Raw genomic sequence first — 56752 nt, 5'->3', positions numbered from 1 at the left:
CGCGGCGCGGCGGGGCGTCGGCGCATGCAGAAGAGGCCCTGGAACGCATCGCTGCGATCCAGGGCCTCTTCGGGCTGTGGCGGCGCCAGGATTCGAACCTGGGAAGGCTGAGCCGGCAGATTTACAGTCTGCTCCCTTTGGCCGCTCGGGCACACCGCCGGGGGTGTCGTCGGGGAGACCCGCTGTGCGGCGGTGCTCCCTGGCAACGACGTAAACCATACCCGATGGCAGGGGGTGGTCCGCCACTCACTTCCGCAGCGCTGGATCTTGGCCGGGTGGCTAGGCTTGGCGGGCGGTCCGCGAGGGCCGCATCTCTGATGGATCTACGTACGAGGAGCCAACCCACGATGGCCGACTCCAGTTTCGACATCGTCTCGAAGGTCGAGCGGCAGGAGGTCGACAACGCCCTCAACCAGGCCGCCAAGGAGATCTCGCAGCGCTACGACTTCAAGGGCGTGGACGCGTCCATCCAGTGGTCGGGCGAGAAGATCGAGATGCGGGCCAACGCCGAGGAGCGGGTGAAGGCCGTCCTGGACATCTTCCAGTCCAAGCTGGTCAAGCGCGGCATCTCGCTGAAGGCCCTGGACGCCGGCGAACCGCAGGCGTCGGGCAAGGAGTACCGGATCTCCGCCTCGATGCAGGAGGGGATCTCGCAGGAGAACGCGAAGAAGGTCGCCAAGATCATCCGCGATGAGGGGCCGAAGGGCGTCAAGGCGCAGGTGCAGGGCGACGAGCTGCGGGTCAGCTCCAAGAGCCGGGACGACCTCCAGGCGGTGCAGCAGCTGCTGCGCGGCAAGGACCTGGACTTCGCGATCCAGTTCGTCAACTACCGCTGAGCGCCCCGGAAGGGGCCGTGCGGTGCGCGGTGCGCAAAGGGGGCGGCACGCCACGGGGGTGTGCCGCCCCCTTTGCGTTCGCGGGCGCCCGCCCGAGGGAGGCCGGCGCGGGCGTTAGTGAGGCGTTAGCCGGACGGCGGCGGAGCGTCAGCGGGGGGCGGCAGTCTCGTTCCCAGGAGCCCGCAACACCACGTCGAGAGACCCGGGGGAAGAACATGTCGCACCGCACCGCATTCCGCCATGCCCGCAACGCCGCCGCCGCGGCGGTAATCGCCGTCGCCGCGTTCGGGCTCACCGCCTGCCAGGGAGGCGGCGGCAGCGCCGCGTCCGCGCCCGCCTCGTCGGTGCGCACCCAGGACTCCCCCGCCCCGGGCAAGGCCGCCCAGGGCGCCGCCGACAGCGCGCCGGCGGGCGCCGCGGCGACGTCCGGGAAGCGGTGCACCGACCGGATCAACTACGCGGGCGACCCCCGGTCCAACGCCGAGATCAACTCCATCGGCGACAGGACCGGTCACTGCCCGGCCGTCCAGAAGGGGAGCGGCACGGCGGCGGGCACCCCGAAGAAGTCCGGGGAGCGCTGCACGGACCGGATCAACTACGCCGGCGACCCGCGCTCCAACGCCGAGATCAACTCCATCGGCGCGGACACCGGCCACTGCCCGGCGCCCCAGAAGGGCGGCAGCGCCGCGTCCGGCACTCCCAAGAAGCCCGGGGTGAGCTGCACGAACCAGATCAACTACGCGGGTGACCCGCGGTCCAACGCCGAGATCAACTCCATCGGCGCGGACACCGGTCGCTGCCCGGCGGTCCAGCACTAGCTAGGGGCGCCCGGCGCACAGGGGAGGCCGGAAAGGGGCCGGGGAGCACACGCTCCCCGGCCCCTTTCCGCGCGCCGGCCGCCGGTCCGCGGTGCGGTCAGCGGGTGGCGAAGGGCTGGTCGGTGGGGACGATCTCGCGGCCCAGCGGGAGCAGGGAGATCGGGATCATCTTGAAGTTGGCGATGCCGAACGGGATGCCGATGATCGTCACGCACAGGGCCAGACCGGTGACGATGTGGCCCAGCGCCAGCCACCAGCCCGCGAAGATGATCCAGATCACGTTGCCGATCACCGAGCCGGCGCCGGCGTCCCGCCGCTCGACGGTCGTCCGGCCGAACGGCACCAGGGCGTACCCGGCGATCCGGAAGGACGCGATGCCGAACGGGATCGTGATGATCAGGATGCAGCAGATCAGGCCCGCCAGGACGTAGCCGAGTGCCATCCAGAAGCCGCTGAGAACCAGCCAGATGATGTTGAGGACGAACTTCATGAGCGGCAGCCTTCCAGGGGCGGGGCGATGGGTGTTCCGCCGTCCTAGACGCCGCCGACCACGGAAAACGTTGCACCGCGGGGGCCGGCCGGGCGGGGTCAGGGCCGGTGGCGGCCGGCCATGCGCTCCAGCCGGGCGATGCGGTCGGGCATCGGCGGGTGGGTGGAGAAGAGGCGGGAGAGGCCCTCGCCGGGGCGGAACGGGTTGGCGATCATCATGTGGCCGGCGGTCTCCAGGCGCGGCTCGGGGGGCAGCGGGAGCTGCTGGGTGCCGATCTCCAGTTTGCGCAGGGCGGAGGCGAGGGCCAGCGGGTCGCCGGTGAGCTGGGCGCCGGAGGCGTCGGCCTGGTACTCGCGGGAGCGGCTGACGGCGAGCTGGATCAGGGAGGCCGCGACCGGGCCGAGGAGCATGATGAGCACCATGCCGACCAGGCCGGGGCCCTCGTCGTCCTCCGAGCGGCCTATGGGGATCAGCCAGGCGAAGTTCACCAGGAACATCACGATGGAGGCCAGGGCGCCGGCCACCGAGGAGATGAGGATGTCGCGGTTGTAGACGTGGCTGAGCTCATGGCCGATGACGCCGCGCAGCTCGCGCTCGTCGAGGATCCGGAGGATGCCGTCGGTGCAGCAGACCGCGGCGTTGCGGGGGTTGCGGCCGGTAGCGAAGGCGTTGGGCGCCTGGGTCGGGGAGATGTACAGGCGCGGCATGGGCTGGCGGGCGGCCGTGGAGAGCTCGCGGACCATGCGGTAGAGCTGGGGCGCCTCGAACTCGCTGACCGGGCGGGCCCGCATCGCGCGCAGGGCGAGCTTGTCGCTGTTCCAGTACGCGTAGGCGTTGGTGCCCACGGCGACGAGGACCGCGGCGATCAGGCCCGTACGGCCGAAGAAGCTGCCGATGACGATGATGAGTGCGGACAGTCCTCCGAGGAGTACGGCGGTCCTGAGCCCGTTGTGCCGGCGGTGCACGGTACGCCCTCCAAATGGTGCGGCAGGGGAACCCTTGGCTTCGTTTCTCCACTCTCCAGTGGACCCTTACTCCCTGGTCAACGCGAGAGGGAGAGGGGTGGTTCCCCGGCCCCCGCGCGCCCGGGGGCGGGCGGGGTGCCGCGGTGGGGTGGAGCGGCGGTACGGCCGTACGGGTGCCCGCGCGGGGCGTGCCGCGGCTTACAGGAGGGCGCCGGCGGCGAAGCGGAGGACCAGCTGGGGGGCGCCGGAGAGGGCCACGCCGAGGACGGTGGCCAGGGCCAGGGCGGTGCCCAGGGCGGCCGGGATCCGGGGGCGGGACCGGTCGGCGGGCTCGCCGGCGGTGCCCTCGGCGGGGGCCTCGGCGGGCCGGAAGAGGGCCGCGGTCCACTGGAGGTAGTAGTAGAGCGCGATCACCACGTTGACGGCCATGACGACGGCGAGCCAGCCCAGGCCGGCGTCGACCGCCGCGGAGAAGACCGTGACCTTGGCGAACAGGCCGATGACGCCCGGCGGCAGGCCCGCCAGGCACAGCAGGAAGAAGCCCAGGGCGAGCGCCACCAGGGGGCGGCGGTGGTAGAGGCCCCGGTAGTCGGCGAGGCGGTTGGCGGGGCTGGTGCGGGCCACCAGGGCGACGGCCGCGAAGGCGCCGAGGTTCACCGCCGCGTACATCAGGGCGTAGGCGACGGTGGCGCCGATGGCGTGCGCCGGGTCGTGGGCGTAGCCGGCCGCGGCGATCGGGACCAGGAGGTAGCCGGCCTGGCCGATGGAGGACCAGGCGAGCAGGCGGATCGCGCCACGGGGGCGGGCCGGGTCCTGGCGGAGCGCGGCGGCGTTGCCGGTGGTCATGGTGAGCGCGGCGAGCACGGCCAGCGCCGGGCCCCAGACGTGCGCGTAGGACGGGAAGCCCTGGACGGTGACGAGGATCAGGCCGGAGAAGCCGACGGCCTTGCCGACGACCGAGAGGTACGCGGCGATCGGCAGCGGCGCGCCCACGTAGGTGTCGGGGACCCAGAAGTGGAAGGGGGCGGCGGCGGTCTTGAAGGCGAAGCCGACCAGGGTGAGCGCGACGCCGGCGCCGGCCAGGGTGGCCAGGCGGGGGTCCGGGAGGGCGGTCAGGGCGTGCGCCACCCGGGTCAGGTGCAGGCTCCCGGTGGCGGCGTAGACGAAGCTCACGCCGAGGAGCATCACGGCGGTGGCGGCCACCGAGGAGAGGAAGAACTTCAGCGCCGCCTCGGAGGAGAGCCGGTCGCCGCGCCGCAGGCCGACCAGGGCGAAGGCGGGCAGCGAGGCGACCTCCAGGGCGATGACCAGGGTGGCCAGGTCCCGGGCGGCGGGCAGCAGGGCCGCGCCGGCGGCGGAGGACAGCAGCAGGAACCAGTACTCGCCGGCGGGCAGGCCGTGGTCCTTGACGGTGTCGATGGACAGCAGGGCCGTCAGCAGGGCGCCGGCCAGGACCAGGAACTGGACGGCCAGCGCGAAGTGATCGGCGGCGTAGCTGCACGCCTGGGGGGTGCCGGTCAGGCAGAAGGTGCGCCGGTGGCCGTCCAGGAGGGGCAGCAGCAGGAGCGCCGCGGCAGCCAGGCCGGCGGTCGAGAACCAGCCCAGCAGGGGCTTGCGGGCGGCGGGCAGGAAGAGGTCGGCGACCAGGACGACCAGGCCGGTGGCCGCGGCGAGGGTGGGCGGGGCGATGGCGAGCCAGTCGACGGACTGGACCAGCGAGGTGGCCTGGGACATCACTTACCGCCTCCGAGGAGCTGCTGGACGGCCGGGTTCGTGAGGCCGAGGAGGGCGGCCGGCCACAGTCCGGCCAGGACGGTGAGGACGGCGAGGGGGCCCCAGGCCGCGTATTCGTGGCGCGCGAGGTCGGGGAGGGCGGGGGCCGGGCCGGCGGTCCCCTGTGGCGCGGGGCCGGTCTTCAGGGTGCCGCCCATGCAGACCCGGCGGACGACCAGCAGCAGGTAGGCGGCGGTCAGCAGGGTGCCGAGGCCGGCCAGGGCCATGAAGGTCAGGAAGGCGGGGCGGCTGAGGCCGGCGGCCGGGTGGAAGGCGCCGAACATCGCCAGCATCTCGCCCCAGAAGCCGGCCAGGCCGGGCAGGCCGAGGGAGGCGACGGCGCCGAAGGCGAGCAGGCCGCCGAAGCGGGGCGCGCGGCCGTAGAGGGCGGCGCCGGTGGCGCCCGCGAGGGTGTCCAGGTCGGTGCTGCCCAGGCGGTCCTTGAGGCCGCCGACGAGGAAGAAGAGCAGGCCGGTGATCAGGCCGTGCGCGATGTTGGCGAACAGCGCGCCGTTGACGCCGGTGGGGGTCATGGTGGCGATGCCCAGCAGGACGAAGCCCATGTGGCCGACGGAGCTGTAGGCGATCAGGCGCTTGAGGTCGCCCCGGGCGCCGGTGCGGACCAGGGCGAGGCAGGCCAGCGAGCCGTAGAGGATGCCGGCGGCGGCCAGCGCGGCCAGGTAGGGGGCGACGGTGTGCAGGCCGTCGGGGGTGATGGGCAGGGCGATCCGGACGAAGCCGTAGGTGCCCATCTTCAGCAGGACGCCGGCCAGCAGCACCGAACCGGCGGTGGGGGCGGCGGTGTGGGCGTCGGGCAGCCAGCTGTGCAGCGGCCACATCGGGGACTTGACGGCCAGTCCGATGCCGACGGTGAGCACCGCCAGGAGCTGGACGGTGTGGCTGAGCTGGGCTTTCGGGCCGTTGTCAGTGGCGAGTGCGACCATGTCGAAGGTGCCGGATTTCAGCCCGATGAGGAGGAGGCCGAGCAGCATCACGACGGAGCCGAGCAGCGTGTAGAGGATGAATTTCCAGGCCGCCGCCCGGCGGCCGGCACCGCCCCAGCGGGCGATGAGGAAGTACATCGGGATCAGCACGGTCTCGAAGGCCAGGAAGAAGAGCATCAGGTCCTGGACGGCGAAGGTCGCCAGGGTGCCTGCTTCCAGGACGAGGATCAGCGCCACGAATGCCTTGGGGGACGGGCCCTTGGGCATCACGTAGTAGCTGTAGAGCGCGCACAGGAAGGTCAGCAGCGCGGTCAGGACGACGAGGGGGAGCGAGATGCCGTCGACGCCGAGGTGCAGGCGGATGCCGAGCGCCGGGATCCAGCTGAGGTCGGTGGTGGCCTGCATACGGCCCGGGTGAGCGCGGTCGAAGCCGGCGGCCAGCGCGAGGGTCGCGGCGAGCACCGCGCCGGTGACGGTCACGCCGTGCCGCAGCACGGCCTGGTCGGGGTTCTTCCCCTTCAGGCCGGGCGGGGCCGGCAGCAGCGCGGCGAGCGCGCCGAGGAGGGGGAGGACGACGGAGCCCGCGAGGAGGAGCTGCATGGCGGTGTGGTTCACGGTCAGGCTCCCGTGCCCGTAGCGACGAGGACGGCGGCGATGGCCAGCACGAGCGCGCCGGCCAGCAGTGCCCCGAGGTAGGTCTGCACGTTCCCGGTCTGGGCGCGGCGGACGGCGGCGCCCAGCCAGCGGGGGGCGGCGCCGGCGCCGCGGACGTAGGTGTCGACGACCGCGTGGTCCAGGAAGCGGACCAGCGTCGCGGCGGCGCGGGTGGGCCGGACGAACAGCGCGGTGTAGACGGCGTCGAGGTGGAAGCCGGCGGCGGCGTGGCGGTGCAGCGGGCCGAGCAGGAGCCGGCCGGGGTCGGCCGGGTCCGGGGCGCCGGCGATGTCGCCGTAGGCCGGGGTGTGCACGTCGATGGCCACCTCCTCGGCGACCGCGGGCGACACGTCGGGCACGGCGGCCACCGCGCCGAGCGGGGCGCGGGCGGCGCGGGTGCTGGTGTGGCGCCAGGCGGCGTAGGTGACCAGGCCGCCGACGAGGGCGACGCCGGTGCCGAGCACGGAGGTGGTGGCACCCGGCGCCAGGGAGCGCCCGTCGAACCACGCGGGCAGCAGGGGGGCGGTCAGCCCGAAGCCGACGGTGGGGACGAACAGCACCCACAGCACGGCGTTCATGGCGAGCGGCTGCGGCCCGTGGTCGGGGGCCTCGGGGCCGGTGCCGCGGAAGGCCAGCAGCCACAGCCGGGTGGCGTAGGCGGCGGTGAGGAGGGCGGTGAGCAGACCGGAGAGCAGGACGGTCCAGCCGGCGGCGCCGGGGATGCCGGCGGCGTGACCGGTGGCGGCGTGCTCGGCGGCGCCCAGCACGGCTTCCTTGGAGAAGAAGCCGGCGAACGGCGGGATGGCGGCGAGCGCGAGCAGCGCGACGGTCAGCGTCCAGAAGGCGTCCGGGACGCGCCGGGCCAGGCCGCCCGTACGGGACATGGCGGCGAGCGAGTTGGTGCCCGCGGCGTGGATGACCACGCCCGCGCCGAGGAAGAGGAGGGCCTTGAACGCACCGTGCGACAGCAGGTGGAAGACGGCGGCGCCGCGGTCGCCGACGGCCAGCGCGCCGGTCATGTAGCCGAGCTGGCCGACGGTCGAATAGGCCAGCACCCGCTTGATGTCGTCCTGGGCCAGGGCGGCCAGGGCGGAGCCGACCATGGTCACCGCGGCCATCACCGCGAGCACGACCAGCGCCGCGGCGGAGGCGGCGAAGACCGGCAGGAGGCGGGCGACGACGTAGACCCCGGCGGCGACCATCGTCGCGGCGTGGATGAGCGCGGAGACCGGCGTCGGACCGGCCATCGCGTCCGGGAGCCAGGTGTGCAGCGGGAACTGCGCGGACTTGCCCGCGACGCCGGCCAGCAGCAGCAGCGCGATCAGCGTCGGGTGGTGCAGCCCGTCGCGGGCGATGTGGCCGAGGATGCCGGTGATCCGGAAGGTCCCGGTGTCGGCGGCCAGCGCGAAGATGCCGAACAGGAAGGGGACGTCGCCGAGCTTGGTGACCAGGAACGCCTTGAGGGAGGCGGCCCGGGCCGCCTCGGTCTCCCAGTAGTGGCCGACGAGGAAGTACGAGCAGATGCCCATCACTTCCCAGCCGACCAGCAGCACCATCAGGTCGCCGGTGTAGACGACCAGCAGCATCGCGGAGGTGAAGAGCGAGACCAGCGCGGCGTAGGAGGGGTAGCGCGGGTCGTCCCGCAGGTACGCCGTGGAGTAGATCTGCACGCAGGTCGCCACGGTGCCGACGAGGACGGCGATCAGCGCGGCGAAGCCGTCGATGTGCAGCGCGAGGTCGATGGGGAGCGAACCGGTCGGGGTGAGCCGGGTGGCGACGTCGGTGGCCGGGCCGGCGCCCTGGCCCACCGCGACCGCGACGGTCAGCACGGCCGCGGCGAGCGTCGGCAGGACGGCCAGCGGCCGGACGAATCCGGGCGAGCGCCTGCCGGTCAGGAAGCCGGCGACGGCCCCGAGGAACGGCAGGAGGGGGACGAGTACGGCGGTGGTGGTGAGCGTCACGCGGTGGCCTCCGCCCCGGTGTCCGGCCGCGGCGCCCCGTCCGCGCTGCCCGACCCGTCCGGAGCGGACGGTCCGGCCGGGCGTTCGGCGAGGTCGCGGAGGCGGTCGATGTCGGAGCTGCCGCGGTTGCGGTAGACGAGCAGCACGATCGCCAGGCCGATGCCGATCTCGGCGGCGGCGACGGCGATGGTGAAGAGGGTGAGGGCCTGGCCGGCGTGCAGGGTGTCGCGCAGCCAGACGTCGAAGGCGACGAGGTTGAGGTTGACGGCGTTGAGCATCAGCTCGACGGACATCAGCACCAGGATGGCGTTGCGGCGCGCGAGGACGCCGTACAGGCCGGTGCAGAAGAGGAGGACGGCCAGGACCGCCGGGTAGACCAGGTGCATCAGCGCCGCTCCTCCCCGGCGGTGCCCGGGGCCACGGCCTCGGCGGCGCCCTTCGCCCCGGTGCGGCGGGACAGCACGATCGCGCCGACCAGCGCGGCGAGCAGCAGGACGGACAGCGCCTCGAAGGGCAGCACCCAGTAGCGGAACAGGCTGCGCCCGGAGACCTCGGTGGAGCCCTGGACGGCCCCGCCGAAGTCGATCCACGTGGTGCGGAAGGCGTCGGCGACGATCCATACCAGGGCCGCGGCGGAGGCGCCGGCCACGGTGACGGCGGCCCAGCGGTTGCCCGAGTCGGCGTCCGGGGACGGCCCGATGGGCGCCTTGGTGAGCATCAGCCCGAAGAGCAGCAGCACCACCACCGAGCCGACGTAGATCAGCACCTGCACCCAGGCGATGAACTCCGCGGTGAGCAGGAGGTACTCCACGGCGATCCCGCCGAGGGCGGCCACCAGCCACAGGGCGGCGTGCACCAGCTGCCGGGTGGTGACGGTCAGCAGGGCCGCGCCGAGGGTGGCGAGGCCGACGAGGACGAAGGCGATCTCGACCCCGGTGGGCGAGAGGAAGCCGGGGCCGGCGGCGGCGAGCGTCACGTGCCCTCCTCCCGGGGTGCGTCGGTGCCGGTGGTCCGCGGTGCGGCGGCGGCCTGCTGGGCGGCGAGCTTGTCCGCGGCCTTGCGGGCCGCGGCGATCTCCTTGGGCTCCTCGGCCGCCGGATCGAGCGCGGGCGGCTCGGGCACCGTCCACATCCACGCGCGCAGCTTGTCGCGCTCGTGGGTGAGGTCGCGGATGTCGGTCTCGGCGTACTCGAACTCCGGGGACCAGAACAGCGCGTCGAACGGGCAGACCTCGATGCAGATCCCGCAGTACATGCACAGCGCGAAGTCGATCGCGAAGCGGTCCAGGACGTTGCGGCTGCGCTCCCGGCCGCCGGGGGCGGCCGGCGGCACCGTCTCCTTGTGGGAGTCGATGTAGATGCACCAGTCGGGGCACTCGCGGGCGCACAGCATGCAGACCGTGCAGTTCTCCTCGAACAGCCCGATGACGCCGCGGGTGCGGGGCGCGAGGTCGGGCTGGACGTCCGGGTACTGCGCGGTGACGGTCTTGCGCGTCATCGTGCGGAGCGTGACGGCCAGGCCCTTGGCCAGGCCGGAACCGGGGACGCGGCTCCGCTTGGCGGGCGTCGCGGCGGGGTGGTGGTCGGTCGACGGGCGGGACATTTAGGAGATCACCACCTTGACGATGCCGGTGAGGGCGATCTGGACGAGCGCGAGCGGGATCAGGACGGTCCAGGCGAGCTTCTGCAGCTGGTCCTCGCGCAGCCGCGGGTAGGTGACCCGCAGCCAGATGACGACGAAGCAGAGCGCCGCGGTCTTCACCAGCGTCCACAGCCAGCCCAGGCCGGCGTCGCCGAACGGGCCGTGCCAGCCGCCGAGGAAGAGCACCGCGGTCAGCGCGCTGAGGACGACGATGCCGGCGTACTCGGCGAGCAGGAAGAGCGCGAAGCGGAGGCCGGTGTACTCGGTGTAGGCGCCGAAGATGATCTCGGAGTCGGCGACCGGCATGTCGAACGGCGGCCGCTGGAGCTCGGCGAGCCCGGCGGTGAAGAACACCACGCCGCCGATGATCTGCCACGGCAGCCACCACCAGTGGAAGGCGTCGAGGATGCCGGGCAGCGAGAGGGTGCCGGCGGCCATCGCCACGGACGCGGCGGCCAGCAGCATCGGCAGCTCGTAGGCGAGCAGCTGGGCGGCCGTGCGCAGACCGCCGAGCAGGGAGAACTTGTTCGCCGAGGCCCAGCCCGCCATCAGGGAGCCGAGCACGCCGACGCCCATCACGGCGAGCGCGAAGAAGACACCGGCGTCGAGCGCCTGCCCGACGGCGTTGTGCGGCCCCACCGGGATGGCGATCATGACCAGGAGGTAGGGCAGCAGCGCCACCGCGGGGGCGAGCTGGAAGATCCGCCGGTCGGCGCCGGCCGGGACGACGTCCTCCTTCTGCGCGAACTTGACGCCGTCGGCGACCAGTTGCGCCCAGCCGTGGAAGCCGCCCGCGTACATCGGGCCGAGGCGGCCCTGCATATGGGCCATGACCTTGTGCTCGGTCTGACCGACGACCAGCGGGAGGACCAGAAAGACGACGAAGACGGCGAGGACCCGCAGCACCAGGGCGAGGGTGTCGCTCATGGGGTGTCGCCTCCTTCGTCATCGGGTCGTCGGGCGGGCCGTGCGGGGGGTTCCGGGGCGCGGTCCGGCTGCGCTTCGGGGGCGCGGTCGCGGTCCGGCTGCGCTTCGGGGGCGCGGTCCGGCTCCCGTTCCGCTTCGGCGCCGAAGGCCGGGCGGGCGTGGTGCCAGGGCGCGTCGGAGGAGCGCGGCGCGGCGGCGTCCCGGGGCGCCGGAGCCTCGGTGGCCGGAGCCTCGGTGGCCGGTGCCGCGGGCTCCGCGGCGGCCGCCTGCTGGCTGGCCGAGCCCTCGCTCGCGCTGCGGGTGCGCCGGGCGGGCCGCTCCGGACGGGCGGGCGGGGCGCCGGCCGCGGCGTCCGCCGGGGTGCCGGCCGCGGCCGCCTGCTGGCTCGCCGAGCCCGCGCCCGCGGTGCGGGTGCGCCGGGCCGGGCGCTCGCCCGCGGCCCCCGCCGCCCGCGCACCGCGGGCCGGACGGGCCGGGGCGGGCGGCAACTGTCCCTTGAGCGGCCCCCATTCGTTGGGGTCGGGCACGCCCGGCGGCAGCATCTGGCGCCGCTTGGGCCCGGCGCCCGCGGCCGGCTCCCCCGGCTCCTTGGCCCCCGGCCACGCCTTGGCGACCCGGGCCGCGAGCACGAAGTCCTTGCGCAGCGGGTGGCCCTCGAAGGTCTCCGGCAGGAGCAGCGGCACCAGGTGCGGGTGGCCGGTGAAGTCCACGCCGAACATCTCGTGGGTCTCCCGCTCGTGCCAGCCGGCGCCCGCGAACACGCCCACCGCGGTGGGCAGCACGGGCGCGTCGTGCGGCACGGTGGTCCGCACGACCAGCCGGCGGACCGCCCCGGGGCGGCTCACGTCGGCGAGGTGGGCGCAGATCCGGAAGCCGGTGCCGGGCTCGTCGACGGCGCTCAGCCAGTCGAAATAGGTGCAGCCCAGCTCGTCGCGGGCGGCGGTCAGCGCGCCGGTCCAGGCGTCCGCCGGGACGTCGACGGTCAGCAGGCCGTACGCCAGCTCCGCCGCGGCGCCCGCGCCGAAGATCTCGGCGGCCGGCGCGGGCAGCCAGCCGACGGGCTGCGGCGCCGGCTCGCCGGCCGGCTCCGGGGACGGCTGTGCGGGCTGGTCGGGCTGCTCGGTCCGGTCGGGCTGCTCGCTCATCGGGGTCCCTCTCCGGTGGCCCCGGTGGCGTCCGCGGCCGGGGCGGGCGGCGGGGTCACCAGGCCGCTGCGGAGCGCGGCCGCGGACGGCCGTCCGGCGGTGCCGTAGCGCTCGCCGAGCGACTCCCGGGCGATCTTCTCCTGGAGCTTGAGGATGCCCTGGAGCAGCGCCTCCGGGCGCGGCGGGCAGCCGGGGACGTAGACGTCCACCGGGATGACCTGGTCGACGCCCTTGGTGACGGAGTACGAGTCCCAGTACGGGCCGCCGCAGTTGGAGCAGGCGCCGAAGGAGATGACGTACTTGGGCTCGGGCATCTGCTCGTAGAGCCGCTTGACGGCCGGGGCCATCTTGTCGGTCACCGTGCCGGAGACGACCATCAGGTCGGCCTGGCGGGGGCCGGGCGCGAACGGGATCACGCCGAGCCGGATGAAGTCGTGCCGGGCCATGGACGCGGCGATGAACTCGATGGCGCAGCAGGCCAGGCCGAAGTTGAAGACCCAGAGGCTGTAGCGGCGGCCCCAGTTCAGGACCACTTTCATCGGTTCCGGCGCGAGCCGGGCCAGCGCGCCGAGGCGCCGCGGCTCCGGCAGGGGCACGGGGGCGGCGGAGGCGGGGGTCACGTCCATTCCAGGACGCCCTTCCTGTACGCGTAGAGCAGGCCGACGGCGAGGAAGCCGAGGAAGATGAACATCTCCACCAGCGTGACACCGCCGAAACCGGGCGCGGCGAAGACCGTCGCCCAGGGGAAGAGGAAGATCGAGTCGACGGCGAAGACGACGTAGAGGAAGGCGTAGACGTAGTAGCGGACCTGGGTGTGCGCCCAGCCCTCGCCGACCGGGTCGACCCCGCACTCGTACGTCAGCAGCTTCTCGGGCGTGGGCACGACAGGGCGCAGCAGCCGCCCGGCCCCGAAGGCCACGGCGACGAACAGCACCCCGACCACGGCGATGATCCCGACGGCCGCATAGCCCTGGAAATAGTCCGCGGCGGCGGTGGTGCGTACGGTCGCGTCCGGCACGTCCGCCCCTCGCTCCCTGACTGCGCTTCTTGAAACGACTTTTACACGATCTGTACGGACGGGAGTCTAGGCCCTGCCCCGGGCACGCTCCGCAGCCGCGTGGTGCGCGGATGGCGGGGTTGTCCCCACTTCGCCCGTCCTGGGTGGCCGGCAGCGTAGACGGCCGGCCCGCCCGCCTCTCGAACCGTCTCAGCCAACGGACGGAAAGCGTCCGCATGGCGGGACGACGGTGGTGGCGGGCCACGCGGCGGGCGGATCAGGGGGCGGGGGTGCCGCCGTGGGGGGCGCCGTGCGGGCCGCCGGGCGCGCTGCCGGGCAGGCCGCCGTACGGGCCCGGAGGGGCGGCGGGCGGGGCCGGGTACGGGTGGGGCGCCGGGGCCGGGGGCCGGTCCGGGGCGGGGCCCTGGGGCGGGGGGCGGCGGCGGGACGGGTCGCGGGAGACCGCGCGGTCCATGGCCTCGGCCGCGATCCCGGCGGCGGCCTCCCGGGTGCGGGCCCCCAGGAGCTCCGCCCGGATGGCGCCGCCGGCCGCCAGATGCCGGTCGTAGGGCAGCGGCAGCACGGCCGCGCCGCCGGCGCCCAGGTGCGCGGCGGCCCGCCGGACGTCGACGCCGCTGTCCGGCGCGGGGTGGGTGAGGACGACGACCGTGGTCGGCAGGAGCCCGGGGTGCAGCCCGCCGACCCAGTCCAGTACGGACCGGGTGGCGGCCACGCCCTCCGGGGTGGCCGGGGTGACCAGGACCCGGGCCTGGGTGGTGACCAGCGCGGTGCGCGCCACCTCGGCGGGCAGCGTCTCGCAGTCCACGACGGTGGCGGCGAAGTGCCGGCGCAGCGTGGTCATGACCACGCGGTAGGTGTCCAGGTCGAGCCGGGTCCCGATGGCGCCCTGGCTGCCGGGCAGCAGCCAGCCGCCGCCGGCGAACGGCAGGAGGTAGCCGGTCAGGTCGGTGATCAGCATCGACGGGTCGAGGATCTGCGCCAGGTCGCTGCCCGACCAGCGGACCTCGCGGGCGCCGAGCCGGTGCGGCAGGGTGCCCAGCGCCGGGTCGGCCTCGACGGCGAGCACCGGGTCGGGGCGGTAGTGGGCGTAGGTCAGCGCCAGCAGCGCGGCGACGGTGGACTTGCCCGCGCCGCCGCGGATGCTGGACACCGCGATCTGCCGGCCGCTGGTGACCGGCTGCTGGATGGCGTGCGCGGCGCGGGTGAGGGCGGCCGTCTCGGCGGCGGGCGAGGACGCGAACACCTTGCGCAGGGCGCGGCCCGCGCGCCGGGCCAGCGGGTCGCCGCGGCGCGGCCGGGGCTGCCCGTCGGCCAGCTCGGGCGGCAGCAGCGGCACCGAAACGGGCGTCCGCACCGGCAGCGCGCCGGAGCCGTAACGGCCGGGGGCCGGGGCAGGGGCCGGGGCCGCCGGGGGCACGGGGGCGGGTGCCGGTGCGGCCACCGGGGTGAGCGGGGTCGCGGTGGGCGGTGCGGCCGGAGGGAGGGGTGGGGACGGAGGGGCCGCGGCTGCCGCGGGGGGCCCGGGGGCCATCGCGGGCGCGGGGATCACCACGCTCGCGGGAGTCACCCCGGGCGCCGGGGGCACGGGGGCCGCCGCGCCCGGAGCAGGGGCCGCCGCGCGGGCAGGGGCCGTCGGGGCCGGGCCCGGGTGGCCCGGTGGCGGGTCGAACGGGGACGCGGCGGGCGGCGCCACGGGGGCGGCCGGCGCCACCGGGGCGGCCGGAGCGGCCGGGGCCGCGGCCGCCGCGGGCGTCGGGTGATCCACCGGTGCCGTCGCCGCCATCGGCGCCTGCCCCGGCATCGGCACCGGCACCGGCACCGGCACCGGCACGGGCCCGTTACCCGTCCCGGACAGCTCCTCGTGTCCCGTCGTCACCGTTCCGCACCTCCTTCCGCGCCCGCGTCGCCCTCATTGCCCACGCCGTCCACCGTGCCCTCGTTGCCCGCCCCGCCCTCGTGGCGCTCGTGGCCTTCGCGGTGGTCGCCGCGTCCGGGGCGGGCGGGACCGGTACCGCTCCCGTCGCCCCGGGAACCCAACTCCCGGGCACGGCCGGAACGTTCCGGCGCCGCAGGGTCTTCACAGAACGTCCGCGTCACCCGCGTCGCCCGCGCCGTGCGGGCCGTCCGCGTCATGCGGGCCGTCCGCGTCATGCGGCTCGTCCGCCTCGTCTCCGCCGGCACCGGCGCTCCCCTTCCTCCGCCCATCCCGCCGTCAGGCCCCGAACGGCAGCAGGCCGTAGAGCCCGAACGCGCCCAGGCCCGCCGGGATCAGCGCCACCATGCACACCGACTCGGCCAGGTCCAGCCGGCGTCCCAGCCGCTCCCGCCGCGGCTGGGGCAGCCGTACCGCGAGCGCCGCGACCGGCAGCGCGGTCAGCACGCACAGCGCGGCGAGCGCGAGCGCCGGGGCGCCGCCGTCCACCGCGCAGCGCACGACGAGCCGTACGCACACCGCGGTGCCGGCGGCGAGCAGGGCGGCCACCTCCACGGCCAGCGGGTAGGCGCGGGCCCGGGAGAGCAGGACGACGGCGAGCAGCACGGCGGTGAGCACCGGCCACGGCCCGGGCCCGCCCGCCGCGAGCACCCCGGCCGCACCGGCCGAGGCGGCCGGCACCAGGGTGGCCGGGGCCAGCCCGCGGTGGGCGGCGGCCAGTGCGGTGGCCACCCGCTGGCGGCCGACCGGACTGCCGCCGGGCTGCCGGTCGTCGAGCCGGGTCAGCCCGGCCGTGCGCAGCGCCAGCCGGGGCAGTGCGCCCAGTGCCAGGACGGAGAGGAAGCCCAGCGCCACACCGGCCCGGACCGGGCCGGCCGGCAGCAGCAGTTCCCAGGCGCCGACGGCCACGGCGGCCGCGGCGGCGCCGGCCGGCCCGCCGCGGACCGGGCCGTTCCGCAGTCCGAGCAGGGCGAGCGCGGCCGCGGCGGTCAGGCCGGTGGCGGCGAGCCGGGCGGGTCCGGCGGGCGCCGCGTACCAGGCGGCGAGGAGGCCGAGGGCGGTGCCGGCGAGCAGCAGCGCGGTACCGGGGGCGCGCCGGCCCGGGGCCGCGGTGAGCACCGCCCCGCCGGCCGCGGCCAGGGCCGCCGCGGCGGCCAGCCAGCGGGCGGCGCCGCTGCCGTACCAGGCGAGCGCGCAGCTCCCGGTGACGGCGGCCAGCAGCACGGCGGCCACCAGCGCGGTCCGGGTGCGGGCGCGGTCGTCCCAGCGGCCGCCGGCGGGCGCCGGGAGGTCCGTTCCGGCGGGGTCCGCCGGGGCCGCCGGCCGGCCGCCGCCGTGCGCTTCCGCTCCCGTGCCGGCGCCCGTCGTCGCACTCGTCATGTCCACGCGGCCGTTCTGCACCGCAACACCATACGGTCCCGCCGCCGCGGGCTGTCCACGGCGTCCCGCGCCAATCCGGGCCCGCGCGGCGGGAGGTGACGGGCCGCCGGGCGGCGGAGGTGGGGGATACCCCCGGGCCGCCACCCGACGGCCCCCATGGCCCGGGGGCGGGCGGGCCCGGCAAGCTGGGGCGCATGACGGAACGTTCCCGCCCCGCCGCCGACGACGAGACCGCCGCGGAGGAGGTGCCGCTCCCGCCGCCCCGGGCGCCGCTCGGCCGCTGGACCTGGCGCGAGATCGGCTATCTGCTGGTCAACCTCCCGCTGGACGTCCTGGCGTTCGCGGTGCTGGTGGTGTGGCTGGTGCTCGGCCTGGCGCTGTCCGTCACCGTCATCGGGCTGCCGCTGCTGGCCACCGGCCTGGCGGCCTGCCGGCTCTACGGGAAGCTGGAGCGGACCCGGGCGCGGGCCTGGCTCGGGGTGGCGGTGGCGGAGCCGAGCCGGCCGCGGTCCCGGGAGCGGGGCCTGACCGGATGGCTGCGGTCGCGGCTGGCGGACCCGGTGGCCTGGCGCCACGCGCTGTTCACCGTCATCCGGCTGCCGTGGGGCATCCTCACCTTCGCGGTCGTCCTGGTCTCCCTGCTCGTGGCCTGGCCGGTGCTGCCGTGGCTGGCCCGCTGGCTGTCCAACGCCGACCGGGCGATGGTGCGCGGCCTGCTGTCGCCCTCCGACGAGCTGGAGCGGCGGATCGCCGAGCTGGAGTCGGACCGGATGGCGGTCACCGACACCGCCGCCGCCGACCTGCGGCGGATCGAGCGGGACCTGCACGACGGCGCCCAGGCGCGGCTGGTGGCGCTCGCCATGGGGCTGGGGCTGGCGAAGGAGAAGCTGGCCGAGGGGCGGGCCGACGCGACCGTGGCGGCGATGGTGGACGAGGCGCACGGCGAGGTGAAACTGGCCCTCCAGGAGCTGCGCGACCTGGCCCGCGGCATCCACCCGGCGATCCTCACCGACCGCGGGCTGGGCCCGGCGCTGGCCTCGCTGGCCGGACGCTGCACGGTGCCGGTCAGCACGTCCGTGGACCTGGCCGAGCGGCCCGCCCCGGCGATCGAGGGCATCGTCTACTTCACCGTCTCCGAGCTGCTCCAGAACGTCTCCAAGCACAGCGGGGCGCGGCAGGCGTCGGTGGAGGTGTGGCGGTCCCGGGACCGGCTGCTGTTCCAGGTGCACGACGACGGGCGGGGCGGGGCGCGGCTGGACGGCGGCAGCGGGATGGCCGGACTGGCGGAGCGGCTGGGCGCGGTGGACGGGCTGTTCGTCCTGGACTCGCCGGCGGGCGGGCCGACCCGGGTGACGGCGGAGGTGCCCTGGCGCCCCCGGCCGGCCGCGGGCGCGGCGCCGCGTACGGGGCGGCGGGCCGGGCGGGCGGAACGGCGCTGAGCGGGCCGCGTACGGGGCAGCGGGGCCGCCCCACCCACCCGGGGTGGGGAAAACCCCCGCCGGGGACTGCGAGCAGCCGCATGGCCCGGCGGGCGGCGGTCGCCGACCCTGGAGCGAAGCCGGCACGGGCCGGCCGCGGCCCCGGCCGCCGAGGCACGACGGACGGACGACGAGACATGGACACCGCGTACTGCGCCCCACCACCGCAGGCCCCCGGCCACCGGGTCCCCGCGGGCCTGCGCGCCCCCTTCTCCGGGCGCACCTGGCGGGAGTTCCTGCACCTGTGCCTGAGCCTGCCGGTGGCCTGCCTGATGTTCGCCTACGCGGTCGCGGTGGTGAGCACGGGCGCCGGCCTGCTGATCACCTTCCTGGGCATCCCGGTGCTGGCCGCCGGGCTGGCCGGGGCCCGCGGACTGGGCGCCCTGGAGCGGGCCCGGGCGCGGGCGCTGCTGGGGCTGGAGGTGGCCGGGCCGCGGCCGCTGCGCCCGGCCCGGCCGGGCCCGATGGCGTGGACGGTCGCGCTGCTCCGCAGCGGGGCGTCCTGGCGCCACCTGCTCTACGCGTTCGTGCACTTCCCGTGGGCGCTGGGGGCGTTCGTCCTCGCCGTGACGTGGTGGGCGGTGGGGTGGGCGCTGCTGAGCTTCCCGCTCTGGTACCGGCTCGTCCCCGGGTACGCCGGGCTGCCGCGCCTCCAGCTGTGGGGTGGCGGCGGCACCGTGGTCTACGTCAGCCCGGGGGTGGCGGCGGGGATCAGCGGCGCGGTCGGGCTGCTGCTGGTGCTGGCCGGGCCGTGGCTGTTCCGCGGGCTGACGCAGGTGGACCGGCTGCTGGTGCGCGGGCTGCTGGGGGCGTCGCCGCTGGCGGCCCGGGTCAGCGAGCTGGAGTCGGACCGCGGGGTGCTGGCCGACACCGCCGCCGCGGACCTGCGGCGGATCGAGCGGCAGCTGCACGACGGCGCCCAGGCCCGGCTGGCGGCGCTCGCCCTGGACCTGGGCCTGGCGAAGGAGAAGCTGGCCGAGGACCCGGACGCGGCGGCCCGGCTGGTGGACGCGGCGCACGGCGAGGTGAAGACCGCGCTCCAGGAGCTGCGCGACCTGGCCCGCGGCATCCACCCGGCGATCCTCACCGACCGCGGGCTGGGCCCGGCGCTGTCCGCGCTGGCCGCGCGCTGCCCGGTGCCGGTCGCGGTCCAGGTGGACCTGGCCGAGCGGCCCGCCGCGGCGATCGAGGGCATCGCCTACTTCACCGTCTCCGAGCTGCTGCGCAACGTCGCCGGGCACAGCGGCGCGCGGCGCGCCGCGGTGGACGTGTGGCGGAGCGGCGGGCAGCTCATGGTGCTGGTGGCGGACGACGGCCACGGCGGCGCGGACCCCGGCGAGGGCGGCGGGCTGGCCGGGCTCGCGGCGCGGCTGGGCTCCGTCGACGGCGTACTCGTGGTGGACTCCCCGCCCGGCGGCCCGACCGCCGTCACCGCCGAACTCCCCTGGCGCGGCTGACCACCGCACCCCCTCCCCTCCCCCGTTCCGGACCGGATGCTGGAATGCTGGGGCACGACCGAGTTGTGCGGAACGTGGGGGAAGCGTGGGGGGAATCGACGTCGTGGACGACAGAGTGCGGGTGGTCATCGCCGAGGACTCGGTGCTGCTGCGGGAGGGCCTGACCCGGCTCCTGACCGACCGCGGGCACGAGGTCGTCGCGGGCGTGGGGGACGGCGAGGCGCTGGTGCGGACGGTCGCCGCGCTGGCCGCCGCGGGCACCGCGCCGGACGTGGTGGTGGCGGACGTGCGGATGCCGCCGACGCACACCGACGAGGGGCTGCGGGCCGCGATCCGGCTGCGCCGGGACCACCCGGAGGTGGCGGTGCTGGTGCTGTCGCAGTACGTGGAGGAGCAGTACGCCACCGAGCTGCTGGCCGACGCCGGCCGGGGCGTGGGCTACCTGCTCAAGGACCGGGTCGCCGAGGTGCGGGAGTTCGTGGACGCGGTGGTCCGGGTGGCCCGGGGCGGCACCGCGCTGGACCCCGAGGTGGTGGCGCAGCTGCTGGGCCGCAGCCGCAAGCAGGACGTGCTGGCGCACCTGACGCCGCGGGAGCGCGAGGTGCTGGGGCTGATGGCCGAGGGCCGGACCAACTCCGCGATCGCCCGGCAGCTGGTGGTCAGCGACGGCGCGGTGGAGAAGCACATCAGCAACATCTTCCTGAAGCTGGGCCTGGCACCGAGTGACGGGGATCACCGCCGGGTGCTGGCCGTGCTGGCCTATCTGAACTCCTGACGGAGCTGACACCGTGTCAGCAGAGCGCGGTCCCGGCCGGAGATCCGGCCAGGCCGCGGCCGGTGCCCGCCCCGCCCCGGTCCCGCGGCCCTCGCACCAATGGACGAGGCCGGCGGAGTGCCGGTGCGTCATGGAGACAGGGGCGACGGGGGCAGTGATTCGATGACAAACCATGCCAGAACGGTGTCTCATCCCGCGGTCCACTATGTGATCGACCCAGGGAAGGGCACCCTTACCCAAGTACGATGGTTATGGGACAACCGGTCGGTACGACCCGTCCCACGCCCTGCGTCCGGCGGGGATGCCGCACCCCTTGAGGGAGGTCCGAAGCAGTGACCAGCCAGGTCAGTAGCACAGCCGAGCAGGCCGACGGAGCGCTTGTCGGGGAACAGCGCACGTCCGGTGACGGCGGCCCGGGCAAGGAAGTCCGGCGCCTGGACCGGGTGATCATCCGGTTCGCCGGCGACTCCGGTGACGGTATGCAGCTCACCGGTGACCGTTTCACCTCCGAGACGGCGTCGTTCGGCAACGACCTGTCCACGCTCCCGAACTTCCCCGCCGAGATCCGGGCCCCCGCCGGGACCCTGCCGGGCGTCTCCAGCTTCCAGCTGCACTTCGCCGACCACGACATCCTCACCCCCGGCGACGCGCCGAACGTCCTGGTGGCGATGAACCCGGCCGCGCTGAAGGCCAACATCGGCGACGTCCCGCGCGGCGCGGAGATCATCGTCAACACCGACGAGTTCACCAAGCGCCCGATGGCCAAGGTCGGCTACGAGACCAACCCGCTGGAGGACGGCTCGCTGGCGGCGTACCACGTGCACCCGGTGCCGCTGACCACGCTGACCATCGAGGCACTCAAGGACTTCGGGCTCTCCCGCAAGGAGGCCGAGCGCAGCAAGAACATGTTCGCGCTGGGCCTGCTGTCGTGGATGTACCACCGGCCGACCGAGGGCACCGAGTCGTTCCTGCGGGCCAAGTTCGCCAAGAAGCCGGAGATCGCCGAGGCGAACGTCACCGCCTTCCGGGCCGGCTGGAACTTCGGCGAGACCACCGAGGACTTCGCCACCTCCTACGAGGTCGCCCCGGCCACCACGGCGTTCCCGACCGGCACGTACCGCAACATCTCCGGCAACCTCGCGCTGTCCTACGGCCTGGTCGCCGCCGCCCGCCAGGCCGATCTGCCGCTGTACCTCGGCTCGTACCCGATCACCCCGGCCTCCGACATCCTGCACGAGCTGTCCAAGCACAAGAACTTCGGCGTGCGGACGTTCCAGGCGGAGGACGAGATCGCGGGCATCGGCGCGGCGCTCGGCGCGGCGTTCGGCGGCTCCCTGGCCGTCACCACCACCTCCGGGCCCGGTGTGGCGCTGAAGTCCGAGACCATCGGCCTCGCGGTCAGCCTGGAACTCCCGCTGCTGGTCGTGGACATCCAGCGCGGCGGCCCCTCCACCGGCCTGCCCACCAAGACCGAGCAGGCCGACCTGCTCCAGGCGATGTACGGGCGCAACGGCGAGGCACCCGTGCCGATCGTGGCGCCCAGAACGCCCGCCGACTGCTTCGACGCGGCGCTGGACGCGGCCCGGATCGCGCTCACCTACCGCACCCCGGTCTTCCTGCTCTCCGACGGCTACCTGGCCAACGGCTCGGAGCCCTGGCGGATCCCCGAGGTCGACGAACTCCCCGACCTGCGCGTGCAGTTCGCCACCGGCCCCAACCACGAGCTGGCGGACGGCACCGAGGTGTTCCGGCCCTACAAGCGCGACCCGGAGACCCTGGCCCGCCCCTGGGCCGTCCCCGGCACGCCCGGCCTGGAGCACCGCATCGGCGGCATCGAGAAGCAGGACGGCACCGGCAACATCTCCTACGACCCGGCCAACCACGACTTCATGGTGCGCACCCGCCAGGCCAAGGTGGACGGCATCACCGTCCCCGACATCGAGGTCGACGACCCGCTGGACGGCAGCGGCCGCGGCGCGCGCACCCTCGTCCTCGGCTGGGGCTCCACCTACGGGCCGATCACCGCGGCGGTCCGGCGCGTACGGGGCGCGGGCGAGCGCGTCGCCCAGGCGCACCTGCGCCACCTCAACCCCTTCCCGGGGAATCTCGGCGAGGTCCTGCGGCGTTACGACAGGGTGGTGGTGCCGGAGATGAACCTCGGCCAGCTCGCCACCCTGCTGCGCGCGAAGTACCTCGTCGACGCACGCTCGCACACCCAGGTCAGCGGGATGCCGTTCAAGGCCGAGCAGCTCGCGGAGGTCCTTAAGGAGGCCATCAATGACTGAGGCGGTGACGTCCTCCCCGATCGAGGCGCTCTCCCTGGTGCCCAAGGCCGCGGCGAAGCAGTCCATGAAGGACTTCAAGTCCGACCAGGAAGTCCGCTGGTGCCCCGGCTGCGGTGACTACGCGGTGCTCGCGGCCGTCCAGGGCTTCATGCCGGAGCTGGGCCTGGCCAAGGAGAACATCGTCTTCGTCTCCGGCATCGGCTGCTCCTCCCGCTTCCCGTACTACATGAACACCTACGGGATGCACTCCATCCACGGCCGCGCCCCGGCCATCGCCACCGGCCTCGCCTCCTCGCGCCAGGACCTGTCGGTCTGGGTCGTCACCGGTGACGGCGACGCGCTCTCCATCGGCGGCAACCACCTCATCCACGCCCTGCGCCGCAACGTCAACCTCAAGATCCTGCTGTTCAACAACCGGATCTACGGGCTGACCAAGGGCCAGTACAGCCCCACCTCCGAGGTCGGCAAGATCACCAAGTCCACGCCGATGGGCTCGCTGGACGCGCCGTTCAACCCGGTCTCGCTGGCGCTCGGCGCCGAGGCGACCTTCGTGGCCCGGACCGTGGACTCCGACCGCAAGCACCTGACGTCGGTGCTGCGGGCGGCCGCCGCCCACCCGGGCGCGGCGCTGGTGGAGATCTACCAGAACTGCAACATCTTCAACGACGGCGCCTTCGAGGTCCTCAAGGACAAGGAGCAGGCCCAGGAGGCGGTGATCCGGCTGGAGCACGGGCAGCCGATCCGGTTCGGCAGCCTGGCTCCGGACGGCTTCGGCTCCAAGGGCGTGGTCCGCGACCCGGCCACCGGCGACCTCAAGGTCATCGACGTCACCGAGGAGGGCACCGGCGGCGTCCTGGTGCACGACGCGCACACCCCCTCCCCCACCACGGCCTTCGCCCTGTCCCGGCTCGCCGACCCCGACACCCTGCACCACACCCCGATCGGGGTGCTGCGGGACGTGCGGCGGCCGGTCTACGACACGCTGATGGCCGAGCAGCTGGACACCGCCGTCGAGCAGAAGGGCAAGGGCGACCTGGCCGCCCTGCTGGCCGGCAACGACACCTGGACGGTGGTCGGCTAGCCGCCGGGCCCGTCCCCGCCGCGGGTGTCCGCGGAGCGCCGCACGGCGTTCCCGCGGGCACCCGCGGCGCGTTTGCGCCTCGCGCGCCGCGGGCCGCGGCGCGGCGCGCGCCCTTCTGCGGGCGGCCCGGCCCGGTGGCCCGGCCCGGCCCGTCAGGACCGTCCCTCGCGACGGACATGACAAGCCGGGGCGGCGGCGCTACCTTGCACAGGATCGACCCCGCACCGCAGGAGGCCCCCTTGCCGCCGTCCCGAACCGACCAGCGCACCGGCCTCGCGTACGGCCTCGCCGCCTACACCATGTGGGGCCTGCTGCCGCTCTACTGGCACCTGCTGGACGCCACCGCACCGGCCGAGATCCTGGCCCACCGGATGCTGTGGTCGCTGCCGGTCGCCCTGGTCATCCTGGCGGTGCTGCGCCGCTGGGGCTGGATCCGCCCGCTGCTGCGGCAGCCCCGCCGGCTCGCACTGGTCCTGGTCTGCGCCCTGGTGATCTCGCTGAACTGGTTCCTCTACATCTGGGCGGTCAACGCCGGGCACGTCCTCGAAGCCTCCCTCGGCTACTTCATCAACCCGCTGGTGAGCATCGCGTTCGGGGTCCTGGTGCTGCGCGAGCGGCTGCGTCCGCTCCAGTGGGCCGCGGTCGGTGTCGGCGCCGCGGCCGTGGTGGTGATGACCGCCGCCTACGGCCGGATGCCGTGGATCGCGCTCGGCCTCGCGCTGTCCTTCGCCACGTACGGGCTGGTCAAGAAGGGCATCAAGCTGGACGGCATCGAGGGCTTCAGCGCCGAGACCGCCCTCCAGGCGCTGCCCGCCCTGGGCTACCTGGTCTATCTGGGCGTCCGCGGCGAGTCGGCGTTCGCCACCGGCGGGCCGGGGCAGGCGGTGCTGCTCGCGGCGTGCGGGGTCGCCACCGCCGTGCCGTTGATCTGCTTCGGCGTGTCCGCGGTGCGGCTGCCGCTGACCACGATCGGGATGCTCCAGTACCTGGCGCCGACCTTCCAGTTCCTGCTGGGGCTGACGGTCTTCCACGAGCGGATGCCGGCCGAGCGCTGGGCCGGCTTCGCGCTGGTGTGGGCGGCGCTGGCCGTCCTGACCTGGGACGCGCTGCGCACCGCCCGGCGCGGGCGGGCCGAACTGGCCGCCGCCGGGGCCCGGGCGGGCGAGGCGGCCGCGGCCGGCGCGGCCCGCGCGGCGCGCGGCCGCGTCAGGCCGTGATGTCGCGGGTGGTGAAGCGCGCCCAGGCCGCCGAGCCGCACACCGCCGCGTAGACCGCCTGGAGGCCGAGGTTCTGCGCCATGCCGTCCCAGTAGACGGGCTGCCGCAGCAGATCGGCGAAGGACAGCCAGTGGTGCGGGAAGAGATACGGCCCCAGCGCCTGGAGCTGGGGTATGCCGTCCAGGATCTGCGCGGTGATCACCAGGCCGACGGTGGTGGCCATCGCGGCGATCCCGCTGTCGGTGAGCGTGGAGACGAACAGCCCGAGGGCCGCCACGCCCAGCAGCGAGAGCGCCACCACGGCCGCGACCGCCAGCGCCCGCAGCAGTCCCGCGCCCAGCGGCAGCGTGCTGCCGTCCAGCAGCGTGATCCGGCCCAGCGGGAACAGCACCGCGCCGGTGGCCAGCGCCGAGAGTGCCACCGCCAGCGTGCCGGCCAGGCAGAACACCGCCACCGCGGCGAACTTGGCGACCAGCAGCCGGGTGCGGCCGGCCGGGGCGACGAGGAGGTAGCGCAGCGTCCCGGTGTGCGCCTCACCGGCCACCGCGTCACCGGCGATCACCCCGACGGCCATCGGCAGGAAGACCGGCAGCGTCACCGCGAGCGCGGTGAAGACCAGGAAGAGGCCGTTGCCGGCGATCTGGGCGAGGAACGCCGGGCCCCGGCCGTCCGCACCGCCGCCCGCCCGACCGCTCTGGATCCGGACGGCGATCCCGACCAGGACCGGGACCGCCGCCAGCACCGCCAGCAGCACCCGGGTGCGCCACCGCCGGAAGGTGAGCGCGATCTCGCTGCGCACCAGCCCCGCCGGCCACCGCGGCCCGCCGGCCACCGCCGGCCCCGCCGCTGCGGCCGCCGCTGCGGTCGGCCCGGCCTCAGCCCGCGACATCGAATCCCTCCCCGGTGAGCCGGACGAACGCGTCCTCCAGCGAGGCCCGTTCGGTGCCGAAGGCCCGGACCCGGACCCCGGCGCGGACCAGCGCGGCGTTCAGCTCCGCCACGTCCGGCGGCGGCGCGCCCTCCGGCGGCGCCAGCTCCCCGGTGACGTGCTCACCGTCGGCCCGCAGCCCGGTCAGACCGTGCTCCGCCAGCACCCGCAGCGCCTCGCCCGGGTCGGGGGTGGCCACCGCCAGCCGGCCGCGGCCGCCCGGGCCGAACACCGCGTCGGTGAGCCCGGCCACCGGCCCTTGCGTCACCAGCCGGCCCCGGGCCATCACCGCGGCGTGCGTGCAGACCTGCTCGATCTCGTCGAGGAGGTGGGAGGAGAGGAAGACCGTGGTGCCGTCGGCGGCCAGCTCCCGCACCAGGGCGCGGATCTCCCGCATGCCCTGCGGGTCCAGGCCGTTGGTCGGCTCGTCCAGCACCAGCAGGGCGCGCGGCTGGAGCAGCGCGGCGGCCAGGCCCAGCCGCTGCTTCATGCCGAGGGAGTAGCTGCGGGCCTTCTTCCCGGCCGCGGCGGCCAGCCCGACCCGCTCCAGCGCCCGGCCGACCCGCGCGGTACGGGTCCGGGGGTCGGCGGCCGGGTCGGCGGCGTCGAACCGCCGGAGGTTGTCCCGGCCGCTGAGGAAGCCGTAGAGCGCCGGGCCCTCGATGAGCGCGCCGACCGCAGGCAGCACCTGCCGGGCCGCGCCCGGCATCGGCCGGCCGAGCACCCGGGCGGTGCCGGCGGTCGGCTCGATCAGGCCCATCAGCATGCGGATGGTGGTGGTCTTGCCGGAGCCGTTGGGGCCGAGGAAGCCGAAGACGCTGCCGCGCGGCACGGCGAGGTCGAGCCCGTCCACGGCCGGCCGGCCGCCGCGGTACACCTTGGTCAGGCCCCGGGTCTCGATGACCCGGTCCTCCTCGCCCGGCGCCGCGCGCCCCGGCTCCGCGGCGGGTGGTGCGGGCATGTCTCCCCCAACTCCTCGGCGTACGGCGGCCCCGCGGGGCCCGGCCGGGCCGGTGGCGGCGGCGTCCGCGGGCCGCGCCGCCCCCGCTGGGGGAGGCGCGGCGCGGCCCCGGCCGCTCCCGGCCCGTGCCCGTTACTTCTTCGCGGCGTCGGCCGCGGCTATCAGGGCCTGCTGGTCGACGGCGCCGACGTAGACCGTGCCGTCGTCGGTCAGCAGGGCGTTGACCAGGCGGGTGCTGAAGACGTGCCCGGAGCCGAACGCGCCGCTGACCTTGGTGCCCAGGCTGTCCAGGAACTTCCCGGCGTCGCCCTTGGCGAGCTGGCCCTTGTCGTGGGAGCCGCCGGTGCCCTTGAGCGTGGCGATGGACGTCCAGCCCTTGCCGATCACCTCGAACCCGCCGGTGCCCTTCCCGCCGGTGCCCTTGGGCGCGGTGCGGTCCCGGAAGCCGGGGACGTCCTTGCCGTGCGCGCGGCCGGCCTTCTCCAGGGCCTGGTCGCCGTTGACGACCTTGGCGCCCTTGGGCGGGGTGAAGGCGAAGCTGTCCGCGGCCGGGGCGGCGAAGTCGACGCGGGTGAAGCCGACGTCGATCGCGGCCGGGCCGCCGCCCTTGGGGGTGAGGGTGAACTTCAGCGGGGCGCCGTTGGCGGCGTCCACGGCGATCCGGACCGAGCCGACCGTGGAGCCCTTCTGCCGCGGCGCGATGACGAGCTGGTAGGCGTCCCGGCCGGCGACCTTGGCGGTGTCGCCGACGGTGACCGAGGTGGTGTCCCCGGCCGCTTCCAGGGCCTTCTTCGCCAGCTCCTGCGGGGTGGCGCCCGCCAGGTCCCCGGGGACGTCCCGGGGCGCGTGGCGGCCGCCGTGGCCGGCCTCGCGCGGGGCGGTGCGGTGCACCGCGGTGTTGCTGCCGCTGTCGTACGCCCAGACGTCCGCGCCGTTGTGGACGAGGGTGTAGTCGCCGGCGGTGCCCACCAGCGACACCCGCTGCTTGCCGGGGCCGTCGGCGGCGATCCGCAGGGTGTGCGTACCGGACGCCAGCTCGGTGAGCTTGGCCTGCGGCGACGCGGCGGCACCGGCGCCGCCGGCGCCCTTGCCGCCGTCCCCGCCGAACGCCCCGCCGGGGACGCCGGCGCCGCCGGGCAGGGCCGGCAGGCCGAGGTCGGCGGTGACCTTGACCGTGCCGGACAGCTGCTGGACGTCGGACTTGGCGATCTTGGCTATCAGCTCCTGGGCGGAGATCTTCGGCAGGTCCGGGGAACCGGACCCGGCGAACGCCGGGACCAGCCCGACCGTCGCCGCCGCCACCCCCGCCACCGCGACCGGTACGGCGTACCGCACCGCCTTGCGGCGCCGCGTGGCGCGCCCCCCGTCCCGCTCGTCGGTGACCTCGGTCGGTTCGTTCCGTGGCATCTGGCCTACCTCCGTCGTGTGCGGCGGGCTTGCGTCGTCCACTCGTCCACCCGCCGGGCCGCACCGGCCCGCCCCGCCGCTTCGTGGTGTACCCATCCCACCAAAAACCACGGCGCCCGGCGTCAACCCGCAGGGCCAACTCCGCGTACTGCTGAGGGATGACAGCGGCCCGCGGCGGGGCGCACCGCGTACGCCCCGGGTCGCACGGCCCGGCGGGGATGCCGTAGGGGATGCCGTAGGGGATGCCTCAGAGGGAGGCGGGGACGGCCCGCGCACGGGCCGCCGGGGGGCCGCTCAGCCCGCCCGGTGCACCACCGTGTCGCAGAGCCCCTCCAGGGCCGCCTTCGCCGTGCACTGCGGCAGCGGCGCCAGCGCGGCGCGGGCGTCCTCGGCGTACCGGATGGTGTCGCGGCGGGCCTGCTCCAGGGCCGGGTGGGCGCGCAGCCCGGCCAGCGCCTCGGCGTGCCGGGCGTCGTCGGTGAGGTCGCCGGCCAGCAGCTCGCACAGCGCGCGGTCCTCGGCGGTGCCGGCGCTGCTCTCGGCGAGCGCCCGCAGCCGCAGCACCGGCAGCGTCGGGATGCCCTCGCGCAGGTCCGTCCCGGGCGTCTTGCCCGACTCGTGGCTGTCGCTGGCGATGTCCAGGACGTCGTCGGCCAGCTGGAAGGCGGTGCCGAGCCGTTCGCCGTACTGGGTGAGGATGTTGACGACCGACTCGTCGGCGCCGGCCATCATCGCGCCCATGCGGCCGGCGACCGCGATCAGCGAACCGGTCTTGCCGGCGATGACGTCCAGGTAGTGGTCGACCGGGTCCCGGCCGTCGCGCGGACCGGCGGTCTCCAGGATCTGGCCGGTCACCAGGCGCTCGAACGCCTCGGCCTGGATCCGGACCGCCTCCGGGCCGAGGTCGGCCAGGATGTGCGAGGCGCGGGAGAAGAGGAAGTCGCCGGTGAGCACCGCGACGGAGTTGCCCCAGCGGGCGTTGGCGCTGGCCACCCCGCGGCGCACCTCGGCCTCGTCCATCACGTCGTCGTGGTAGAGCGTCGCCAGGTGCGTCAGCTCCACGACGACGGCCGAGGGGACCACACCGGGGCTGTGCGGGTCGCCGAACTGCGCGGCGAGCATCCCCAGCAGCGGCCGGAACCGCTTGCCGCCGGCGCGCACCAGATGCTGCGCGGCCTCGGTGATGAACGGCACGTCGCTCTTGGTGGCCTCCAGCAGGCCCTCCTCGACAGCCGCCAATCCGGCCTGGACATCGGCTTCCAGAGCCTGGTCCCGCACGCTCAGCCCAATGGGCCCGACGACGGTCACGAGGGGTACTCCTGTCTGCTGACGATCAAACGGAATGTCGATCTGTCGCTGTCTCCACCATTGGCCAGCGTATCCGGTCACGGTTGGATCACCGCGAGCGCCCGCCCCCGAACCACTCGGCCAGCGCGGAAGCCGTCCCGAGGGTACGTTCCCGGGCGCCGTCCGGCGCGGGTTTTCGGCGCGAGGGCTGGGATAGAAGGGGCGTGAGGTACCTCAAGTGCCTCTGCTGTCACAGGGGTGACCCAGGGTCCGCGGACCGCGCGGGCCGTTCCGGCGGGCCCCGCCGTGCTCCCCGTTCACCCTCTCCGGTACGGAACGGAGGCGGAAAATCCCCTTCCAGCGCCCCGACCGGTGCCCCGCCCACGCCGGCCCGGCGTCCGGCGCACCCGCCCACCGCCCGGCCGCCGCCCGGCACCTCCCGCCCGCCCCCAGCCCCCGCACCGCCCGGAACTCCCCTCCCCCGCGCCCGGAATCCGTCGCTCCGCCCCCGGAACCGCCCCGTTGATCGCCACCGGCCGTACCCTGAGCGGCGGACCCACCGGCCCCGGCGCACCCACCGCGGGCCGGGCCGGCCGCCCACCGGCGACGACGAACGCGAGGAGCAGTGTCCATGCCCGAGCACAGCCCGTTCGACCTGCCCGAAGGCGACCCCTTCGGCCCGCACACCCTCCCCTACGGCGTCTTCAGCACCGCCACCGAGCCCGGCGAACGCCGGCTCGGCGTCCGCTACGGCCGCCACGTCCTGGACCTGGCCGCCCTCCCGGACGCCCTGCCCGGCCTCGTCCCCGCCGCGCACACCGCGCTGCTCACCGCCCCCACCCTCAACCCCCTGATGGCCGCCGGCCGCCCCGCCTGGCAGGACGTCAGGGCGGCCGTCCGCACCGCGCTGACCGACCCCGCGCACCGCACCGCGGTCACCGGGCTGCTGCGCCCGCTGGACGAGGTCACCCTGCACCTGCCGTTCGAGGTCGCCGACTACGTCGACTTCTACTCCAGCGAGCACCACGCCACCAACGCCGGCCGGATCTTCCGCCCCGACGGCGCCGCCCTGCCGCCCAACTGGAAGCACCTGCCGATCGGTTACCACGGCCGGGCCGGCACCGTCGTGGTCTCCGGCACCCCGGTGGTCCGGCCGCACGGCCAGCTCAAGGCCCCCGACGCCCCCGCCCCGGCCTTCGGCCCGTCCGCCCGCCTGGACATCGAGGCCGAGGTCGGCTTCGTCGTCGGCACGCCCTCCGCGCTGCACGCCCCGGTGGGCCTGGCCGCCTTCCGCGACCACGTCTTCGGCGTCTGCCTGGTCAACGACTGGTCCGCGCGCGACATCCAGGCGTGGGAGTACGTGCCGCTCGGCCCGTTCCTCGGCAAGTCCTTCGCCACCTCCGTCTCCGCCTGGATCACCCCGCTGGACGCCTTCGACGCGGCCCGCACCGCGCCGCCCGCCCGGGACGTGCCGCCGCTGCCGTACCTGGACGACTCCGCCGCCGAGCCCGGCGGCCTGGACCTGCGCATCGAGGTGCGGCTCAACGGGGAGGTGCTCTCCCGCCCGCCGTTCGCCGCGATGTACTGGACGGCCGCCCAGCAGCTGGCCCACCTGACCGTCAACGGCGCCTCGCTGCGCACCGGCGACCTCTACGCCTCCGGCACCGTCTCCGGCCCGGAACCGGACCAGCTCGGCTGCCTGCTGGAGCTCACCCGCGGCAAGGGCCCCTACCTCCAGGACGGCGACGAGGTCACCCTCACCGCCTGGGCGCCCGGCCCGGACGGCGCCCGGGTCGGCCTGGGCGAGGTCACCGGCCGGGTCCTGCCCGCCCGCGGCCTGCCCGCCGCCGGGCCCGCGTAACGGCCCCCGGCCGCCCCGGCCCGCTGCTAGCCTCACGTCTCCCTGTCCCACAACGGAGGAGACGTACGTGCGCAAGGCAGTGCAGTTCGCCGGGGCGGCCGCCGTCGCCGCACTGCTGCTCAGCGGCTGCGGCAGCAGCGGCGACAGCGGCAAGGACGGCGGTGCCACCCCGGGCAAGTCCCCCGGGAGCGCCCCGGCGACCCCGGGCGGCGGCGACGGCAAGGCCGCCGACCCCACCGCCGTGGAGGGCGCCTGGAAGGGCGGCTCGGCCACCGACCCGCTGGTCCTCGTCGTCGCCAAGGGCACCGTCGCGTTCAGCAACGGCCACAAGGCCGCCTGCATGGGCACCGTGCAGAAGATGGCCGGCACGTCCATGGCCGTCCTCAAGTGCACCGACGGAGACACCACCCGCACCATGGGCACCCTCAAGCCCGGCGCGGACGGCAAGACCCTGACCGTCGACTGGAAGAACGGCCCGACCGAGAAGTACACCCGCAGCGGCGACGCCGGCGGCAAGCTCCCGGACCTGCCGCAGCTGCCGGACATGCCCAAGAGCTGACCGCGCACCGCGCACAACGGCCGCCGCCCGGCGCCCCCTTCGGAGCACCGGACGGCGGCCGCGCCTGCCTCGCGGCTCAGCGGATGAAGATCCCCGCGTGCCCCGCCAGATCGAGGAAGTACTGCGGCGCCACCCCCAGCACCAGGGTGGCCGCGACCCCGACCGCGATGGCGGTGGACGTCAGGACGCTGGGGACCGCCACCGTCGGGCCGTCCGCCTTCGGCTCGCTGAAGAACATCAGCACGATCACCCGGATGTAGAAGAACGCGGCGATCGCCGAGGAGATCACACCGACCACCACCAGCCAGCCCCCGCCGCTCTCCGCCGCCGCCTTGAACACCGCGAACTTCCCGGCGAACCCGGACGTCAGCGGAATGCCCGCGAAGGCCAGCAGGAACACCGCGAAGACCGCCGCCAGCAGCGGCGAACGGCGCCCCAGCCCGGCCCACTTCGACAGGTGGGTGGCCTCTCCGCCGGCGTCCCGGACCAGCGTCACCACGGCGAACGCGCCGAGCGTGACGAAGGAGTACGCCGCCAGGTAGAACAGCACCGACGAGATGCCGTCCGCGCTGGCGGCGATGGCACCGGCGAGGATGAACCCGGCGTGCGCGATCGAGGAGTAGGCCAGCAGCCGCTTGATGTCGGTCTGGGTGATGGCCAGTACCGCGCCGCCCAGCATCGTCAGGATCGCCACGCCCCACATCACCGGCCGCCAGTCCCAGCGCATCCCCGGCAGGACGACGTACAGCAGCCGCAGCAGCGCGCCGAACGCGGCGACCTTGGTGGCGGCCGCCATGAAACCCGTCACCGGCGTCGGCGCGCCCTGGTAGACGTCCGGCGTCCACATGTGGAACGGCACCGCGCCGACCTTGAACAGCAGCCCCATCAGCACCAGCGCCCCGCCGATCAGCAGCAGCGCGTCATTGCCCATGGTGCCGGCCAGCGCCGGGTCGACCTGCCGGGCGCCGTCCGAGATCACCTCGGCGATACCGGCGTACGTCACGGTGCCCGCGTAGCCGTACAGCAGGGCCACGCCGAACAGCAGGAACGCCGAGGAGAACGCGCCGAGCAGGAAGTACTTCACCGCCGACTCCTGGGAGAGCAGCCGCTGGCGGCGGGCCAGTGCGCACAGGACGTACAGCGGGAGGGAGAAGACCTCCAGGGCGACGAAGAGGGTCAGCAGGTCGTTGGCGGCCGGGAAGACCAGCATGCCGCCGACCGCGAACAGCAGCACCGGGAAGACCTCGGTGGTGGCGAAGCCGGCCTTCTCCGCGGCCCGTTCGGCCTCGCCGCCGGGGATCGCGGCGGGCTGCGGCGCGAACGCGTCGCCCGGCCTGCCGTGCGCCGCCGGGTCCAGCCGGCGCTCGGCGAAGGTGAACACCGCGATCAGCGACACCAGCAGGATCGTGCCCTGGAGGAACAGCGCCGGGCCGTCCACCGCGATCGCGCCCATCGCGGCCAGATGCGCCTTCGACGAGCCGAAGCCGCCCGCCGCCAGCCCGATCACCGCGGCGAACGCGGCGGCCAGCGCCACCACCGACAGCAGCAGCTGGCTGTAGTAGCGGCTGCGGCGCGGCAGGAACGCCTCGATCAGGATGCCCACCACGGCCGCACCGAGGACGATCAGCGTCGGCGCCAGCTGGGCGTACTCGATCTTCGGGGCGGGGATCCTGCCCGGCACCCCGGCCGCCACCGTCCACAGGCTGTGGACACTTGCCACGGCACTCACTTCGCGGCCTCCACGTCTTGGGTCTGCGCGGTCCGGCCGGGCCCGCCGCCACCGGGCCCGGCGGTCACCGGCACGCTCGGCTGGGGGTCCTTCCGGTCCACCACGGACAGGGTGTGCTGCACCGCCGGATTGACGAGGTCGGTGAGCGGCTTGGGGTAGACCCCCAGGAACAGCAGCAGCGCGATCAGCGGCGCGACCACCACCAGCTCTCGCACCCTGAGGTCCGGCATCGTCTTGACCTCGGGCTTCACCGGCCCGGTCATCGTCCGCTGGTAGAGCACCAGGACGTACAGCGCGGCCAGCACGATGCCGGTGGTGGCGATGATCCCGATCACCGGATAGCGGCTGAACGTGCCGACCAGCACCAGGAATTCACTGACGAACGGGGCCAGCCCGGGCAGCGACAGGGTCGCCAGCCCCCCGATGAGGAAGGTGCCGGCGAGGACCGGCGCGACCTTCTGGACGCCGCCGAAGTCCGCGATCAGACGGGATCCGCGGCGGCTGATCAGGAAGCCGGCCACCAGCATCAGCGCGGCGGTGGAGATGCCGTGGTTGACCATGTAGAGCGTCGCGCCGCCCTGGCCCTGGGACGTCATCGCGAAGATGCCCAGGATGATGAAGCCGAAGTGGGAGATCGAGGCGTAGGCGATCAGCCGCTTGATGTCCCGCTGGCCGACCGCCAGCAGCGCGCCGTAGACGATGCTGATCAGCGCGAGCACCAGGATGACCGGGGCGGCCCACCGGCTGGCCTCCGGGAAGAGCTGGAGGCAGAACCGCAGCATCGCGAAGGTGCCGACCTTGTCGACGACCGCGGTGATCAGCACCGCGACCGGGGAGGTCGCCTCGCCCATGGCGTTGGGCAGCCAGGTGTGCAGCGGCCACAGCGGCGCCTTCACCGCGAACGCGAAGAAGAAGCCGAGGAAGAGCAGCCGCTCGGTGCCGGTGCCCAGCTGGAGCGCGCCGGACGCCCGGGCCCGCACGATCTCCGGGAGCGAGAAGGTGCCGGCGCCCAGCTGGTGGGCGGTGGCGGCGTACAGCCCGATCACCGCGGCCAGCATGATCAGGCCGCCGGCGAGGTTGTAGAGCAGGAACTTCACCGCGGCGTACGACCGCTGGGCGGCGGCCTGCTGCTCACCGCGGCCGCCGGCCCGGTCCCCGAAGCCGCCGATGAGGAAGTACATCGGGATCAGCATGGCTTCGAAGAAGAGGTAGAAGAGGAAGACGTCGGTGGCCTCGAAGGAGAGCACCACCATCGCCTCGACGGCCAGGACCAGCGCGAAGAAGCCCTGGGTGGGCCGCCAGCGGCGGTTGGGCTCGGCGCCTTCCAGGGGGTCGGCGTCGTGCCAGCCGGCCAGGATGACGAACGGGACCAGCAGCGCGGTCAGCGCGATCAGGGCGACCGCGATGCCGTCCACGCCGAGGTCGTAGCGGACCCCGAAGTCCCGGATCCAGGCGTGCGATTCGGTGAGCTGGAACGGGCCCTTGGCCCCCGGGTCGAAGCGCGCCGCGATCAGCAGCGCCAGCGCCAGGGTGGCCAGCGAGAACACCAGCGCCAGCCACTTGGCGGCGGTGCGCCGGGCGGCGGGCACCGCGGCGGTGGCGACCGCCCCGATCGCCGGCAGCGCGGCGGTCGCCGTCAGCAGCGGGAAGGAAAAGGCTGACATGGCTCAGACACCCCTCATCAGCAGGGTCGCGGCGACGAGAACGGCGGCCCCGCCCAGCATCTGGACCGCGTAGGAGCGGACGAAGCCGGTCTGCAACCGCCGCAGCCGGCCGGAGAGTCCGCCCATCGCGGCCGCCGTGCCGTTGACCGCGCCGTCCACCAGGGAGTGGTCGAGATAGACCAGCGTGCGCGTCAGGTGCTCCCCGCCGCGCACCAGGACGACGTGGTTGAAGTCGTCCTGGAGGAGATCGCGCCGGGCGGCCCGGGTCAGCAGCGAACCGCGCGGGGCGGTGGCCGGGACGGGCCGGCGGCCGTACATCAGCCACGCGAGGCCGACGCCGATCACCAGCACCACCATCGTGGCGGCGGTGACCACCCCGGCGCTCACCGGGGAGTGGCCGTGGGAGAACGAGGTGACCGGCTCCAGCCAGCCCACGAAGGCGTCGCCGATGCTGAACAGCCCGCCCGCGAAGACCGAGCCGACCGCCAGCACGATCATCGGGACCGTCATGACCTTCGGCGACTCGTGCGGATGCGGCGGGGCGTACTCACCGCGGGTCTCGGCGGCCGGTTCGGCCGAGGGACGGTCCGGGGAGGGGGTGGGGGCGTTCCGCCAGCGCTCCTCGCCGAAGAAGGTCATCAGCATCACCCGCGTCATGTAGAACGCGGTGATCGCGGCGCCCAGCAGGGCCGTGCCGCCCAGGATCCAGCCCTCGGTGCCGCCGCGGGCGAACGCCGCCTCGATGATCTTGTCCTTGGAGAAGAAGCCGGACAGCCCCGGGAAGCCGATGATGGCCAGATAGCCCAGGCCGAAGGTGACGAAGGTGACCGGCATGTACTTCCGCAGGCCGCCGTAGCGCCGCATGTCCACCTCGTCGTTCATCCCGTGCATCACGGAACCCGCGCCGAGGAAGAGGCCGGCCTTGAAGAAGCCGTGGGTGACCAGGTGCATGATCGCGAAGGCGTAGCCGACCGGGCCCAGGCCGGCGGCCAGGACCATGTAGCCGATCTGCGACATCGTCGAACCGGCCAGCGCCTTCTTGATGTCGTCCTTGGCGCAACCGACGATCGCACCGAACAGCAGCGTGACCGCGCCGACCGCGACCACCGCGGTCTGCGCGTCCGGCGCGGCGTTGAAGAGCGCCCCGGAGCGGGTGATCAGATACACCCCGGCGGTGACCATGGTGGCGGCGTGGATCAGCGCCGACACCGGCGTCGGGCCCTCCATCGCGTCCCCGAGCCAGGACTGCAGCGGCACCTGCGCGGACTTGCCGCAGGCGGCCAGCAGCAGCATCAGCCCGATCGCGGTCAGCTTCCCCTCGGAGGTCTGGCCGGTCGCGGCCAGCACCGGCCCGAAGGCGAACGTCCCGAACGTCGTGAACATCAGCATGATCGCGATCGACAGGCCCATGTCGCCGACGCGGTTGACCAGGAACGCCTTCTTCGCGGCGGTGGCCGCGCTGGGCTTGTGCTGCCAGAAGCCGATGAGCAGGTACGAGGCGAGGCCGACGCCCTCCCAGCCGACGTACAGCAGCACATAGTTGTCGGCGAGGACCAGCAGCAGCATCGCCGCAAGGAAGAGGTTGAGGTAGCCGAAGAAGCGGCGGCGGCGCGCGTCGTGCTCCATGTAGCCGATCGAGTAGATGTGGATCAGCGACCCGACACCGGTGATCAGCAGCACGAAGGTCATCGACAACTGGTCGAGCTGGAAGGCCACATCGGCCCGGAAGCCGCCGACCGGGATCCAGCTGAACAGGTGCTGGTGCAGCGCCCGGTGGCCGGCGTCCCGGCCGAGCATGCCGGCGAAGAGCACCACCCCCACGGCGAACGAGGCCACCGCCAGCAGCGAGCCGATCCAGTGGCCGGCCCGGTCCAGCCGGGTGCCGCCGCACAGCAGCAGGGCCGCACCGACCAGCGGTGCCGCGACGAGCAGCGCGATCAAGTTCTCCACTTTGTGCGACCCCTTACAGCTTCATCAGGCTGGCGTCGTCGACCGAGGCCGAATGACGGGTGCGGAAGATCGACACGATGATGGCCAGGCCGACCACGACCTCCGCCGCGGCGACGACCATCGTGAAGAAGGCGATGATCTGGCCGTCGAGATTGCCGTGCATCCGCGAGAAGGTGACAAAGGCGAGGTTGCAGGCGTTCAGCATCAGCTCGATGCACATGAACACCACGATGGCGTTCCGCCTGATCAGCACGCCGGCCGCGCCGATGGTGAACAGCAGGGCGGCGAGGTAGAGGTAGTAGACCGGGTTCATTTCTGCGCGCCCTCCTTCGGCGCCGCCGGGCCGGGCCGCTCCGCGCCCCCGGAACCGGAACCGGAACCGGAACCGCGCCCCAGCCACTCCTGCGACCGCCGCTCCAGCGCCTTGAGGTCGGCCAGCGCCTGCCCGGAGACGTCCCGGACCTGGCCGCGCTCCCGCAGCGTCGGACTGACCGTCAGCTCCGAGGGCGTGCCGTCCGGCAGCAGACCGGGGATGTCGACGGCGTTGTGCCGGGCGTAGACACCGGGGGCGGGCAGCGGCGTGACCTGCTTGCCCTCGCGGATACGGGCCTGCGACCGCTCCCGCTGGGTCCGGGCGCGCTCGGTGCGCTCCCGGTGGGTGAGCACCATCGCACCCACCACCGCCGTGATCAGCAGCGCGCCGGTGAGCTCGAAGGCGAAGACGTACTTGGTGAAGATCAGCGCGGCCAGGCCCTGCACATTGCCGCCGGCGTTCGCGTCACCCAGGCCGTTGAACTGCTTGAGCGAGGCGTTGCCGATCCCGGCGATCAGCAGGATGCCGAAGCCGAGCCCCAGCCCGGCGGCGAGCCAGCGCTGCCCCTTGAGCGTCTCCTTCAGGGAGTCCGCCGCGGTGACGCCGACCAGCATCACCACGAACAGGAACAGCATCATGATCGCGCCGGTGTAGACCACGATCTGCACGATGCCGAGGAAGTACGCGCCGTTGGCCAGGTAGAAGACCGCCAGGACGATCATGGTCCCGGCGAGCGACAGGGCGCTGTGCACGGCCCGCTTCATCAGGATCGTGCACAGCGCACCGACCACGGCGACGATCCCCAGGATCCAGAACTGCACGGCCTCCCCCGAGGAGGCCGCGGCGGCCAGGGCCGTCATCGCCGCACCTCCTTCTCCGCGGCCTCCTGGGCCCGGCCCGCGTCCACCACGTCCGCCGGATCGGCGGGGCGCTCACCCCGGGAGACCGCGGTCTGCCGCACCGTCCCCGGCGCGGCCTCCGTCACCAGCCCGCTGTAGTAGTCCCGCTCCGTCATGCCGGGGAAGATCGCGTGCGGGGTGTCGACCATCCCCTCCGACAGGCCCACCAGCAGCTCCTCCTTGGTGTAGATCAGCGAGGCGCGGGAGCGGTCGGCGAGCTCGTACTCGTTGGTCATGGTCAGCGCGCGGGTCGGGCACGCCTCCACGCACAGGCCGCACAGGATGCAGCGGAGGTAGTTGATCTGGTACACGCGGCCGTACCGCTCGCCCGGGGAGTAGCGCTCCTCGTCGGTGTTGTCACCGCCCTCGACGTAGATCGCGTCCGCCGGACAGGCCCAGGCGCACAGCTCGCAGCCCACGCACTTCTCCAGCCCGTCCGGATGCCGGTTGAGCTGGTGGCGGCCGTGGAAACGCGGCGCCGTCGGCTTCTTCTCCTCCGGGTACTGCTCGGTCAGCCGCTTCTTGAACATGGCCTTGAAGGTCACGCCGAAGCCGGCCACCGGGTTCTGGAACTCAGGCACCGCCGTCCCCCTTCCCGTCGCGCTCATTACCGTCACTCACAGTGTCCACCCGGCCACTGACAATCAACTCGCCGTCCCGGCGGGGGCGCCGGCGCGGCACCGGCGGCAGCGACTGCCCCGGCAGCGGCGGAACGGGGAACCCGCCGGCCACCGGATCGAACGCGGCCCCGCCGTCCGCCCCCTCCTCCGGCTCCACCCGCCGGAAGAAGTCCACGACCAGCGAGATCAGCAGCAGCGCCACCGCACCGCCGCCCACGTACAGCACGATCCGGGAGAAGTCGTAGCCCTCGTTCTTCAGCGCCCGGACGGTGGCCACCAGCAGCAGCCACACCATCGAGACGGGGATGAGGACCTTCCAGCCCAGCCGCATCAACTGGTCGTAGCGGACCCGCGGCAGGGTGCCCCGCAGCCAGATGAAGAAGAACAGCAGCAGCTGCACCTTGAGGGTGAACCAGAGCATCGGCCACCAGCCGTGGTTCGCGCCCTCCCAGAACGTCGAGACCGGCCACGGCGCCCGCCAGCCGCCGAGGAAGAGGGTGACCGCGACCGACGAGACGGTGACCATGTTGACGTACTCGGCGAGCATGAACATCGCGAACTTGATGGACGAGTACTCGGTGTTGAAGCCGCCGACCAGGTCGCCCTCGGACTCCGGCATGTCGAACGGCGCGCGGTTGGTCTCCCCCACCATCGTCACGATGTAGATCAGGAACGACACCGGCAGCAGCAGCACGTACCACTTGTTCGCCTGCGACTCCACGATGGTGGACGTCGACATCGACCCGGAGTACAGGAACACCGACGCGAACGCCGCGCCCATCGCGATCTCGTACGAGATCATCTGCGCGCACGACCGCAACCCGCCCAGCAGCGGGTACGTCGACCCCGACGACCAGCCCGCCAGCACGATCCCGTAGATGCCGACCGAGGCCGTGGCGAGGATGTAGAGGACGCCGATCGGCAGGTCGGTGAGCTGCATCGGCGTGCGGTGCCCGAAGATCGAGATCTCGTTGCCCGCCGGACCGAACGGGATCACCGCGATCGCCATGAACGCCGGGATCGCCGCCACGATGGGCGCCAGGACGTAGACCGCCTTGTCGGCCCGCTTGACGACCAGGTCCTCCTTCAGCATCAGCTTGATGCCGTCGGCCAGGGACTGGAGCATCCCCCACGGGCCGTGCCGGTTCGGGCCGATCCGCAGCTGCATCCAGGCCACGACCTTGCGTTCCCAGACGATGGAGAACAGCACCGTCAGCATCAGGAACGCGAAGCAGAACACCGCCTTGATGACGACCAGCCACCACGGGTCGCGCCCGAACATCGACAGGTCCTCCTGGGCGGCCAGCGCCGCCACCGGGAAACCGGGATGCTGCATCATGCGTCCACCTCCTCGGCCGGCACCGGCGTACCGGGGACGGCGGAGACCTTCACCAGTTCACCGGGGTGCGCCCCGGTGTCGGCGGCGACGCCACCGCCTGCGGAGTTCAGCGGCAGCCACACCACCCGGTCGGGCATCGGCGTCACCTGGAGCGGCAGGCGCACCGCACCGGCCGGACCGGTGACCGCCAGCAGATCGCCGTCCTTGACGCCGGTCTCCTCGGCGGTGGCCGCCGACAGCCGGGCGACCGCCGCGTGCCGGGTGCCGGCCAGCGCCTCGTCACCCTCCTGGAGCAGCCCCTGGTCCAGCAGCAGCCGGTGCCCGGCGAGCACCGCCTCCCCGGCGCCCGGACGGGGCAGCGGCCGCCCCGCCTCCCGCGGTTCGGCGGCGTACGGGCCGCCCCAGCCGCCGAGGCCGTCCAGCTCGCGGCGGACCGCGCGCAGGTCCGGCAGCCCGAGGTCCGCGTCCATCGCGTCGGCCAGCATCTGGAGCACCCGGGCGTCCGGCGGCAGCTGCCGCCGGGTCATCTGGTCCGGCTTCAGCGCGGCCTCGAACGGCCGCGCCCGGCCCTCCCAGTTGAGGAACGTGCCGGCCTTCTCGGCCACCGCCGCGACCGGCAGCACCACATCGGCCCGCTCGGTCACGCGCGAGGGCCGCAGCTCCAGGCTCACCAGGAACCCCACCTCGTCCAGCGCCGCCAGCGCGCGCGCCGGATCCGGCAGATCGGCCACCTCCACGCCCGCCACCAGCAGGGCGCTCAGCTCCCCGGTCGCGGCCGCCTCGACGATCTGGCCGGTGTCCCGCCCGTGCCGGTGCGGCAGCGCGGCCACCCCCCAGGCCGCGGCGACCTCGTCCCGGGCCCGCGGATCGGTGGCCGGCCGCCCGCCGGGCAGCAGCCCCGGCAGCGCACCGGCCTCGACGGCACCGCGCTCACCGGCCCGCCGCGGGATCCACACCAGGCGGGCCCCGGTGGCGGCGGCGGCGCGCACCGCGGCGGTCAGCGCACCGGGCACCGCCGCCAGCCGCTCACCGACCACGATCACCGCGCCGTCCGCGCGCAGCGCCTCGGCGGCCGTCCGGCCCGCACCGTCCAGGCCCACCCCGCCGGCCAGCGCGTCCAGCCACTCCGTCTCCGTCCCCGGCGCCGCCGGCAGCAGCGTCCCGCCGGCCTTGACCAGCCCCCGGGTGGCGTGGCTCGCCAGCCCCCAGGTGCGCTGGCCCCGCTTGCGGTGCGCCTTGCGCAGCCGCAGGAAGACCCCGGGCGCCTCCTCCTCCGCCTCGATACCGGCCAGCAGCACCGCCGGCGCCTGCTCCAGCGCGGTGTACGTCACCCCGCCGCCGTCCAGGTCCCGGCCCCGCCCCGCGACCCGGGCGGCCAGGAAGTCGGCCTCCTCCGCACTGTGCGGCCGGGCCCGGAAGTCGATGTCGTTGGTGTGCAGCACGACCCGCGCGAACTTGGCGTAGGCGTACGCGTCCTCGACGGTCAGCCGCCCGCCGGTCAGCACCCCGGTGCGGCCCCGGGCCGCGGCCAGCCCGCGCGCCGCCGCGTCCAGCGCGGCCGGCCAGGACGCCGGCCGCAGTTCACCGGACTCCGCGTCGCGCACCAGCGGATGGGACAGCCGGTCCGGCAGCTGGGCGTACCGGAACGCGAACCGCCCCTTGTCGCAGATCCACTCCTCGTTGACCTCGGGGTCGTCCGCCGCCAGCCGCCGCAGCACCTTGCCCCGCCGGTGGTCCGTACGGGTCGCGCAGCCGCCCGCGCAGTGCTCGCACACCGACGGCGACGACACCAGGTCGAACGGACGGGACCGGAAGCGGTACGCCGCGGAGGTCAGCGCCCCCACCGGGCAGATCTGGATGGTGTTCCCGGAGAAGTACGACGCGAAGGGGTCGCCCTCACCGGTGCCGACCTGCTGGAGCGCGCCCCGCTCGACCAGCTCGATCATCGGGTCGCCGGCGATCTGGTTGCTGAACCGGGTGCACCGCGCGCACAGCACGCACCGCTCGCGGTCCAGCAGCACCTGCGTCGAGATCGGCACCGGCTTGGGGTAGGTGCGCTTCTTCCCCTCGAAGCGGGTGTCGGGGTCGCCGACCTGCATCGCCTGGTTCTGCAGCGGGCACTCGCCGCCCTTGTCGCAGACCGGGCAGTCCAGCGGGTGGTTGATCAGCAGCAGCTCCATCACCCCGCGCTGCGCCTTCTCCGCCACCGGCGAGGTCAGCTGGGTGCGCACCACCATCCCGTCGGTGCAGGTGATGGTGCAGGAGGCCATCGGCTTGCGCTGGCCCTCGACCTCCACGATGCACTGCCGGCAGGCACCCGCCGGGTCCAGCAGCGGATGGTCGCAGAAGCGCGGGATCTCGATGCCGAGGAGTTCGGCGGCCCGGATGACCAGCGTCCCCTTGGGGACGGAGATCTCGATGCCGTCGATCGTCAGGGTGACGAGGTCCTCCGGTGGCGGCGCCGCCGCGCCCCCGGTGGGGGCACTTGTCGCGATGGTCATGCGTTCACCCCCAGGTGAGCGTCGGTGCCGGCCCACAGGACCGACTTGGCGGGATCGAAGGGGCAGCCCCGGCCGGCGAGGTGCTCCTCGTACTCCGCGCGGAAGTACTTGAGCGAGGAGAAGATCGGCGAGGCGGCGCCGTCACCGAGGGCGCAGAAGGACTTGCCGTTGATGTTGTCGGCGATGTCGGCGAGCTTGTCGAGGTCGGCCGGCCGGCCCTTCCCGGCCTCGATGTCCCGCAGCAACTGCACCAGCCAGTACGTCCCTTCGCGGCACGGCGTGCACTTGCCGCAGGACTCGTGCGCGTAGAACTCCGTCCAGCGGGTGACCGCCCGCACCACGCAGGTGGTCTCGTCGAAGCACTGGAGCGCCTTGGTGCCGAGCATCGAACCGGCCGCGCCGACGCCCTCGTAGTCCAGCGGCACGTCGAGGTGCTCCTCGGTGAACATCGGCGTCGAGGACCCGCCGGGCGTCCAGAACTTCAGCCGGTGCCCCGGGCGCATCCCGCCGCTGACGTCCAGCAGCTGGCGCAGGGTGATGCCCAACGGCCCTTCGTACTGGCCGGGGTTGGCGACGTGGCCGCTGAGCGAGTACAGCGTGAAGCCCGGGGACTTCTCGCTGCCCATCGACCGGAACCACTCCTTGCCCTTGTGCAGGATCGCGGGAACCGACGCGATGGATTCGACGTTGTTCACCACAGTGGGGCAGGCGTAGAGGCCGGCCACGGCCGGGAAGGGGGGACGCAGGCGGGGCTGGCCGCGGCGGCCCTCCAGGGAGTCCAGCAGCGCGGTCTCCTCACCGCAGATGTACGCGCCGGCGCCGGCGTGCACGGTCACGGTCAGGTCCAGGCCGGAGCCGAGGACGTCCTTGCCGAGGAAGCCCGCCGCGTACGCCTCGCGCACGGCCTCGTGCAGCCGGCGCAGGACGGGCACGACCTCGCCGCGCAGGTAGATGAAGGCGTGGTTCGACCGGATCGCGTGGCAGGCGATCACGATGCCCTCCAGGAGGGCGTGCGGGTTGGCGAAGAGGAGCGGGATGTCCTTGCAGGTCCCGGGCTCCGACTCGTCGGCGTTGACCACGAGGTAGTGCGGTTTGCCGTCGCCCTGCGGGATGAACTGCCACTTCATGCCGGTGGGGAAGCCGGCGCCGCCGCGGCCGCGGAGCCCGGAGTCCTTGACGTAGGCGATGACGTCGTCCGGGTCCATGGCCAGGGCCTTGCGCGCGCCCTCGTAGCCCTCGTGCCGCAGATAGGTCGCCAGCGTCCAGGACTCCGGCTCGTCCCAGAAGGCGGAGAGCACCGGGGCGAGAATCTTCTCGGGGCTGGTGGCCCCGCCGGCGTGCGGCCGGGAGGCGCCGCCGAATTCGGCTGCCACGGTCATCACTCCCCCTCCTCGGCGGTAGGCCCGGCCGGGAAGTGCGGATCGGAGGCCGAGGTCTGCTGCGGCGCGTCGTGCGAGCTGGGGTGCCCGGGGGGCGCCTGTTCACCGGGGTGGCCGCTGGGCGGTTCCCCGGCGGGGGCGGCGGTCCGCGGCGCGATGACGTGGTCGGTGGTGGCACCGGGCGGGGCCTCGCCCCGGGCCAGGCGGAGCCCGACGAGGGAGGCGGGGCCGGCGCCCCCGGTGGCCGCGACGGCGCCGGGCCGCTCGTCGGGGAAGCCGGCGAGGATCCGGGCGGTCTCCCGGAAGGTGCACAGCGGGGCGCCGCGGGTGGGTTCGACCGCCCGCCCGGCCCGCAGGTCGTCGACGAGCTGCCGGGCCGAGCCGGGCGTCTGGTTGTCGAAGAACTCCCAGTTCACCATCACCACCGGTGCGAAGTCGCAGGCGGCGTTGCACTCGATGTGTTCGAGGGTGATCCGGCCGTCGTCGGTGGTCTCGCCGTTGCCGATGCCCAGGTGCTCCTGGAGCGAGGCGAAGATCGCGTCGCCGCCCATCACCGCGCACAGGGTGTTGGTGCACACCCCCACCTGGTAGTCGCCGCTCGGCCGGCGGCGGTACATGGTGTAGAAGGTGGCGACGGCGGTGACCTCGGCGGTGGTCAGCCCGAGCTGGTCGGCGCAGAAGCGGATGCCGGTGCGGGTGACGTGGCCCTCCTCGGCCTGCACGAGGTGCAGCAGCGGCAGCAGCGCCGAGCGGGAGTCGGGGTAGCGGGCGATCACCTCCCGGGCGTCCGCGGCGAGCCGTTCCGCGACCTCGGCCGGGTAGTCGGGGGCCGGGAGCCGGGGCATGCCCAGCGCAACGTCCTTGGGTGCCGGAGTGGCGTTCACCGGTCGACGCCTCCCATCACGGGGTCGATGGACGCGACGGCGACGATGACGTCGGCGACCTGGCCGCCTTCACACATCGCTGCCATGGCTTGCAGGTTGGTGAAGGAGGGGTCGCGGAAGTGCACCCGGTAGGGCCGGGTGCCGCCGTCGCTGACGGCGTGCACGCCCAGTTCGCCCTTGGGTGACTCGACGGCGGCGTACGCCTGCCCCGGCGGGACCCGGAAGCCCTCCGTCACCAGCTTGAAGTGGTGGATCAGGGCCTCCATCGAGGTACCCATGATCTTCTTGATGTGGTCGAGGGAGTTGCCCAGGCCGTCGGGGCCCAGGGCGAGCTGGGCGGGCCAGGCGATCTTCTTGTCGGCGACCATCACCGGCCCCGGCTCCAGCCGGTCCAGGCACTGCTCGATGATCCCCAGCGACTGGCGCATCTCCTCCAGCCGGATCAGGAACCGGCCGTAGGCGTCGCAGGTATCGGCGGTCGGCACCTCGAAGTCGTAGCTCTCGTACCCGCAGTACGGCTGCGCCTTGCGCAGGTCGTGGGGCAGGCCGGCGGAGCGGACGAGGGGGCCGGTGGCCCCGGTGGCCATGCAGCCGGCCAGGTCGAGGTAGCCGATGCCCTCCATGCGCGCCTTGAAGACGGGGTTGCCGGTGGCGAGCTTGTCGTACTCGGCCATGTTCTTGTGCATGGTCTTCACGAAGGCGCGGATCTGGTCGACGGCGCCGGGCGGCAGGTCCTGGGCGAGGCCGCCGGGGCGGATGTAGGCGTGGTTCATCCGCAGCCCGGTGATCAGTTCGTAGATGTCCAGGATCAGCTCGCGGTCCCGGAAGCCGTAGATCATGATCGTGGTGGCGCCCAGCTCCATCCCGCCGGTGGCGATGCACACCAGGTGGGAGGAGAGGCGGTTGAGCTCCATCAGGAGGACCCGGATCACCGAGGCGCGGTCGGGCACCTGGTCGGTGATGCCGAGCAGCTTCTCCACGGCCAGGCAGTACGCGGTCTCGTTGAAGAACGGCGTGAGGTAGTCCATCCGCGTCACGAACGTGGTGCCCTGCGTCCAGGTGCGGAATTCGAGGTTCTTCTCGATGCCGGTGTGGAGGTAGCCGATCCCGCACCGGGCCTCGGTGACGGTCTCGCCGTCGATCTCCAGGATGAGCCGGAGCACGCCGTGCGTGGAGGGGTGCTGCGGCCCCATGTTGACGATGATCCGCTCGTCGTCGGACGTGGCGGCGGCCGCGGCGATCTCGTCCCAGTCGCCGCCGGTGACGGTGTAGACGGGGCCCTCGGTGGTCTCGCGGGGGGTGACCCCGGACGTCTCGCTGGGAGTGCTCATCAGGTGTACGACCTCCGCTGGTCGGGAGCCGGGATCTGCGCGCCCTTGTACTCGACGGGGATGCCGCCGAGGGGGTAGTCCTTGCGCTGCGGGAAGCCCTGCCAGTCGTCCGGCATCATGATCCGCGTGAGCGCCGGGTGCCCGTCGAAGATCAGTCCGAAGAAGTCGTAGGTCTCGCGCTCGTGCCAGTCGTTGGTCGGGTAGACGTCGACGATCGACGGCAGGTGGCGGTCGGCGTCCGGCACCGCGACCTCCAGCCGGAGCAGCCGGTTGTGGGTGATCGAGCGCAGGTGGTAGACGGCGTGCAGCTCGCGGCCGGTGTCGCCGGGGTAGTGGACGCCGCTGACGCCGGTGCACAGCTCGAAGCGGAGCGCGGGGTCGTCGCGCAGGGTGCGGGCGACCGCCGGCAGGAACTCCCGCCGGATGTGGAACGTCAGCTCGCCGCGGTCCACCACGGTCTTGTCGATGACGTTCTCCGGCAGCAGGCCCTGCTCCTCCAGGGCGCCCTCCAGCTCGTCGGCGATCTCGTCGAAGTCGCCGTGGCCCGCGGCGCCGCCCGGCCCGCCGTACGGCCGGGTGCTGGCGCCGGGCAGCCGCACGGTGCGGACCAGTCCGCCGTAACCGGTGGTGTCCCCGCCGTTGTTGGCGCCGAACATCCCGCGGCGGGTGCCGATCACCTCGCCGGTGTCGGCGCGCTGCGCCGGGACGGCCTCCTCGGGGGCGTCCGGGCCCGTGGGGTTGGTCGGCTCGCTCACCGCAGCAGCCCTTTCTTCTCCGTGGACGTCGAGCGGTCCATCTCGATCAGCGGGAGCGCCCGGAGCGCCGCGGCCTCCTCGTCATGGGCCGCCTGCACGGCGTTGACCCCGAGCTTGCCGCTCTGGATCTTCTTGTGGAGCTTGAGGATGGCGTCCATGAGCATCTCCGGGCGGGGCGGGCAGCCCGGCAGGTAGATGTCGACGGGGACGATGTGGTCGACGCCCTGCACGATCGCGTAGTTGTTGAACATGCCGCCCGAGGAGGCGCAAACCCCCATGGAGATCACCCACTTCGGGTTCGGCATCTGGTCGTAGACCTGCCGCAGCACCGGCGCCATCTTCTGGCTGACCCGGCCGGCGACGATCATCAGGTCGGCCTGGCGCGGGGAGCCGCGGAAGACCTCCATGCCGAAGCGGGCCAGGTCGTAGCGCCCGGCGCCGGTGGTCATCATCTCGATGGCGCAGCAGGCCAGCCCGAACGTCGCGGGGAAGACCGATGACTTGCGCACCCAGCCCGCGGCCTGCTCGACAGTGGTCAGCAGAAAGCCGCTGGGCAGCTTCTCTTCCAGTCCCATGCGTGACCCCTAGTCCCATTCCAGGCCGCCGCGACGCCAGACGTAGGCGTAGGCGACGAAGACGGTGAGCGCGAAGAGGAGCATCTCGACGAGCCCGAACAGTCCCAGGGCGTCGAAGCTGACCGCCCAGGGATAGAGGAAGACGATCTCGATGTCGAAGACGATGAAGAGCATCGCCGTCAGGTAGTACTTGATCGGGAAGCGGCCGCCGCCGGTCGGGTACGGCGTCGGCTCGATCCCGCATTCGTACGCTTCGAGCTTGGCCCGGTTGTAGCGCCGGGGGCCGATGAGCGTGGCCATGACCACGGAGAAGATCGCAAAGCCTGCCCCGAGGGCTCCCAGTACGAGGATGGGCGCGTAAGCGTTCACCGTCCTCGCTCCCTTCAGTCGACGATGACTGGATGGCGGTCCGCTCGGGCTCACCCGCTGCCCCCTTGCGATCGCGTGCAGTGATCGCGTCTATGTGAGGCAGTTCACAAGCCCGATGCCCGCATCTTATGCCCGTCGGTCTGTGATCTGCGACACGGGGTGCGACAACGGCTTTGTGATCTTCACCACCTGACGAAGGATCATGAAGGCGGAGGACCGGTGATCTCCGCACACGAAGCGCGCGAGTGATCACGAGAGGTGACATTCGCCGGGGTTACCGCTGGTCAGCGCGGTGGTTTCACTATCAAGGAGCGGTGGCAGCAAGCAAATTGGCGCTGGACGCATCTCAACTGCTATATGCGCGGCGGCCGTAGACGTGATCGTCTCGTGACCGGTCCGTGATCGTCGGTACGTGCTCCGGTTCACGAGCGGAGCGGTGGCGGCGCGGGCCGCCGGACCGCCGGGAGGCCGTCCGGCGGCCCGTGTTCGGTCACGGGAACATAACGGACACTCACGAGTGACCTATCCCACGCGATTTGAAGCCATAAGACCTTGACTCCCGGGAAGCCTTGGCGAGGCGGATCAAGAAGTGATAAGCGCCCACGGAGGCCGTGCGCACCATCAAATGCCGTGCGTAGGAACATGATCACGAATTCCGGACATCCCGTCAGCGGCGGACGAGCTGACGAAAAGTCCGTTTTATTCGCCGCGTACACGTCAAGTGTGGCGTACTCCACCTTTGTTGGCAGCAACCAGCGGCTCCTGATAGCCGTGGTGCCATGTCCCCGAACGCACTCATACCCAGCCACCGGAAGCCCCGTCGCTCCGCGTCCTCGCGGGCCCTGCGCGCGGGTGTGACCGGTGGCTTCCTCACCCTCGCCGTGACCGGCGCGACGGTGCCGGCCAACGCCGTCGAGAAGCCCGTCTCCGAAACCCAGGAGATGCCCACCATCACCACGGCGCTGGCCACCAGCGGCGCCCGCAGCGCCGACGCCGCCCAGCAGGCCGCGTTCAGCTACGAGCGGCAGGCCCTCCAGGACGACGCGGCGGCCAAGGCCGACAAGGCCGCCGACAAGGCCAAGGCCGCCGCCGAGAAGAAGGCCCAGGCCGAGGCCGAGGCCAAGAAGGCCGCCGAAGAGGCCCGCCAGGCCAAGGAAGCCGCCCAGGCCCGCGCCTCCCGGTCCGACGCCCGCACCGCCCTGAGCGCCGTCTCCGACTCGGGCGCCACCGGCAGCGTCGCCACCCTCGTCTCCTTCCTCAAGGCGCAGCTCGGCAAGGCGTACGTGCTCGGCTCCAGCGGCCCCTCCTCCTACGACTGCTCCGGCCTGACCCAGGCCGCGTTCGCCCAGGTCGGCATCGACCTGCCGCGCGTCTCGCAGAGCCAGTCCACCACCGGCACCCAGGTCGGCCTCGGCAACCTCCAGGTCGGCGACATCCTCTACTGGGGCAGCGCCGGCAGCGCCTACCACGTCGCCGTCTACGTCGGGAACGGCAACTTCATCGGCGCCCAGAACCCCAGCACCGGCATCGTCGAGCGCCCGCTCAGCTACGACATGCCCACCGGCGCGGTGCGCGTCCTCTGACCGGACGCGCCACCCCGGAACGCTGAACGGAACCGCCCCTCCCCCGCTCGGGAGGGGCGGTTCCGCGTTTCCGCCCGCCCGGACAGCCACCGAACCGCCCCCGCACCCGTTGCACCTCTCGACCCGGCCGCACCTCCGCGGCCCCGGCCGAGAGGAACCCGATGCACCGCCCCGCCCACCGCCCCGTCACCCGGGCCGCACTCACCGCCGCCCTCACCACCGCCCTCGGCCTGGGCGCGGCACCCCCCGCCGCCGCCGACCCGGCCGCCCCGCCCGCCGGCGGCGGCGGGCCCCGAAGGTCGCCACCCGGATGCGCGAGGTCCCCGGGCGCAGCGTCGGCACCGCGCTCGCCATGCTCGACGACGCGGTCCGCTACACCCTCCAGTGGCCCACCGGCCGGTACACCCGCGGCGTCACCGCCGCCGCCGGACTGCTCACCTCCTGGGGCGACGACAGCACCCGCTGGGCCAACACCTGGGGCCGCCCCACCGGCGCCAAGGGCATCACCTCCGCCTGGCGCGCCCCCCGCACCGGCCAGGTCTTCGAGATCCGGTTCCACACCCCGCAGAGCACGGCCGCCCAGCGCGCCGCCCGCCCGCTCCGCGCCGAGCAGCGGCGGCCCGGCACCCCGCCCGGCCGGGCCAGGGACCTCCGGGCCCGCCAGGACGCGCTCTTCGCCGCGGTACCCGTACCCGCCGGCGCCGACCGGCTGACCGCCCCCGTCCGCCGCGCCCCCGGCCCCGCTCCGGCACCCCTGCCCGCCCGGACCGCCGCTCCCTGACCCGCCGGGCGGACCGCCGCACCCGACGGCCCGCCCACCCTCAGCCCGCGAAGAACTCCAGCAGGTCCGCGTTCAGCTGCTCGTGGTGGCTGGCGTAGAGGCCGTGCCCGGCCGTCGGGTACTCCTTGTAGACCGCGCCCGGCACCAGTCCCGCGGTCCGCCGCCCGGTGACCTCGACCGGCGCCGAGAAGTCCGCCGCGCCGTGCACCACCAGCACCGGGACGTCGATCTCCCGCAGCCCCGCCCGGTGATCGGTGTGGAACACCTCCCGCTGCGCCGCCTGCGTCGCGTACGGCGCGCAGGACATCACCTGCCGGATCGTGAAGTCGACCATCAGCGGGTGCACGTCGTTGCCCAGGTGGGTGGCGAAGAAGACCTGGGCCTGCTGCGCCATCCACCGGGGGCGGTCCCTGCGCAGCAGCGCCGCCGACGCCTCGAAGGCGGCCTCCGGGATCCCCCCGGGATTGTCCTCGGTCCGCTTCAGGAACGGCAGCATCGCCGCCACGAACGCCACCCGGCGGACCCGCCCCGAACCGTGCCGCGCCAGATAGCGGGCGATCTCCGCCCCGCCCAGCGAGTGGCCCACCAGGGTCACCCGGTCCAGCCCGAGGTGGTCCAGCAGCGCCGCCAGGTCCTCCGACGTCGAATCGATGTCGTACCCGGAGGAGGGCCGGTCCGAGCGGCCGTGCCCGCGGCGGTCGAACGCCACGCAGCGGAAGCCCCGTTCCACGAAGTAGGGGATCTGGTACTCCCACATGTCGGTGCCGAGCATCGCGCTCGACACGAACACCAGCGGCTCGCCCTGGCCGTAGTCCTCGTACCACAGCCGGGTCCCGTCGTGGCCGTCGAAGAACATGGCGTCCCCTCCCGTCGTGCGGGCTCCCCCGCCTTCCGCCGCTTCCGTCCGCGACGTGCACCACGATGCCGGGGCCGCGGGAACGGCTCAATTACCTCCCGCGTAAGGCGGCCCGGGCCGGGGCCGGCGGGGCCGCACGCACCGCGGGCCGGCCCCCGCCCCCGGGGACCGGCCCGCGCCGCCGCTGCCGCCGCGCGTCACGCCTTCGGCGCGACCTTGCTCAGCCCGTTGATGATCCGGTCCATCGCGTCGCCGCCGGTCGGATCGGTGAGGTTGGCCAGCATCTTCAGCGTGAAGCGCATCAGCAGCGGATGCGTCAGCCCGCGCTGGGTGGCGATCTGCATGACCTTCGGGTTGCCGATCAGCTTCACGAACGCCCGGCCCAGCGAGTAGTAGCCGCCGTAGGTGTCCTTGAGCACCTTCGGGTACCGGTGCAGCGCCAGCTCCCGCTGCGCGTACGTGGCGCGGGCCTGCGCCTGCACGATCACCTCGGCCGCGATCGCCCCGGACTCCATCGCGTACGCGATGCCCTCGCCGTTGAACGGGTTCACCAGCCCGCCCGCGTCACCGACCAGCAGCAGGCCCCTGGTGTAGTGCGGCTGCCGGTTGAACGCCATCGGCAGCGCCGCACCGCGGATCGGGCCGGTCATGTTCTCCGGCGTGTAGCCCCAGTCGGCGGGCATCGACGCGCACCACGCCTTGAGGATCTCCCGCCAGTCCAGCTCCCGGAAGGCGGAGCTGGAGTTGAGGATCCCCAGGCCGACGTTGCTCGTGCCGTCGCCCATCCCGAAGATCCAGCCGTAGCCCGGCAGCAGCCGGTCCTGGGCGCCGCGGCGGTCCCACAGCTCCAGCCAGGACTCCAGGTAGTCGTCGTCGTGCCGCGGCGAGGTGAAGTACGTCCGCACCGCGACACCCATCGGCCGGTCCTCGCGCCGGTGCAGGCCCATCGCCAGCGACAGCCGGGTGGAGTTGCCGTCGGCGGCCACCACGATCGGGGCGTGGAAGGTGGCCGGCGCCTTCTCCTCACCGAGCTTGGCGTGCACCCCGGTGATCCGGCCGGTCAGCTCGTCGACGATCGGCGCGCCGACGGTGCACCGCTCGTACAGCCGCGCCCCGGCCTTCTGGGCCTGCCGGGCCAGCTGCTCGTCGAAGTCGTCCCGCTTGCGGACCAGGCCGTAGTCGGGGAAGGAGGCGAGATCCGGCCAGTCCAGCTGGAGCCGGGAGCCGCCGCCGATGATCCGCAGGCCCTTGTTGCGCAGCCAGCCCGCTTCCTCGGAGATGTCGATGCCCATCGCCACCAGCTGCTTGACGGCCCGCGGGGTGAGCCCGTCACCGCACACCTTCTCGCGCGGGAACGCGGTCTTCTCCAGCAGCAGCACGTCCAGGCCCGACTTGGCCAGGTGGTAGGCGGTGGCCGAGCCGGCCGGACCGGCGCCGACGACGATCACATCCGCGCTGTGCTCCGATCGGGGTGCGGTCACGGACTCGGTCACGGGCGCGGACTCGGTCACGGCGTTGTCTCCCGGAAGTCGATGGGGGGTGGGGTCTGTGGGCTCGGGGCTGCGGGACCCGGCATGCGGGGCGGTGGCCGGCGGTGGATATCCGGGTGCCGGCGGACACCGGGCAGGGGCAGTCTATGGGGGCCGTGACGATCGGAAACTGAAGGGTTGTCCCATGACGTCTGCGCCCGCCCGACCGCTGCCCGCCGTGGGGCTGCGGGTCCCCACCGAGGAGGACGCGGTGCACTGGCACCGGGTCTTCGACGATCCCGAGGTCATGGAGTTCCACGGCGGCGCCCCCGCCGAGTTCTCCGTCTACGAGGAACTCACCGCCCGCCAGCGCCGCCACCACGCCGAACGCGGCTTCTGCCTCTACACCCTCCTCGACCCGGCGGACGGCGCCGTCATGGGCTTCACCGGCGCCCAGCCCTGGCCGCACGACTGGGGCCCGGCGGGCGAGATCGAGATCGGCTGGCGGCTGGGGCGGGCGTACTGGGGCAAGGGGTACGTCACGGCCGCCGCCCGGCAGGCCCTGGCGGCCGTACGGGCGGCCGGCGTCCGGCACGTGGTCGCGATGGTCGACGCCCGCAACGCCCGCTCCCTCGCCGTCACCCGCCGCCTGGGCATGCGCCACGCGGAAACCCTTCCCGTACCGGCCGGCCACCGCACGGCCCACTGCCACCGATTGGACCTCTGAGGGGCCGGCGGGCGGGGGGGCGGAGGCCGGATGGTTACGGGCGGGCTCGCGCCCCGCCGGCGCGTGGCCAGAATTGACCAAAACACAACCCCCGCCCGCGCATCCATTGCCCCGCCCCGGTTGTCTCAAGAGAGAGCGGCACTCTCATGTGCCCGCAGTGCAGGGCTATTTGGAGCATCCACTTTGAACATTGGCATCAAAGGCATCAGGGCCATCAAGGGCATCCGGCGCGCCTCCGCCGTGGCCGTCACCACCGGAGCCGTCCTGACCGCCGGGGCGTTCGGCTCCCAGGCGCAGGCCGCCGCCCTCCCGACGCCCGGCATCACCGCCGCCGGCGGTTTCGTGATGAACAACGGCACCGGCGCGACGCTCTTCGCCAAGGCCGCGGACACCCGCCGGTCCACCGGCTCCACCACCAAGATCATGACGGCCCGGGTGGTGCTGGCCAAGAAGAACCTCAACCTGGATTCCAAGGTCACGGTCCAGAAGGCGTACAGCGACTACATCGTCAACAACAACTGGGCCTCGTCCGCCCACCTCATCGTCGGCGACAAGGTGACGGTCCGTCAGCTGCTCTACGGGCTGATGCTCCCGTCCGGCTGCGACGCCGCGTACGCGCTCGCCGACACGTTCGGCACCGGCTCGACCCGGGACGCCCGGGTGAAGTCGTTCATCGGCCAGATGAACACCACCGCCAAGAGCCTGGGCATGAAGAACACCCACTTCGACTCGTTCGACGGAATAGGGCGCGGCGCGAACTACTCGACGCCCCGCGACCTGACCAAGCTCGCCGGCAACGCGATGACGTTCTCCACGTTCCGCACGATCGTGGGAACGAAGTCCACCAAGCAGAAGGTCACGACGAAGAACGGCGGCTACCGCTACATGTCGTGGACCAACACCAACAACCTGCTCAGCAGCTACAAGGGCACCATCGGCGTGAAGACCGGCTCCGGCCCTGAGGCCAAGTACTGCCTGGTCTTCGCCGCCACCCGGAACGGCAAGACGGTCATCGGCACCGTCCTGGCCTCCTCCTCGGTGGACAACCGCACCGCGGACGCCAAGAAGCTGATGGACTACGCCTTCAAGAAGTAACCAGCACCCCCGAGGCACCCCGGCCCACCCGGCCCGCCTCCCCCAGGGCCCGTCCCGCCACCTTCCCACCGGCCGGACGGGCCCTGACGTTTCTGCGGGGCCGCCCTACGCGGGCGGTCGCCGGCGGGCCGATATCGGCCTCACGCCCCGGTCGCCGGCTTCACGCCCCGGTGGAGCGCCACGATGCCGCCGGTCAGATTCCGCCAGGCGACCCGCGTCCAGCCCGCGCCCTGGAGCCGGGCGGCCAGTTCCGGCTGGTTGGGCCAGGTCCGGATCGACTCGGCGAGGTACACGTACGCCTCGGGGTTGCTGCTGACCACCCGCGCGACCGGCGGCAGCGCCCGCATCAGGTACTCGGTGTAGACGGTCCGGAACGGCGCCCAGGTCGGCTCGCTGAACTCGCAGATCACCACCCGCCCACCGGGCTTGGTGACCCGGTACAGCTCGGCCAGCGCCGCGTCGGTGTCCTGGATGTTCCGCAGCCCGAAGGAGATCGTGACGGCGTCGAACACCTCGTCCGCGAACGGCAGCCGCATCCCGTCCCCGGCGGTGAACGGCAGCCAGGGGCGCCGCTTCTTGCCCTCCGCCAGCATCCCCACCGAGAAGTCGCAGGGGACCACGTAGGCCCCGCTCCGCGCGAACGGCAGCGAGGAGGTGCCGGTCCCGGCCGCGAGGTCGAGGACCCGCTCGGCGGGCCGCGCGGCGACCGCGCGGTCCACCTCCTTGCGCCAGAGCCGCGCCTGGCCCAGGGAGAGCACTTCGTTGGTCAGGTCGTAGCGCGCCGCCACGTCGTCGAACATCGCGGCGACTTCGTTCGGCTGCTTGTCCAGGGATGCTCGGGTCACCCGGTCATTGTCCACCGTGCGCCCCCACGCCCCGGCACCGGGCGGTACGGCGGGGCAGGTGTCCGGGGTCCGGGGTCGGGGGTCCGGGGTCGGGGGGGTGTCAGCGGCGGCGGTGGACGAGGCGGCCGGCGAGGACGGTGGCCAGGCAGGTGCCGTCGGGCGCGAAGATCGCGAAGTCGGCCGGGGCGCCCGGCGCGAGCGGGGCGGGCGGGCGCGGCGCGCCGAGGCCGGAGCGGTGGACGGCGGTGCGCACCGCGGGGCGGGTGAAGGGGCCGGTGAGGCTGGTGGTGCCGCAGGCCAGGAGGCGCTGGAGGCCGCGGCGGGCGCTGGCGCCCCAGCGGGTCTCGGTCATCGCGAGGGCGGCCAGCGCGGCGCCGGTGAGCGGTGCGGTGCCCAGGTCGCCGGCCTCGCGCGGATCCGGGTGGTAGGCGGCCTCCAGCAGGGCCGCGCCGTCCGGTTCGTGGCGGCCCGGGGTGAGGGTCCCGTCCCACTCGCGGATCCGGGCCCGTGCGCCGTAGGCCGCCAGCAGGTCCTCGTACGGGCCGACGGCGGCCAGCCGGTCGCCGTCCACGACCACCGCGTGGCCGGGGACGGGCTCGGCGCCGGCGGCCGGCTGGACGGCCCGCACCCGATGGAGCGTCAGCATGGAGGATCCCGCCGTGGGGTGGCCCGGTGCGCGCGGCGCCGGGTCAGCTGGCGTCGACGAGCTTGAGCTCGGGGTGGGCGGTGCCGCCCTCCAGGGCCGTCGAGGAGAGGTGGGAGACGACGCGGTCGTCGACCGGGTCGTTCGCCGGGTCCTCGTGCACGACCAGGTGCTCGTACGTCGTCGAGCGCTGCGCCGGGACGCGGCCCGCCTTCCGGATCAGGTCGATGATCTCCTGGCGGTTGGAGCGGTGCCGGGCGCCGGCGGAGGAGACCACGTTCTCCTCCAGCATGATCGAGCCGAGGTCGTCCGCGCCGTAGTGCAGCGACAGCTGGCCGATCTCCTTGCCGGTGGTCAGCCAGGAGCCCTGGATGTGGGCGACGTTGTCGAGGAAGATCCGGGCGATCGCGATCATGCGGAGGTACTCGAAGAGGGTGGCCTGGGTGCGGCCCTTCAGGTGGTTGTTCTCCGGCTGGTAGGTGTACGGGATGAAGGCGCGGAAGCCGCCCGTGCGGTCCTGGACGTCGCGGATCATGCGGAGGTGCTCGATGCGCTCGGCGTTGGTCTCGCCGGTGCCCATCAGCATCGTGGACGTGGACTCCACGCCCAGCCGGTGCGCCGTCTCCATGATCTCCAGCCAGCGCTCGCCGGACTCCTTCAGGGG

The 56752-nt window shown here is 73.7% G+C and carries 51 protein-coding genes and 1 tRNA gene (1 of these 52 only partly in view); 14 read left to right on the top strand and 38 right to left on the bottom strand.

Features of this window, described 5'->3' with window-relative positions:
• Positions 1–77 precede the first annotated feature (77 nt).
• A tRNA-Tyr gene (locus MUU72_RS11330) sits at positions 78–159 on the bottom strand.
• Between the two features lie 188 nt (positions 160–347).
• Here MUU72_RS11330 and MUU72_RS11325 point away from each other — a divergent pair.
• Both MUU72_RS11325 and MUU72_RS11320 read left to right on the top strand, forming a co-directional pair.
• Positions 348–836, top strand: coding sequence for a YajQ family cyclic di-GMP-binding protein (locus tag MUU72_RS11325; RefSeq protein ID WP_248013064.1), 489 nt, complete (start codon positions 348–350; stop codon positions 834–836).
• Positions 837–1051: 215 nt separating this feature from the next.
• A complete protein-coding gene (locus tag MUU72_RS11320; RefSeq protein ID WP_248013063.1) occupies positions 1052–1654 on the top strand; it encodes a hypothetical protein in 603 nt (200 codons plus the stop codon).
• Between the two features lie 97 nt (positions 1655–1751).
• Here the strand turns inward: MUU72_RS11320 and MUU72_RS11315 are convergent, their stop codons facing one another.
• From MUU72_RS11315 to MUU72_RS11250, 14 genes are all read right to left on the bottom strand, one after another.
• Positions 1752–2144 carry a YccF domain-containing protein gene (locus tag MUU72_RS11315; RefSeq protein WP_248013062.1) on the bottom strand — a complete coding sequence of 131 codons (393 nt, stop codon included), beginning with the start codon at positions 2142–2144 and terminating at the stop codon, positions 1752–1754.
• A gap of 98 nt (positions 2145–2242) precedes the next feature.
• The gene (gene htpX / locus MUU72_RS11310) at positions 2243–3109 is read right to left on the bottom strand and encodes a zinc metalloprotease HtpX (RefSeq protein ID WP_248013061.1); all 867 of its coding nucleotides are present in this window, start codon (positions 3107–3109) and stop codon (positions 2243–2245) included.
• A 198-nt stretch (positions 3110–3307) separates the two neighbouring features.
• Positions 3308–4843 (bottom strand): NADH-quinone oxidoreductase subunit N, encoded by a 1536-nt coding sequence (locus MUU72_RS11305; protein WP_248013060.1) that lies wholly within the window; start codon positions 4841–4843, stop codon positions 3308–3310.
• Positions 4843–6426: a complex I subunit 4 family protein gene (locus MUU72_RS11300; RefSeq protein ID WP_248013103.1), complete on the bottom strand. Its 1584-nt coding sequence runs from the start codon at positions 6424–6426 to the stop codon at positions 4843–4845. Before MUU72_RS11300 ends, MUU72_RS11305 begins: the two co-directional genes overlap by 1 nt.
• 17 nt (positions 6427–6443) lie before the next feature.
• Positions 6444–8441: an NADH-quinone oxidoreductase subunit 5 family protein gene (locus MUU72_RS11295; RefSeq protein WP_248013059.1), complete on the bottom strand. Its 1998-nt coding sequence runs from the start codon at positions 8439–8441 to the stop codon at positions 6444–6446.
• Positions 8438–8827: an NADH-quinone oxidoreductase subunit NuoK gene (gene nuoK, locus MUU72_RS11290; RefSeq protein ID WP_248013058.1), complete on the bottom strand. Its 390-nt coding sequence runs from the start codon at positions 8825–8827 to the stop codon at positions 8438–8440. The genes MUU72_RS11295 and nuoK (MUU72_RS11290) overlap by 4 nt, the downstream gene beginning before the upstream one ends.
• On the bottom strand, positions 8827–9417 hold the full coding sequence (locus MUU72_RS11285) for an NADH-quinone oxidoreductase subunit J family protein (RefSeq protein ID WP_248013057.1): 591 nt from the start codon (positions 9415–9417) through the stop codon (positions 8827–8829). The genes nuoK (MUU72_RS11290) and MUU72_RS11285 overlap by 1 nt, the downstream gene beginning before the upstream one ends.
• Complete coding sequence (locus tag MUU72_RS11280) at positions 9414–10043, bottom strand: NuoI/complex I 23 kDa subunit family protein (protein WP_248013056.1); 630 nt, start codon at positions 10041–10043, stop codon at positions 9414–9416. The genes MUU72_RS11285 and MUU72_RS11280 overlap by 4 nt, the downstream gene beginning before the upstream one ends.
• Complete coding sequence (locus MUU72_RS11275; RefSeq protein WP_248013055.1) at positions 10044–11009, bottom strand: complex I subunit 1/NuoH family protein; 966 nt, start codon at positions 11007–11009, stop codon at positions 10044–10046.
• Positions 11006–12154 (bottom strand): NADH-quinone oxidoreductase subunit C, encoded by a 1149-nt coding sequence (locus MUU72_RS11270; RefSeq protein ID WP_248013054.1) that lies wholly within the window; start codon positions 12152–12154, stop codon positions 11006–11008. Before MUU72_RS11270 ends, MUU72_RS11275 begins: the two co-directional genes overlap by 4 nt.
• Positions 12151–12780, bottom strand: coding sequence for an NADH-quinone oxidoreductase subunit B (locus MUU72_RS11265; protein ID WP_248013053.1), 630 nt, complete (start codon positions 12778–12780; stop codon positions 12151–12153). Before MUU72_RS11265 ends, MUU72_RS11270 begins: the two co-directional genes overlap by 4 nt.
• Positions 12771–13172 carry an NADH-quinone oxidoreductase subunit A gene (locus MUU72_RS11260; protein WP_248013052.1) on the bottom strand — a complete coding sequence of 134 codons (402 nt, stop codon included), beginning with the start codon at positions 13170–13172 and terminating at the stop codon, positions 12771–12773. The genes MUU72_RS11265 and MUU72_RS11260 overlap by 10 nt, the downstream gene beginning before the upstream one ends.
• Before the next feature lie 256 nt (positions 13173–13428).
• Complete coding sequence (locus MUU72_RS11255) at positions 13429–14613, bottom strand: CpaE/TadZ family protein (protein WP_248013051.1); 1185 nt, start codon at positions 14611–14613, stop codon at positions 13429–13431.
• Between the two features lie 771 nt (positions 14614–15384).
• Complete coding sequence (locus tag MUU72_RS11250) at positions 15385–16506, bottom strand: secretion protein snm4 (RefSeq protein ID WP_248013050.1); 1122 nt, start codon at positions 16504–16506, stop codon at positions 15385–15387.
• A 173-nt stretch (positions 16507–16679) separates the two neighbouring features.
• Here MUU72_RS11250 and MUU72_RS11245 point away from each other — a divergent pair, with 173 nt between their 5' ends.
• The 6 genes from MUU72_RS11245 to rarD all read left to right on the top strand — a co-directional run bounded on the left by MUU72_RS11245 (position 16680) and on the right by rarD (position 24778).
• Positions 16680–17924, top strand: a complete 1245-nt coding sequence (locus tag MUU72_RS11245; RefSeq protein ID WP_248013049.1) for a sensor histidine kinase — start codon at positions 16680–16682, stop codon at positions 17922–17924.
• A 176-nt stretch (positions 17925–18100) separates the two neighbouring features.
• On the top strand, positions 18101–19420 hold the full coding sequence (locus MUU72_RS11240; protein WP_248013048.1) for a sensor histidine kinase: 1320 nt from the start codon (positions 18101–18103) through the stop codon (positions 19418–19420).
• 115 nt (positions 19421–19535) lie between these two features.
• A complete protein-coding gene (locus MUU72_RS11235; RefSeq protein ID WP_308403808.1) occupies positions 19536–20195 on the top strand; it encodes a response regulator in 660 nt (219 codons plus the stop codon).
• Positions 20196–20527: 332 nt separating this feature from the next.
• The gene (locus MUU72_RS11230) at positions 20528–22480 is read left to right on the top strand and encodes a 2-oxoacid:acceptor oxidoreductase subunit alpha (protein WP_248013046.1); all 1953 of its coding nucleotides are present in this window, start codon (positions 20528–20530) and stop codon (positions 22478–22480) included.
• Positions 22473–23561, top strand: coding sequence for a 2-oxoacid:ferredoxin oxidoreductase subunit beta (locus MUU72_RS11225; protein WP_248013045.1), 1089 nt, complete (start codon positions 22473–22475; stop codon positions 23559–23561). The genes MUU72_RS11230 and MUU72_RS11225 overlap by 8 nt, the downstream gene beginning before the upstream one ends.
• A 299-nt stretch (positions 23562–23860) precedes the next feature.
• On the top strand, positions 23861–24778 hold the full coding sequence (gene rarD / locus MUU72_RS11220; RefSeq protein ID WP_372503076.1) for an EamA family transporter RarD: 918 nt from the start codon (positions 23861–23863) through the stop codon (positions 24776–24778).
• Here the strand turns inward: rarD and MUU72_RS11215 are convergent.
• From MUU72_RS11215 to MUU72_RS11200, 4 genes are all read right to left on the bottom strand, one after another.
• On the bottom strand, positions 24768–25667 hold the full coding sequence (locus MUU72_RS11215) for an ABC transporter permease (protein WP_248013043.1): 900 nt from the start codon (positions 25665–25667) through the stop codon (positions 24768–24770). The genes rarD and MUU72_RS11215 overlap by 11 nt on opposite strands.
• The gene (locus tag MUU72_RS11210) at positions 25654–26667 is read right to left on the bottom strand and encodes an ABC transporter ATP-binding protein (protein ID WP_248013042.1); all 1014 of its coding nucleotides are present in this window, start codon (positions 26665–26667) and stop codon (positions 25654–25656) included. The genes MUU72_RS11215 and MUU72_RS11210 overlap by 14 nt, the downstream gene beginning before the upstream one ends.
• 132 nt (positions 26668–26799) lie before the next feature.
• Positions 26800–28074 (bottom strand): LolA family protein, encoded by a 1275-nt coding sequence (locus tag MUU72_RS11205; RefSeq protein WP_248013041.1) that lies wholly within the window; start codon positions 28072–28074, stop codon positions 26800–26802.
• A gap of 294 nt (positions 28075–28368) precedes the next feature.
• Entirely contained in the window at positions 28369–29382 is a 1014-nt protein-coding gene (locus tag MUU72_RS11200; RefSeq protein ID WP_248013040.1) for a polyprenyl synthetase family protein, read from the bottom strand.
• A 610-nt stretch (positions 29383–29992) separates the two neighbouring features.
• Between MUU72_RS11200 and fahA the strand changes: the two genes are divergently transcribed.
• Positions 29993–31222 carry a fumarylacetoacetase gene (gene fahA / locus MUU72_RS11195; RefSeq protein WP_248013039.1) on the top strand — a complete coding sequence of 410 codons (1230 nt, stop codon included), beginning with the start codon at positions 29993–29995 and terminating at the stop codon, positions 31220–31222.
• A 67-nt stretch (positions 31223–31289) separates the two neighbouring features.
• A complete protein-coding gene (locus MUU72_RS11190) occupies positions 31290–31781 on the top strand; it encodes a hypothetical protein (protein ID WP_248013038.1) in 492 nt (163 codons plus the stop codon).
• A 76-nt stretch (positions 31782–31857) separates the two neighbouring features.
• On the opposite strand, the gene nuoN is transcribed toward MUU72_RS11190, so the two are convergent.
• From nuoN to MUU72_RS11120, 14 genes are read right to left on the bottom strand one after another with little or no spacing between them, the layout of a single operon-like run.
• Complete coding sequence (nuoN, locus tag MUU72_RS11185) at positions 31858–33510, bottom strand: NADH-quinone oxidoreductase subunit NuoN (RefSeq protein WP_248013037.1); 1653 nt, start codon at positions 33508–33510, stop codon at positions 31858–31860.
• Positions 33507–35174: an NADH-quinone oxidoreductase subunit M gene (locus tag MUU72_RS11180; RefSeq protein ID WP_248013036.1), complete on the bottom strand. Its 1668-nt coding sequence runs from the start codon at positions 35172–35174 to the stop codon at positions 33507–33509. Before MUU72_RS11180 ends, nuoN begins: the two co-directional genes overlap by 4 nt.
• Positions 35175–35177: 3 nt before the next feature.
• Positions 35178–37124, bottom strand: a complete 1947-nt coding sequence (nuoL, locus tag MUU72_RS11175) for an NADH-quinone oxidoreductase subunit L (RefSeq protein WP_248013035.1) — start codon at positions 37122–37124, stop codon at positions 35178–35180.
• A gap of 13 nt (positions 37125–37137) precedes the next feature.
• Positions 37138–37437 carry an NADH-quinone oxidoreductase subunit NuoK gene (gene nuoK, locus MUU72_RS11170; RefSeq protein WP_016573026.1) on the bottom strand — a complete coding sequence of 100 codons (300 nt, stop codon included), beginning with the start codon at positions 37435–37437 and terminating at the stop codon, positions 37138–37140.
• Positions 37434–38297, bottom strand: coding sequence for an NADH-quinone oxidoreductase subunit J (locus MUU72_RS11165; protein ID WP_248013034.1), 864 nt, complete (start codon positions 38295–38297; stop codon positions 37434–37436). Before MUU72_RS11165 ends, nuoK (MUU72_RS11170) begins: the two co-directional genes overlap by 4 nt.
• Positions 38294–38944 (bottom strand): NADH-quinone oxidoreductase subunit NuoI, encoded by a 651-nt coding sequence (nuoI, locus tag MUU72_RS11160; protein WP_282503943.1) that lies wholly within the window; start codon positions 38942–38944, stop codon positions 38294–38296. Before nuoI ends, MUU72_RS11165 begins: the two co-directional genes overlap by 4 nt.
• A complete protein-coding gene (nuoH, locus tag MUU72_RS11155; RefSeq protein WP_248013032.1) occupies positions 38910–40295 on the bottom strand; it encodes an NADH-quinone oxidoreductase subunit NuoH in 1386 nt (461 codons plus the stop codon). Before nuoH ends, nuoI begins: the two co-directional genes overlap by 35 nt.
• On the bottom strand, positions 40292–42796 hold the full coding sequence (locus MUU72_RS11150) for an NADH-quinone oxidoreductase subunit G (protein ID WP_248013031.1): 2505 nt from the start codon (positions 42794–42796) through the stop codon (positions 40292–40294). Before MUU72_RS11150 ends, nuoH begins: the two co-directional genes overlap by 4 nt.
• Positions 42793–44175, bottom strand: coding sequence for an NADH-quinone oxidoreductase subunit NuoF (gene nuoF / locus MUU72_RS11145; protein WP_248013030.1), 1383 nt, complete (start codon positions 44173–44175; stop codon positions 42793–42795). Before nuoF ends, MUU72_RS11150 begins: the two co-directional genes overlap by 4 nt.
• A complete protein-coding gene (gene nuoE, locus MUU72_RS11140; RefSeq protein ID WP_282503954.1) occupies positions 44175–45020 on the bottom strand; it encodes an NADH-quinone oxidoreductase subunit NuoE in 846 nt (281 codons plus the stop codon). The genes nuoF and nuoE overlap by 1 nt, the downstream gene beginning before the upstream one ends.
• Before the next feature lie 35 nt (positions 45021–45055).
• Positions 45056–46390 carry an NADH-quinone oxidoreductase subunit D gene (locus tag MUU72_RS11135; RefSeq protein WP_248013028.1) on the bottom strand — a complete coding sequence of 445 codons (1335 nt, stop codon included), beginning with the start codon at positions 46388–46390 and terminating at the stop codon, positions 45056–45058.
• The gene (locus MUU72_RS11130; protein WP_248013027.1) at positions 46390–47145 is read right to left on the bottom strand and encodes an NADH-quinone oxidoreductase subunit C; all 756 of its coding nucleotides are present in this window, start codon (positions 47143–47145) and stop codon (positions 46390–46392) included. The genes MUU72_RS11135 and MUU72_RS11130 overlap by 1 nt, the downstream gene beginning before the upstream one ends.
• Positions 47142–47720, bottom strand: a complete 579-nt coding sequence (locus MUU72_RS11125) for a NuoB/complex I 20 kDa subunit family protein (RefSeq protein ID WP_248013026.1) — start codon at positions 47718–47720, stop codon at positions 47142–47144. Before MUU72_RS11125 ends, MUU72_RS11130 begins: the two co-directional genes overlap by 4 nt.
• Positions 47721–47729: 9 nt before the next feature.
• Positions 47730–48089 carry an NADH-quinone oxidoreductase subunit A gene (locus MUU72_RS11120; RefSeq protein WP_248013025.1) on the bottom strand — a complete coding sequence of 120 codons (360 nt, stop codon included), beginning with the start codon at positions 48087–48089 and terminating at the stop codon, positions 47730–47732.
• Positions 48090–48868: 779 nt separating this feature from the next.
• Between MUU72_RS11120 and MUU72_RS11115 the strand changes: the two genes are divergently transcribed.
• Complete coding sequence (locus tag MUU72_RS11115; RefSeq protein WP_248013024.1) at positions 48869–49672, top strand: C40 family peptidase; 804 nt, start codon at positions 48869–48871, stop codon at positions 49670–49672.
• Between the two features lie 310 nt (positions 49673–49982).
• The gene (locus tag MUU72_RS11110; protein ID WP_248013023.1) at positions 49983–50453 is read left to right on the top strand and encodes a hypothetical protein; all 471 of its coding nucleotides are present in this window, start codon (positions 49983–49985) and stop codon (positions 50451–50453) included.
• Positions 50454–50493: 40 nt separating this feature from the next.
• Here MUU72_RS11110 and MUU72_RS11105 read toward each other — a convergent pair whose 3' ends face one another.
• Positions 50494–51309, bottom strand: a complete 816-nt coding sequence (locus tag MUU72_RS11105) for an alpha/beta fold hydrolase (protein ID WP_248013022.1) — start codon at positions 51307–51309, stop codon at positions 50494–50496.
• Positions 51310–51506: 197 nt separating this feature from the next.
• On the bottom strand, positions 51507–52820 hold the full coding sequence (locus tag MUU72_RS11100) for a geranylgeranyl reductase family protein (RefSeq protein ID WP_248013021.1): 1314 nt from the start codon (positions 52818–52820) through the stop codon (positions 51507–51509).
• Between the two features lie 163 nt (positions 52821–52983).
• Here MUU72_RS11100 and MUU72_RS11095 point away from each other — a divergent pair, with 163 nt between their 5' ends.
• Positions 52984–53505 (top strand): GNAT family N-acetyltransferase, encoded by a 522-nt coding sequence (locus MUU72_RS11095; protein ID WP_248013020.1) that lies wholly within the window; start codon positions 52984–52986, stop codon positions 53503–53505.
• Between the two features lie 183 nt (positions 53506–53688).
• A complete protein-coding gene (locus MUU72_RS11090) occupies positions 53689–54600 on the top strand; it encodes a D-alanyl-D-alanine carboxypeptidase family protein (protein ID WP_248013019.1) in 912 nt (303 codons plus the stop codon).
• Positions 54601–54740: 140 nt separating this feature from the next.
• On the opposite strand, the gene MUU72_RS11085 is transcribed toward MUU72_RS11090, so the two are convergent.
• The 3 genes from MUU72_RS11085 to mqnC all read right to left on the bottom strand — a co-directional run.
• Entirely contained in the window at positions 54741–55445 is a 705-nt protein-coding gene (locus MUU72_RS11085) for a demethylmenaquinone methyltransferase (protein ID WP_248013018.1), read from the bottom strand.
• A gap of 100 nt (positions 55446–55545) precedes the next feature.
• Positions 55546–56091: an imidazolonepropionase-like domain-containing protein gene (locus MUU72_RS11080; protein WP_248013017.1), complete on the bottom strand. Its 546-nt coding sequence runs from the start codon at positions 56089–56091 to the stop codon at positions 55546–55548.
• Between the two features lie 43 nt (positions 56092–56134).
• Positions 56135–56752: the 3' portion of a cyclic dehypoxanthinyl futalosine synthase gene (gene mqnC / locus MUU72_RS11075; RefSeq protein ID WP_248013016.1), read on the bottom strand. It continues 582 nt past the right edge of the window; 618 of the gene's 1200 nt are visible here — the last part of the coding sequence; its start codon lies off the right edge, out of view — the gene reads right to left on this strand; it ends in the stop codon at positions 56135–56137.

It is taken from the genome of Streptomyces rhizoryzae, assembly GCF_023155275.1.
Classification (GTDB): Bacteria; Actinomycetota; Actinomycetes; order Streptomycetales; family Streptomycetaceae; genus Streptomyces; species Streptomyces rhizoryzae.
This window is presented reverse-complemented; position numbering and strand designations above follow the sequence as displayed.

Bases quoted from the DNA above. Each gene is read 5' to 3' on its own strand.
- MUU72_RS11210 (WP_248013042.1), bottom strand. From the start codon at position 26,667: ATGCCCGCACCACCCGCCGCGGAGCCGGGGCGCGCGGCGCCGGGCGAG.
- MUU72_RS11135 (WP_248013028.1), bottom strand. From the start codon at position 46,390: ATGAGCACTCCCAGCGAGACGTCCGGGGTCACCCCCCGCGAGACCACC.
- MUU72_RS11215 (WP_248013043.1), bottom strand. From the start codon at position 25,667: ATGTCGCGGGCTGAGGCCGGGCCGACCGCAGCGGCGGCCGCAGCGGCG.
- MUU72_RS11320 (WP_248013063.1), top strand. From the start codon at position 1,052: ATGTCGCACCGCACCGCATTCCGCCATGCCCGCAACGCCGCCGCCGCG.
- MUU72_RS11180 (WP_248013036.1), bottom strand. From the start codon at position 35,174: ATGTCAGCCTTTTCCTTCCCGCTGCTGACGGCGACCGCCGCGCTGCCG.
- MUU72_RS11325 (WP_248013064.1), top strand. From the start codon at position 348: ATGGCCGACTCCAGTTTCGACATCGTCTCGAAGGTCGAGCGGCAGGAG.
- MUU72_RS11150 (WP_248013031.1), bottom strand. From the start codon at position 42,796: ATGACCATCGCGACAAGTGCCCCCACCGGGGGCGCGGCGGCGCCGCCA.
- nuoF (WP_248013030.1), bottom strand. From the start codon at position 44,175: ATGACCGTGGCAGCCGAATTCGGCGGCGCCTCCCGGCCGCACGCCGGC.
- MUU72_RS11080 (WP_248013017.1), bottom strand. From the start codon at position 56,091: ATGCTGACGCTCCATCGGGTGCGGGCCGTCCAGCCGGCCGCCGGCGCC.
- nuoE (WP_282503954.1), bottom strand. From the start codon at position 45,020: ATGCCCCGGCTCCCGGCCCCCGACTACCCGGCCGAGGTCGCGGAACGG.
- nuoK (WP_248013058.1), bottom strand. From the start codon at position 8,827: ATGCACCTGGTCTACCCGGCGGTCCTGGCCGTCCTCCTCTTCTGCACC.
- rarD (WP_372503076.1), top strand. From the start codon at position 23,861: ATGTGGGGCCTGCTGCCGCTCTACTGGCACCTGCTGGACGCCACCGCA.
- MUU72_RS11280 (WP_248013056.1), bottom strand. From the start codon at position 10,043: ATGTCCCGCCCGTCGACCGACCACCACCCCGCCGCGACGCCCGCCAAG.
- MUU72_RS11275 (WP_248013055.1), bottom strand. From the start codon at position 11,009: ATGAGCGACACCCTCGCCCTGGTGCTGCGGGTCCTCGCCGTCTTCGTC.
- MUU72_RS11125 (WP_248013026.1), bottom strand. From the start codon at position 47,720: ATGGGACTGGAAGAGAAGCTGCCCAGCGGCTTTCTGCTGACCACTGTC.
- MUU72_RS11225 (WP_248013045.1), top strand. From the start codon at position 22,473: ATGACTGAGGCGGTGACGTCCTCCCCGATCGAGGCGCTCTCCCTGGTG.
- MUU72_RS11095 (WP_248013020.1), top strand. From the start codon at position 52,984: ATGACGTCTGCGCCCGCCCGACCGCTGCCCGCCGTGGGGCTGCGGGTC.
- MUU72_RS11115 (WP_248013024.1), top strand. From the start codon at position 48,869: ATGTCCCCGAACGCACTCATACCCAGCCACCGGAAGCCCCGTCGCTCC.
- nuoK (WP_016573026.1), bottom strand. From the start codon at position 37,437: ATGAACCCGGTCTACTACCTCTACCTCGCCGCCCTGCTGTTCACCATC.
- MUU72_RS11305 (WP_248013060.1), bottom strand. From the start codon at position 4,843: ATGTCCCAGGCCACCTCGCTGGTCCAGTCCGTCGACTGGCTCGCCATC.
- MUU72_RS11265 (WP_248013053.1), bottom strand. From the start codon at position 12,780: ATGGACGTGACCCCCGCCTCCGCCGCCCCCGTGCCCCTGCCGGAGCCG.
- MUU72_RS11270 (WP_248013054.1), bottom strand. From the start codon at position 12,154: ATGAGCGAGCAGCCCGACCGGACCGAGCAGCCCGACCAGCCCGCACAG.
- MUU72_RS11105 (WP_248013022.1), bottom strand. From the start codon at position 51,309: ATGTTCTTCGACGGCCACGACGGGACCCGGCTGTGGTACGAGGACTAC.
- nuoH (WP_248013032.1), bottom strand. From the start codon at position 40,295: ATGATGCAGCATCCCGGTTTCCCGGTGGCGGCGCTGGCCGCCCAGGAG.
- MUU72_RS11240 (WP_248013048.1), top strand. From the start codon at position 18,101: ATGGACACCGCGTACTGCGCCCCACCACCGCAGGCCCCCGGCCACCGG.
- MUU72_RS11110 (WP_248013023.1), top strand. From the start codon at position 49,983: ATGCGCGAGGTCCCCGGGCGCAGCGTCGGCACCGCGCTCGCCATGCTC.
- MUU72_RS11165 (WP_248013034.1), bottom strand. From the start codon at position 38,297: ATGACGGCCCTGGCCGCCGCGGCCTCCTCGGGGGAGGCCGTGCAGTTC.
- MUU72_RS11245 (WP_248013049.1), top strand. From the start codon at position 16,680: ATGACGGAACGTTCCCGCCCCGCCGCCGACGACGAGACCGCCGCGGAG.
- nuoI (WP_282503943.1), bottom strand. From the start codon at position 38,944: ATGAGCGCGACGGGAAGGGGGACGGCGGTGCCTGAGTTCCAGAACCCG.
- MUU72_RS11315 (WP_248013062.1), bottom strand. From the start codon at position 2,144: ATGAAGTTCGTCCTCAACATCATCTGGCTGGTTCTCAGCGGCTTCTGG.
- MUU72_RS11300 (WP_248013103.1), bottom strand. From the start codon at position 6,426: ATGCAGCTCCTCCTCGCGGGCTCCGTCGTCCTCCCCCTCCTCGGCGCG.
- fahA (WP_248013039.1), top strand. From the start codon at position 29,993: ATGCCCGAGCACAGCCCGTTCGACCTGCCCGAAGGCGACCCCTTCGGC.
- MUU72_RS11205 (WP_248013041.1), bottom strand. From the start codon at position 28,074: ATGCCACGGAACGAACCGACCGAGGTCACCGACGAGCGGGACGGGGGG.